Source organism: Agrobacterium tumefaciens str. B6, assembly GCF_001541315.1.
GTDB classification, from domain to species: Bacteria; Pseudomonadota; Alphaproteobacteria; order Rhizobiales; family Rhizobiaceae; genus Agrobacterium; species Agrobacterium radiobacter.
In genome coordinates this window covers 1-57,671 of the sequence record NZ_LMVK01000050.1, presented here as the reverse complement: position 1 = coordinate 57,671, position 57,671 = coordinate 1, and the positions used below count along the sequence as shown (strand labels likewise).

47 protein-coding genes and 4 pseudogenes (1 of these 51 running past the window's edge) are annotated in these 57,671 nt (G+C 59.6%); 18 read left to right on the top strand and 33 right to left on the bottom strand.

All coding sequences use genetic code 11. The features are described from left to right. Both betC and ASB65_RS24130 read right to left on the bottom strand, forming a co-directional pair. A protein-coding gene (gene betC / locus ASB65_RS24135) for a choline-sulfatase (protein ID WP_060725574.1) crosses the window boundary here: on the bottom strand, positions 1–233 show its 5' end (the start). Its footprint begins 1,282 nt before the window's first position; the window shows 233 of its 1,515 coding nt (coding positions 1–233); its start codon is at positions 231–233; its stop codon lies off the left edge, out of view. A 14-nt stretch (positions 234–247) separates the two neighbouring features. Beyond that, positions 248–1,201, bottom strand: a complete 954-nt coding sequence (locus ASB65_RS24130) for a choline ABC transporter substrate-binding protein (RefSeq protein ID WP_060725573.1) — start codon at positions 1,199–1,201, stop codon at positions 248–250. A gap of 94 nt (positions 1,202–1,295) precedes the next feature. Here ASB65_RS24130 and ASB65_RS24125 point away from each other — a divergent pair, with 94 nt between their 5' ends. Then, complete coding sequence (locus tag ASB65_RS24125; RefSeq protein ID WP_060725572.1) at positions 1,296–2,192, top strand: choline sulfate utilization transcriptional regulator; 897 nt, start codon at positions 1,296–1,298, stop codon at positions 2,190–2,192. 12 nt (positions 2,193–2,204) lie between these two features. Here the strand turns inward: ASB65_RS24125 and ASB65_RS24120 are convergent, their stop codons facing one another. The 4 genes from ASB65_RS24120 to ASB65_RS24105 are packed head-to-tail and all read right to left on the bottom strand — an operon-like array spanning position 2,205 to position 6,092. Further along, positions 2,205–3,008: an ABC transporter ATP-binding protein gene (locus tag ASB65_RS24120; RefSeq protein ID WP_060725571.1), complete on the bottom strand. Its 804-nt coding sequence runs from the start codon at positions 3,006–3,008 to the stop codon at positions 2,205–2,207. Further along, positions 3,005–4,039, bottom strand: a complete 1,035-nt coding sequence (locus ASB65_RS24115; RefSeq protein ID WP_060725570.1) for a FecCD family ABC transporter permease — start codon at positions 4,037–4,039, stop codon at positions 3,005–3,007. Before ASB65_RS24115 ends, ASB65_RS24120 begins: the two co-directional genes overlap by 4 nt. A gap of 2 nt (positions 4,040–4,041) precedes the next feature. Continuing rightward, the gene (locus ASB65_RS24110) at positions 4,042–5,085 is read right to left on the bottom strand and encodes a FecCD family ABC transporter permease (RefSeq protein WP_060725569.1); all 1,044 of its coding nucleotides are present in this window, start codon (positions 5,083–5,085) and stop codon (positions 4,042–4,044) included. After that, positions 5,082–6,092, bottom strand: a complete 1,011-nt coding sequence (locus tag ASB65_RS24105; RefSeq protein WP_060725568.1) for an iron-siderophore ABC transporter substrate-binding protein — start codon at positions 6,090–6,092, stop codon at positions 5,082–5,084. Before ASB65_RS24105 ends, ASB65_RS24110 begins: the two co-directional genes overlap by 4 nt. A 221-nt stretch (positions 6,093–6,313) precedes the next feature. Between ASB65_RS24105 and ASB65_RS24100 the strand changes: the two genes are divergently transcribed. Then, entirely contained in the window at positions 6,314–8,434 is a 2,121-nt protein-coding gene (locus tag ASB65_RS24100) for a TonB-dependent siderophore receptor (protein WP_060725567.1), read from the top strand. Positions 8,435–8,627: 193 nt separating this feature from the next. Here the strand turns inward: ASB65_RS24100 and ASB65_RS24095 are convergent, their stop codons facing one another. Beyond that, on the bottom strand, positions 8,628–9,521 hold the full coding sequence (locus ASB65_RS24095; RefSeq protein ID WP_198927608.1) for a helix-turn-helix domain-containing protein: 894 nt from the start codon (positions 9,519–9,521) through the stop codon (positions 8,628–8,630). 215 nt (positions 9,522–9,736) lie between these two features. On the opposite strand from ASB65_RS24095, the gene ASB65_RS28790 reads away from it, so the two are divergent. Next, positions 9,737–9,913: a hypothetical protein gene (locus ASB65_RS28790; RefSeq protein WP_080868644.1), complete on the top strand. Its 177-nt coding sequence runs from the start codon at positions 9,737–9,739 to the stop codon at positions 9,911–9,913. 267 nt (positions 9,914–10,180) lie between these two features. Here ASB65_RS28790 and katG read toward each other — a convergent pair whose 3' ends face one another. Further along, entirely contained in the window at positions 10,181–12,352 is a 2,172-nt protein-coding gene (katG, locus tag ASB65_RS24090; RefSeq protein WP_060725565.1) for a catalase/peroxidase HPI, read from the bottom strand. Positions 12,353–12,561: 209 nt separating this feature from the next. Between katG and ASB65_RS24085 the strand changes: the two genes are divergently transcribed. Continuing rightward, complete coding sequence (locus ASB65_RS24085; RefSeq protein WP_003505612.1) at positions 12,562–13,470, top strand: hydrogen peroxide-inducible genes activator; 909 nt, start codon at positions 12,562–12,564, stop codon at positions 13,468–13,470. Between the two features lie 62 nt (positions 13,471–13,532). Here the strand turns inward: ASB65_RS24085 and ASB65_RS24080 are convergent, their stop codons facing one another. The 3 genes from ASB65_RS24080 to ASB65_RS24070 form a co-directional block, all read right to left on the bottom strand. After that, the gene (locus ASB65_RS24080; RefSeq protein ID WP_060725564.1) at positions 13,533–14,414 is read right to left on the bottom strand and encodes a DUF3313 domain-containing protein; all 882 of its coding nucleotides are present in this window, start codon (positions 14,412–14,414) and stop codon (positions 13,533–13,535) included. Positions 14,415–14,522: 108 nt separating this feature from the next. Continuing rightward, entirely contained in the window at positions 14,523–15,857 is a 1,335-nt protein-coding gene (locus ASB65_RS24075) for a sensor histidine kinase (RefSeq protein ID WP_060725563.1), read from the bottom strand. Beyond that, positions 15,854–16,528, bottom strand: a complete 675-nt coding sequence (locus ASB65_RS24070) for a response regulator transcription factor (RefSeq protein ID WP_020009793.1) — start codon at positions 16,526–16,528, stop codon at positions 15,854–15,856. Before ASB65_RS24070 ends, ASB65_RS24075 begins: the two co-directional genes overlap by 4 nt. On the opposite strand from ASB65_RS24070, the gene ASB65_RS28415 reads away from it, so the two are divergent. Genes ASB65_RS28415 through ASB65_RS24060 form a run of 3 tightly spaced genes read left to right on the top strand, consistent with a single transcriptional unit; the run spans position 16,527 to position 21,121 of the window. After that, positions 16,527–16,775 carry a hypothetical protein gene (locus tag ASB65_RS28415; protein ID WP_139786531.1) on the top strand — a complete coding sequence of 83 codons (249 nt, stop codon included), beginning with the start codon at positions 16,527–16,529 and terminating at the stop codon, positions 16,773–16,775. The genes ASB65_RS24070 and ASB65_RS28415 overlap by 2 nt on opposite strands. A gap of 31 nt (positions 16,776–16,806) precedes the next feature. Then, positions 16,807–17,967, top strand: coding sequence for an efflux RND transporter periplasmic adaptor subunit (locus tag ASB65_RS24065; RefSeq protein ID WP_060725562.1), 1,161 nt, complete (start codon positions 16,807–16,809; stop codon positions 17,965–17,967). 1 nt (position 17,968) lies between these two features. Continuing rightward, complete coding sequence (locus ASB65_RS24060) at positions 17,969–21,121, top strand: efflux RND transporter permease subunit (RefSeq protein ID WP_060725561.1); 3,153 nt, start codon at positions 17,969–17,971, stop codon at positions 21,119–21,121. Between the two features lie 287 nt (positions 21,122–21,408). On the opposite strand, the gene ASB65_RS24055 is transcribed toward ASB65_RS24060, so the two are convergent. Then, positions 21,409–21,951, bottom strand: coding sequence for an NUDIX hydrolase (locus tag ASB65_RS24055; RefSeq protein ID WP_060725560.1), 543 nt, complete (start codon positions 21,949–21,951; stop codon positions 21,409–21,411). A 113-nt stretch (positions 21,952–22,064) separates the two neighbouring features. Here ASB65_RS24055 and ASB65_RS24050 point away from each other — a divergent pair, with 113 nt between their 5' ends. From ASB65_RS24050 to ASB65_RS24040, 3 genes are all read left to right on the top strand, one after another. After that, positions 22,065–22,709, top strand: a complete 645-nt coding sequence (locus tag ASB65_RS24050) for a DUF47 domain-containing protein (protein WP_060725559.1) — start codon at positions 22,065–22,067, stop codon at positions 22,707–22,709. Next, positions 22,709–23,710 (top strand): inorganic phosphate transporter, encoded by a 1,002-nt coding sequence (locus ASB65_RS24045; RefSeq protein ID WP_060725558.1) that lies wholly within the window; start codon positions 22,709–22,711, stop codon positions 23,708–23,710. The genes ASB65_RS24050 and ASB65_RS24045 overlap by 1 nt, the downstream gene beginning before the upstream one ends. 90 nt (positions 23,711–23,800) lie before the next feature. After that, positions 23,801–24,592 (top strand): Ku protein, encoded by a 792-nt coding sequence (locus ASB65_RS24040; protein ID WP_060725712.1) that lies wholly within the window; start codon positions 23,801–23,803, stop codon positions 24,590–24,592. Between the two features lie 12 nt (positions 24,593–24,604). On the opposite strand, the gene ligD is transcribed toward ASB65_RS24040, so the two are convergent. The 9 genes from ligD to ASB65_RS23995 all read right to left on the bottom strand — a co-directional run bounded on the left by ligD (position 24,605) and on the right by ASB65_RS23995 (position 36,642). Beyond that, complete coding sequence (gene ligD / locus ASB65_RS24035; RefSeq protein ID WP_060725557.1) at positions 24,605–27,097, bottom strand: DNA ligase D; 2,493 nt, start codon at positions 27,095–27,097, stop codon at positions 24,605–24,607. A 3-nt stretch (positions 27,098–27,100) separates the two neighbouring features. Then, complete coding sequence (locus ASB65_RS24030; RefSeq protein ID WP_060725556.1) at positions 27,101–27,928, bottom strand: Ku protein; 828 nt, start codon at positions 27,926–27,928, stop codon at positions 27,101–27,103. Beyond that, the gene (locus ASB65_RS24025; RefSeq protein ID WP_003505599.1) at positions 27,925–28,212 is read right to left on the bottom strand and encodes a hypothetical protein; all 288 of its coding nucleotides are present in this window, start codon (positions 28,210–28,212) and stop codon (positions 27,925–27,927) included. Before ASB65_RS24025 ends, ASB65_RS24030 begins: the two co-directional genes overlap by 4 nt. Positions 28,213–28,254: 42 nt before the next feature. After that, positions 28,255–29,148: an SDR family oxidoreductase gene (locus ASB65_RS24020; RefSeq protein WP_060725555.1), complete on the bottom strand. Its 894-nt coding sequence runs from the start codon at positions 29,146–29,148 to the stop codon at positions 28,255–28,257. Positions 29,149–29,352: 204 nt separating this feature from the next. Beyond that, positions 29,353–31,692, bottom strand: a complete 2,340-nt coding sequence (locus ASB65_RS24015) for an EAL domain-containing protein (protein WP_060725554.1) — start codon at positions 31,690–31,692, stop codon at positions 29,353–29,355. 189 nt (positions 31,693–31,881) lie between these two features. Beyond that, a complete protein-coding gene (locus tag ASB65_RS24010) occupies positions 31,882–32,985 on the bottom strand; it encodes a hypothetical protein (protein WP_060725711.1) in 1,104 nt (367 codons plus the stop codon). Between the two features lie 231 nt (positions 32,986–33,216). Further along, on the bottom strand, positions 33,217–34,803 hold the full coding sequence (locus ASB65_RS24005) for an ABC transporter substrate-binding protein (protein WP_060725553.1): 1,587 nt from the start codon (positions 34,801–34,803) through the stop codon (positions 33,217–33,219). Between the two features lie 77 nt (positions 34,804–34,880). Beyond that, on the bottom strand, positions 34,881–35,861 hold the full coding sequence (locus tag ASB65_RS24000; RefSeq protein ID WP_060725552.1) for a mannonate dehydratase: 981 nt from the start codon (positions 35,859–35,861) through the stop codon (positions 34,881–34,883). A gap of 67 nt (positions 35,862–35,928) precedes the next feature. Then, complete coding sequence (locus ASB65_RS23995; RefSeq protein ID WP_080868642.1) at positions 35,929–36,642, bottom strand: FadR/GntR family transcriptional regulator; 714 nt, start codon at positions 36,640–36,642, stop codon at positions 35,929–35,931. A gap of 206 nt (positions 36,643–36,848) precedes the next feature. Between ASB65_RS23995 and ASB65_RS23990 the strand changes: the two genes are divergently transcribed. The 4 genes from ASB65_RS23990 (at position 36,849) to ASB65_RS23975 (ending at position 40,339) form a co-directional block, all read left to right on the top strand. Further along, positions 36,849–37,877: an ABC transporter permease gene (locus tag ASB65_RS23990; protein WP_060725551.1), complete on the top strand. Its 1,029-nt coding sequence runs from the start codon at positions 36,849–36,851 to the stop codon at positions 37,875–37,877. A 65-nt stretch (positions 37,878–37,942) separates the two neighbouring features. After that, positions 37,943–38,773 (top strand): ABC transporter permease, encoded by an 831-nt coding sequence (locus ASB65_RS23985; RefSeq protein ID WP_416346322.1) that lies wholly within the window; start codon positions 37,943–37,945, stop codon positions 38,771–38,773. Continuing rightward, positions 38,760–39,605 carry an ABC transporter ATP-binding protein gene (locus tag ASB65_RS23980; RefSeq protein WP_060725549.1) on the top strand — a complete coding sequence of 282 codons (846 nt, stop codon included), beginning with the start codon at positions 38,760–38,762 and terminating at the stop codon, positions 39,603–39,605. The genes ASB65_RS23985 and ASB65_RS23980 overlap by 14 nt, the downstream gene beginning before the upstream one ends. Further along, entirely contained in the window at positions 39,602–40,339 is a 738-nt protein-coding gene (locus tag ASB65_RS23975; RefSeq protein ID WP_060725548.1) for an ABC transporter ATP-binding protein, read from the top strand. Before ASB65_RS23980 ends, ASB65_RS23975 begins: the two co-directional genes overlap by 4 nt. 260 nt (positions 40,340–40,599) lie before the next feature. Here the strand turns inward: ASB65_RS23975 and ASB65_RS23970 are convergent, their stop codons facing one another. From ASB65_RS23970 to ASB65_RS23935, 8 genes are all read right to left on the bottom strand, one after another. Next, positions 40,600–41,406 (bottom strand): hypothetical protein, encoded by an 807-nt coding sequence (locus ASB65_RS23970; RefSeq protein ID WP_060725547.1) that lies wholly within the window; start codon positions 41,404–41,406, stop codon positions 40,600–40,602. Positions 41,407–41,565: 159 nt separating this feature from the next. Beyond that, positions 41,566–42,624 (bottom strand): ABC transporter ATP-binding protein, encoded by a 1,059-nt coding sequence (locus ASB65_RS23965; protein WP_060725546.1) that lies wholly within the window; start codon positions 42,622–42,624, stop codon positions 41,566–41,568. Positions 42,625–42,641: 17 nt separating this feature from the next. Next, on the bottom strand, positions 42,642–43,484 hold the full coding sequence (locus tag ASB65_RS23960) for a carbohydrate ABC transporter permease (RefSeq protein WP_003505587.1): 843 nt from the start codon (positions 43,482–43,484) through the stop codon (positions 42,642–42,644). After that, a complete protein-coding gene (locus ASB65_RS23955; protein ID WP_060725545.1) occupies positions 43,474–44,406 on the bottom strand; it encodes a carbohydrate ABC transporter permease in 933 nt (310 codons plus the stop codon). Before ASB65_RS23955 ends, ASB65_RS23960 begins: the two co-directional genes overlap by 11 nt. A 10-nt stretch (positions 44,407–44,416) precedes the next feature. Further along, complete coding sequence (locus ASB65_RS23950) at positions 44,417–45,688, bottom strand: ABC transporter substrate-binding protein (RefSeq protein WP_060725544.1); 1,272 nt, start codon at positions 45,686–45,688, stop codon at positions 44,417–44,419. A gap of 49 nt (positions 45,689–45,737) precedes the next feature. Then, positions 45,738–47,339 (bottom strand): FAD-dependent oxidoreductase, encoded by a 1,602-nt coding sequence (locus tag ASB65_RS23945; protein WP_060725543.1) that lies wholly within the window; start codon positions 47,337–47,339, stop codon positions 45,738–45,740. 5 nt (positions 47,340–47,344) lie between these two features. Further along, a complete protein-coding gene (locus ASB65_RS23940) occupies positions 47,345–48,415 on the bottom strand; it encodes a LacI family DNA-binding transcriptional regulator (protein ID WP_060725542.1) in 1,071 nt (356 codons plus the stop codon). A 200-nt stretch (positions 48,416–48,615) separates the two neighbouring features. Next, the gene (locus ASB65_RS23935; RefSeq protein WP_060725541.1) at positions 48,616–49,353 is read right to left on the bottom strand and encodes a PHB depolymerase family esterase; all 738 of its coding nucleotides are present in this window, start codon (positions 49,351–49,353) and stop codon (positions 48,616–48,618) included. Positions 49,354–49,777: 424 nt separating this feature from the next. Between ASB65_RS23935 and ASB65_RS23930 the strand changes: the two genes are divergently transcribed. The 3 genes and pseudogenes from ASB65_RS23930 to ASB65_RS23920 form a co-directional block, all read left to right on the top strand. Then, the gene (locus ASB65_RS23930) at positions 49,778–51,844 is read left to right on the top strand and encodes an ATP-dependent helicase (protein ID WP_060725540.1); all 2,067 of its coding nucleotides are present in this window, start codon (positions 49,778–49,780) and stop codon (positions 51,842–51,844) included. A gap of 101 nt (positions 51,845–51,945) precedes the next feature. After that, positions 51,946–52,335 (top strand): annotated as a pseudogene (locus tag ASB65_RS27790) (transposase); the annotation flags it as partial. 74 nt (positions 52,336–52,409) lie between these two features. Further along, positions 52,410–52,930: pseudogene (locus ASB65_RS23920) on the top strand (transposase); the annotation flags it as partial. 43 nt (positions 52,931–52,973) lie between these two features. On the opposite strand, the pseudogene ASB65_RS23915 reads toward ASB65_RS23920, so the two are convergent. Further along, positions 52,974–53,246, bottom strand: a pseudogene (locus ASB65_RS23915) (transposase); the annotation flags it as partial. Positions 53,247–53,356: 110 nt separating this feature from the next. Between ASB65_RS23915 and ASB65_RS27785 the strand changes: the two are divergent. Further along, positions 53,357–53,517: pseudogene (locus ASB65_RS27785) on the top strand (integrase core domain-containing protein); the annotation flags it as partial. A gap of 37 nt (positions 53,518–53,554) precedes the next feature. Here the strand turns inward: ASB65_RS27785 and ASB65_RS23910 are convergent. From ASB65_RS23910 to ASB65_RS27780, 3 genes are all read right to left on the bottom strand, one after another. After that, positions 53,555–54,946 carry a class I SAM-dependent methyltransferase gene (locus ASB65_RS23910; protein ID WP_060725709.1) on the bottom strand — a complete coding sequence of 464 codons (1,392 nt, stop codon included), beginning with the start codon at positions 54,944–54,946 and terminating at the stop codon, positions 53,555–53,557. A 356-nt stretch (positions 54,947–55,302) separates the two neighbouring features. Further along, positions 55,303–57,363 (bottom strand): sulfatase-like hydrolase/transferase, encoded by a 2,061-nt coding sequence (locus ASB65_RS23900; protein WP_158006600.1) that lies wholly within the window; start codon positions 57,361–57,363, stop codon positions 55,303–55,305. A gap of 203 nt (positions 57,364–57,566) precedes the next feature. Continuing rightward, positions 57,567–57,671 (bottom strand): transposase domain-containing protein (locus tag ASB65_RS27780; protein ID WP_142627778.1); only part of this gene is annotated, 105 nt, incomplete at its 5' end.

Here is a 57,671-nt window from a genome sequence, read left to right as displayed (position 1 = left end):
GCGAATTCGGCAGCGTTATCATAGACCCGCGTCCGGCTGGGCAACTGCCCGGACATGAAAGAAGCGCGGGCCGGCGCGCAGAGCGGGCTTGCCGTATAGGTGTTGGCGAAGCGGACAGACCGCTCCGCCAGTGCTTTCAGATGTGGTGCGTGCAGAAAATCGGCCGGACCATCGGGAAAAAACGTCCCGTTGAACTGGTCGGCCATCAGGATCAGGATATTGGGACGCGGCATTTCGACTTTCCGGCTTAGAGACCAAGCTTGCCTTTGACGGCGTCCGCACCCGGCTTGCCATCCAGCGTGGTGACGCCTTGCAGCCAGCCATCCAGCACCTTCGGATTGGCCTTCAGCCAGGCCGTCGCCGCCGCTTTGGAATCCTCACCGCCGAGAATGGAGCCCATCAGGCTGTTTTCCATGCCGATATCAAACTTCAGGTTCTTGAACAGCGTCGCCGCATTCGGGCATTGCTGCGCCCAGCCGGTGCGGGCCAGCGTATAGACTTCCGCGCCGCCGAAATTCGGGCCGAAATAGGCGTCACCTCCGGAGAGATAGGCGATATCGATCTTCTCATTCATCGGATGCGGCGCCCAGGCGAGGAAGACCACGGCCTTCTTGTCCCTGCCCGCCCGTTCCACCTGCGCCAGCATGGCCTGTTCGCCGGATTCAACGAGCTGCCAGCCTTTCAGGCCGAAATCATTGGCGTCGATGATCTTCTGGATATTCTGGTTGGCCGGTGCCCCCGGCTCGATGCCATAAATCTTGCTTTCGAACTCATCGGCATGTTTGGCGAGATCGGCAAAATCCTTCACGCCCTTTTCCGCCATATAGGAAGGCACCGCCAGCGTGAACTTGGCGCCCTCCAGGTTCTTCGTCATCACCTCGGCCGCTTTCGCCGCGTTCAGATCGTCGACGAAGGATTTCTGGGCCGGCATCCAGTTGCCGAGAAAGACATCGATTTCGCCATTTTTCATGGCCTGGTACCCGATCGGCACCGACAGCGTCTTGACGTCGGCTTCATAACCCAGCGCATCGAGCACGACGGAAGCGACGCCGTTGGTGGCGGTAATGTCGGTCCAGCCGGGATCGCTGAGGCGAATGGTTTTGCAGGTGGCGTCATCAGCCGCCTGCAGCGGGGTGGAGAATGCCGCAACGGACAGAATAAGGCCGGCGGCGATGCGATGCAGATGAGAAACGGTTTTCATTGCGGCTCCCCTTTTATTAGTCCAGTTTATTGAACACCACATTGTTTTTGCCTGTGAAGCGGGTATTTTTCGATGACTGATATAAGGAAATTTAATGTCTGACCGGCCGCTCGATCTCGGATGGATGCGCATTTTCACCGATGTCGCCCGCCGCGGCAGCCTCACGGCTGCTGCGGCATCGCTGCGACTGACCCAGCCGGCCGTCAGCTATCAGATGCGGAAGCTGGAGGATGAGCTGGGCGTGGTTCTTATCCGGCGCAAACATCGCGGCATCGAACTGACAGCCGAAGGACAAAAACTGTTCGACATCGTCTCGCGTAATGTCGACGCCATCGATCTTCTCGCGCAGCAGCTTCGCCGGACGGAGGATCGGCAGACTATCCGCCTGCATACGGATTATGCCTTTTCGTCCCTGTGGCTCATCCCGCGCATGCATGGTTTTCGAGCGCTCAATCCCGACATAAACATCCAGATCGTGGCAACGCAGGACCCTCTGGGTCAGGGCAAACACGATAGCGACGTGATGATCATTTTTGGGACACGGCAGGAAGCGGGCGACGGGGCGGTACTGCTGCTTTCGGAGAAGGTCACGCCGGTCTGTTCCCCGGCGCTTCTGGCTGACGCAGCCGCACCCGCGAGTGTCGCGGATCTCACACGGCTGAAGCTTATCCACTTGGAAAACACCTCCCAGGCGCACTGGTTCGACTGGCCGTCCTATTTCAAGCATTTCGGCGTGCTGAGAGGGCCGGAAAACGATGGCGGCGACATCAGCTTCAACAATTACACCATGGTGGTTCAGGCAACCATCGGCGAACAGGGTTTTGCACTCGGCTGGGCCGGGCTCATCGATCCGCTGCTCGAGGCGGGCGTGCTGGTGACCGCAGGCCCAAGCCTCGACGCTCCGGGCCGCGGATACTGGCTGATGCGGCCGAAAAACAGCGATAATGCGGTGAGAAAACTCACCGGCTGGCTGATCGACGAGCGGCGGTGAAGACCACACCTATCACGCAGGTACAGTCCTGTGCCGGCCAATCGGCAGCATCATCGGCTTGCCCGAAGTCGGATCCTCGATGACCCGGCTTTCGATGCCGAAGACGTGACGGACATTCTCTTCCGTCAACACCTCCTCCGGCGTGCCGCAGACATGCAGCTTTCCGCCCCGCATGGCAACCAGATGATCGGCATAACGCGCCGCGAGATTGAGATCGTGCAGCACCATGACGATGGTGGTTTCACGCGCCTGATTGAGGTCGGTCAGAAGATCCAGCACTTCGACCTGATGGCTGATATCGAGGAAGGTGGTCGGTTCATCCAGCAGCAATATGTCGGTTTGCTGGGCGAGCGCCATGGCGATCCAGACACGTTGCCGCTGCCCGCCGGAAAGCTCGTCCACCGGACGCTCGGCAAGTTCGACCGTATCGGTGGCGGCGAGAGCTGCGGCGACGGCCTCGTCATCCTGCCGCGACCAGCGGGCGAACAGGCCGTGATGCGGGTGCCGGCCACGGCTGACGAGATCGGCAACCACGATGCCCTCCGGCGCGATTGGCGATTGCGGCAGAAGGCCCATGCGCCGTGCGAGGTCGCGCGAAGGGAGACGATGAATCGACTTTCCATCGAGCAGGACCTGACCGGCGCGCGGCGTGATGAGCCGCGACATGCTGCGCAGCAGGGTGGACTTGCCGCAGGCATTGGCGCCGACAATGACGGTGATTTTCCCGCGCGGGACAGTGAGGTCCAGCCCGTCGATGATGAGGTTTTCGCCATATCCGGCAGAGAGGCCGCTTACGGAAAGGGAGTGGCCGGTCATAACGAGCCTCCGCTGCGGTTGACCCGCACGATAAGGTAAATCAGATAGGGTGCGCCAAGCGCGCCCGTGACGACGCCGACCGGATAACGGCCCGGCAACAGGAACTGGCCGCAATAATCCCCCACCAGCACCAGTGCCGCTCCGACCAGAGCCGCGGGAACGAGCAGCGAGCCGTTGCTGCCGACGATACGAGCCGCAATCGGCCCGGACAGGAAAGCGACAAAGGCGATCGGCCCGGAGACCGCCGTTGCAAAGGCGATCATGCCCACGGCGGCGATGATGACGATGATGCGGGTTCGTCCCACCCGCACACCGAGCGCTGCGGCCGCATCGTCACCCAGTCTCAGAGCTTCCAGGTCACGCGCGCGGCTGAGGAGCAGGCCGCCGAACAGGATGAGCGCGACGAAAAGCGGCAGCAACTGGGCGATCTTCGCGCCGTTGACGCTGCCGGTCAACCAGCGCATTGCCTCCTGCAGCGTCCATGCCGGCGCGACGGAGAGAATATAGGCAATGAAGCTTTCCAGCATCGCCGACACGCCGATGCCGACAAGGATCAGCCGCGTGCCAGCCACGCCATTTCGGAAGGACAGGAGGTAGACCAGAAGCGCGACGCCCAGACCGGCGGCGACGGCGAAGACCGAGACCAGCGGCCCGCTCATCTGCAAAACGACGATGGCAAAAACGGCCGCGGCACTCGCGCCGGAGCTGATGCCGATGATGTCGGGGCTGGCGAGCGGGTTGCGCAGCATGATCTGGAAGGCGATGCCGCCGAGCCCGAAGCTCAGGCCTGCGAGAACCGAAAGCAGCGCGCGCGGCAGGCGCAGCTGGCCGACGGTGAAGGTGACGCCGGCAATATCCTCCCCCAGCAGAACGCGGATGACATCACCGGGCGGCGTGAAGGATTGCCCGAGCATCAGCGTTATTGCGAAAGCGGCGATCAGGATCACCGACAGGGCAGCGATGACAAGGCGACGCCGGCGCTGGCGGGCGTGGCGGTTGAAGACGAGAGTTTCGATGACGGGAGCGTGCATGGTCACAATTCGCGCGCCCTCTGGCGTCTGACGATCCAGATGAAGAAAGGCGCGCCGACGAGGGCGGTGACGATGCCGACATCAAGTTCGGATGGCCGCGCCACGATGCGCCCGACAATATCGGCGGCAAGCAGCAGACACGCCCCGCCAAGCGCCGAGAACGGCAGAAGCCAGCGATTGTCCACGCCAACGAGCAGGCGGCAGAGATGCGGCACCACCAGCCCGACGAAACCGATTGGCCCGCAAATGGCGGTGGCGGCACCGCAGAGCAGAATGGCGCCGAAGGAGACCACCGCTCTGGCTGCCATGACATTCTCGCCAAGCCCGGCGGCGAGTTCGTCTCCGAGCGCCAGAGAATTCAGCTTGCGCGCCGAAAGCAGGCTGATGATGAAGCCGGCGGCGAGAAAGGGCAGCACGGTCTCGATGCGCTCGAAGGTCGCCCCGCCGACGCCGCCGATCTGCCAGGAGCGGATGCCGCCGGCAATATCGCTGCGCGGCAGCACGACGGCGATGACGAGCGACGAAAAGGCGACGGAGGTGGCGGCGCCCGCAAGTGCGAGTTTCAGCGGGGTCGCGCCGCCTCGCCCCAAAGAGCCGACAACATACACGAAAACCGCAGATGCCCCCGCCCCCGCAATTGCGGTGATGATGAAGGCCTGCGCCGTGGCGATGCCGAACCAGACAATGCCGATGACGACGGCTAGCGACGCCCCCATGTTGACACCGAGAATACCGGGATCGGCAAGCGGATTACGGGTAACACCCTGCATGATGGCGCCGGCCAGCCCGAGTGCGGCCCCGGAAAGCAGCGCGAGCAGCGTGCGCGGAAGACGCACCGCAACCACCGCTTCGGCAACCGTCTCGACGCGGCCGCTCAGCCCGCCAAGAATATCCGCAAAAGAGACGTCACGCGTGCCGATGGCGACGGAGAGCGCACAGAGCAATGCGAGAAGCGCCAGCACTGCGCCGAGCCATGCGGTTCGCGCGCGGCTGGAGCGACCGGCGAGCAGCACCGTTGTCACTTTGCCGGGTCCCGACATTGTCACTGCGATTTCCTGGAGGATTTGTCGGCGGCCTTTGCCAGGAGATCGGCATAGTCCTTCAATACCCAGGAAATCGACAGCGGCGTGGGGTTTGAAGCGGTGCCGAGCGGATCGCGGCCCAGCATGACGATGGCATCGTTGGCAACTGCCGGCATGCGGGCGAGAAGCGGATCGGCGCGCATGGCATTCAGCAGCGGCTGGCTGCCATAGGTCACGACGATATCGACATCGTCAAAGGCATCCACACGCTCGGCGCTGACGCCGGCGGCGAATTGCCCCGGCTTCGTCGCCTCCACGACGCTTTTCGGCGAGGCGAGCCCCAGATCGGCGAAGAACTTCACTCGGGTGTCATTGGCCGTATAGAAATTGACGACGCTGAGATTGGTGGCATCGAGATGGGTGACGAACATGGCCGACTTGCCCTTCAGCTGCGGGTGGCCGGCGACAGCCTGCGCGATTTCGCCCTCGATGCGTTTGATGAGCGCCTCACCCTCGACCGCCGTGCCGAGCCCGGCGCTGTTGAGCCGGATCATCTCGCGCCAGTCCGTCGCCCACGGGGAGACGGGATAGGCGACAACAGGCGCAATCTGGCTCAGCGTATCGTAGTCGGACTGGCTGAGACCGGAATAGGCGGCAAGGATGACATCCGGCTGCGTCGCCGCCACGGCCTCGAAATCGATGCCGTCGCCCTCGTCGAACAGCACAGGCTTTGCCGCATTGAGTTCGGTAAGCCGCTTCGCCACCCATGGCAGCAGGCCGTCGCCGTCATCATCGCCGAAATTGGCCGCCGCAAAACCGACAGGCACGATGCCGAGCGCCAGCGGCACCTCATGGTTCGCCCAGGCGACAGTGGCGACCCGCTGCGGTTTCTTCGCAATCCTGGTCGTGCCAAACGCATGTTTGATGGCGACGGGATAGCTGGTCGTCTCCTCCGCCGCGGCCATATCAGGCGCGATCATCGACAGGAAAAGCATGAATGCCGGAACGAGGCAGCGGAACGGGCGAAGCATGGCGAAGCTCTCAAAGGTTCAAAAGTGGACTTGAACTCTCAGCTTCAAATGCCCCCGTCAAGCCCAGGCAAGAAATGCAGCAGCAACAGCGGTGAAATTTCCGGGGTTTTGTACAAAACCGCAAAAAGTTACAATACCGGACAAACTTTCTCAAGTTATTGGGCGCTTCGAGAGTGGGCCGTGAAAACGGCGATCGGGGCATCAAGGTCTGGAACATACCAATGAATATCGAAACCGAAGGCAGACACCGCAAAACCGCGCGACGTCGTTACCAGGATGCGGCCCTGCTTGCCTGCACGGCGCTTGTCGCCACCCTGCCCGGCTCCCTGCTGGCGCAGGAAGCTGCCAATACGGGCGGCAGCACGGTTCTGGAACGCATCACCATCGACAGCGGCGACAATGACCAGAAATCGATCGTTGCCCCCCGCCCCACGAGCGGCAGCAAGATGGCGACCGATATTCTCGACACGCCTGCCTCCGTTTCCGTCATCACCGCCAAGGAAATGCAGCAGCGCGGTGTGCAGACCGTGGAAGAAGCGTTGCAATATACCGCTGGCGTGACCACGGATTTTTACGGTTCCGACGACCGTTTCGACTATTTCAAGATTCGCGGTTTCGATGCCTATACCTATCGCGATGGCCTCACCCTCGGCCGTCCCTTTGGTGCGCTGCGCGAAGAAACCTATGCCTATGAGCGGGTGGAAGTGCTGAAGGGCGGCAATTCCACCACCTTCGGCGTCTCGGATCCCGGTGGCTCGGTGAATTATTCCACCAAGGTGCCGAAACGCACCCGTTTCGGCGAAGCCTATGTGACCGGCGGCTCCTATAGCCGCGCCGAGACCGGTTTCGATTTCGGCGACAATATCACCAGCGACGACACGCTGTCCTATCGTCTGACCGGCAAGCTCCGAAATGCCGATGCGGAATATGATTATTCCCGCGATGACGAGAAGTTCTTCATGGGCGGCCTGACCTGGCGTCCGACCGACGTCACCAGCCTCACCGTCGTTTACGACCATCTCAACAAGGATGGCGTTCCCGGCGGCGGCGGCCATCCCGTCGGCTCGGATTTCGACCGCAGCCGCTTCTTCGGCGAACCGGACTACAATTATCGCGGGACAAACCGCAATTCGCTGAGCGTGATGTTCGACCACGATTTCGGCTCGGGTCTGACCCTGTGTTCCAACGCCCGTTACAGCAAGGCGAATACGGACTTCGGTTATGCCTATATCTCGTCGACGCCGACCAACGGTTCGACCATCGCCAACCGTTCCTATTTCGGCAACGACACCGAGACCGAAAACTTCCTGATCGATACGCGCCTGCAATATGACACGCGGTTTGAAAATGTCGAAAGCCGCAGCCTCGTCGGCGTTTTTTATAACAACTATGAATCCGGCAGCAAAAGCTACTTCGGCGCCGCGCCGAGCATCAACTGGATGAACCCGGTCTATACCGGCGCGCCCTCCTCGGTGCCGCTCTATGCCAGCTCGCTGACGGACCAGAAAACCAGGGCGATCTACCTGCAGCAGGACCTGACCTTCTTCGACAGGCTCACCGTCAGCGCCGGGCTGCGCAACGACTGGATCGACACCGACCAGACCAACCGGCTGAATGGCACGACGGCAAGCGGCGACATCAGCGAACTGACCAAGCGCATCGGCGTGTCCTACAAGGTCACCAACGAAATCGCGCCCTATATCAGCTACGCCGAATCGGTGGTGCCGGCATCCGGTCTGACGGTCGAGCCCGAACGCGGCGAGCAGATCGAACTCGGCGTGAAATACCGGCCGGATGCTTTCCCGGCCCTGTTCACCGCCTCGATTTACGACCTGAAGAAGAACAACATCACCGTCACCAGCCCGATCACCAGCTTGCCGACCACCATCGGCGAGGTGCGCGTGCGCGGCCTCGATCTTGAAGCGAAGGCAGAGGTAACAGACAATCTCAGCCTGACGGCGGCCTATTCCTATCTCGATGCGGAGATCACCGAAAACGGCACCGGCGGCAATATTGGCAACCGGCCGGAATTCGTGCCCGAGCATCAGGCTTCACTGTGGGTCAATTATACGCTCGAAGGCAACGACCATTTCGGCGACATGACCTTCGGTCTCGGCGGCCGCTATACCGGCGCCTATTATTTCGACAATGCCAACAAGGTCGAAACCGGAAGCAGCGTGACCGTGGATGCGGCATTCAGCTACAAGATTCAGGAAACCGCCTCACTGGATGTCAATGTCTCCAACCTCTTCAACGAAAAACACGTTTCGTATGGCGGGGTCGGCGCTGACTTCTACAATCCCGGCCGGGCGTTTTCCGTGACTTTGCGAAAGACGTGGTAGAGAAAAAACAACTGATTTCAAACCGCTACAAGACAATCCTAATGTTTAACATCATCCTCGGGCTTATTCCGGGGATCCAACCACGTATCGTAAGGTCACAAGGTCGCAAATCCTCGGGACAAGCCCGAGGATGACGTCGAGCAAGATTTACGGACGCGCCGACGATTGAGTGTAGACAGCAAAGGCCACCAATTCAAAGTAGCCTATGCAAACGCCGCCAGGCGGCCGGCGTGTTGCCCACGGACTGGCGGAAAGCCTTGGTCAGATGGGCCTGATCGGAAAAGCCGAGCTGGGCGGCGATATCGGCCACAGTCAGATCGCCTTCCAGCAGAAGTTTCCGGGCGGCATTGATGCGCCGTTCCAATTGCCATTGCAGCGGCGTCTTGCCGGTGGTCTGGCGAAACACGGTGGCGAACCAGCTTTCCGAAAGCCCGACAATATCCGCCATTTCGGCAACCGCCATACGGTCGTCGCCACGCTTTTCGACCTGGGCAAGAAGCTTGTTCAACTGCGCCTGCGTCAACCTGCCATTCACCTGCTCCGGTGAAGGGCCGGGAATATCCAGCAGGCCGGCAACGATGCTGCCGACGAGACTTTCCGCAAAGACCGCATGTTTCGAGGGCTCCGCCAGCTCATCGACAAGCAGGCCGGCAAGAGTTTCCACCGAGCCGATATCCTGTATCTCGACCGGGCGGCGCAGCGCCGTCATCGCCGCCGAGCTGCCGACCGAAGGTGACAGGAAGCGCAACAGCCGGTCCTTGTGAATATGCAGGTTGAGATGCGAGAACCGGTGCGTGGCGTTGCTGCTCGTCCACATCGGCACGCCAGCCGGCACATAAACCGCCCGCGTCATCGGCCGCGAATGGTTGCTGAACTCGCCGTTGCGGTTGGACATGCTGATGCGTGAAGACACATCGTTGAAAAAAATCATGATGCGCGGATCGGCGGCAAGATAATAACCCTTCGCCCCCATCTGGCTTTCCGCCTCCCAGAAAGCACTGACGAGCCCGTCCAGCTGGCGCCACTTCACCGGCGCAGTGACGCTGATCCCTTCCGTGTGCCAGGTCATGGAATGCCAGAAACTCAATGCGGGTACCGTCCGGTGTCGGGTCTGGGTTGAGGGCTTGGAAAGACAGGCGCGCCGCGCCAGTTATCGCGCTTCGCCCCAATAACATGACTTATCAATTCATGTTAATAGCAAAGATCGTTATGAAGAGAAACATTCACTGACGCGACCGCCCTGGAACCTCTGCCCAAGACACCCGTTGAACTCCTGACAGGAACGCAACAATGGAGACTATCATGGACAGCAAGAAGGAACCGGGCAACTTCGCGGACAAGAAGCGCGAAGAGAAGGGCCGCGGCGTCATCGTTGCCGGGCCGGATGCGCATGAAAATGAAAAAAGCGGCAAAGCCCCGTCAGGCAACGCCGAAAAATCTTCACCGGCGAAGCCGGTTTCGTCTTCGGACCGGAGATAAACAAGCACCTCTCCAATCTCTTGAGACATGATCGGGCTAATATATACATCCCACAGCCCGTACCCGTCATGCCGGACTTGATCCGGCATCCAGCCACGGCGCGTCTGCGCCGTGAAAGATGTTTCTCGTGATCAAGGAGTTGATCGCGCTGGACCCCGGATCAAGTCAGGGGTGACGAATACGAAGGATGCGCGAACCCATCCGCAGTAAAAACACCTCCCCGATAGCTCAGGGAGGTGCATCATTATCGAACAGTCGGACTTCCTTTTACAGAAGGTCGAAACGGTCAGCGTTCATCACCTTCGTCCAGGCGGCGACGAAATCACGCACGAATTTCTCCCTGCTGTCGTCCTGCGCGTAAACTTCCGCATAGGCGCGCAGGATGGAGTTCGAGCCGATGACGAGGTCTACGCGCGTGGCCGTGTACTTGGCTGCCCCGGTCTTGCGGTCACGAATCTCATAGAGATTGTTGCCGGTCGGAACCCAGGAATAGGCCATGTCCGTCAGCGTCGTGAAGAAGTCCGTCGTCAGCGCGCCGGGTTTGTCGGTGAACACGCCATGCGCCGTACCGGCGTAATTGGTGCCGATGACGCGCAGGCCGCCGATGAGCACGGTCAGTTCCGGCGCGGTCAGGCCGAGAAGCTGTGCGCGATCCAGCAGCAGTTCTTCGGGGCTGACGACATAGTCCTGCTTGACCCAGTTGCGGAAACCATCCGCCAGCGGCTCAAGCGGAGCAAAGCTGTCAGCATCCGTCTGCTCGGCGGAAGCGTCACCACGACCGGCCGCAAAAGGTACGGCAATGTCGAAGCCGGCCGCCTTGGCCGCCTGTTCCACACCGTAATTGCCGGCGAGAACGATCACATCCGCGATGCTCGCGCCGCTTTCACGGGCAATCTGCTCCAGAACCGAAAGCACACGGGAAAGACGGGCGGGCTCATTGCCTTCCCAGTCCTTCTGCGGCGCAAGGCGGATGCGTGCGCCATTGGCACCACCACGTTTATCCGAACCACGGAAGGTGCGGGCGCTGTCCCAGGCGGTCGAGACCAGATCCGCAACCGTCAGACCGGAGGCGGCGATCTTTGCCTTTACGGCAGCGACATCGTAGCTCGTGGAGCCTACCGGGATCGGATCCTGCCAGATCAGGTCTTCGGCCGGAACATCAGGGCCGATGTAACGCGCCTTCGGTCCCATGTCGCGATGCGTCAGCTTGAACCATGCGCGGGCGAAGACGTCCGAGAAATGATCCTGGTCGTCCTTGAACTTCAGCGAAATCTCGCGGTAGATCGGGTCGACCTTCAGAGCCATGTCGGCATCGGTCATCATCGGAATGGTGCGGATCGAGGCATCCTCGACATCCACGGGCTTGTCTTCTTCGGCGATGGTGATCGGCGCCCATTGTGATGCACCGGCAGGGCTGTGGGTCAAGGTCCACTCATGCTTGAACAGCATGTCGAAGAAGCCGTTGTCCCACTTGGTCGGCTCGCTCGTCCAGGCACCTTCGATACCGGAAACAACCGTGTCGCGACCAATGCCGCGGCCCTTGGTGTTGATCCAGCCAAGGCCCTGAAATTCCGGGCCTGCGGCTTCCGGATCGGGGCTGAGGTTGGCGGCGCTGCCATTGCCGTGCGACTTGCCGATGGTATGGCCGCCAGCGGTGAGAGCCACGGTTTCCTCGTCATCCATGCCCATGCGGGCGAAGGTTTCGCGCATTTGCGCCGCCGTTGCCAGCGGATCGGACTTGCCGTTCACACCTTCCGGGTTGACGTAGATGAGGCCCATCTGCACGGCGGCAAGCGGGTTTTCCAGCGTCTCAGGCTTGGTCACGTCGCCGTAACGGCCATCGCTCGGGGCCAGCCATTCCTTTTCGTCACCCCAATAGGTGTCCTTTTCCGGAGCCCAGATGTCTTCACGGCCAAAGGCGAAACCGAAGGTCTTCAGACCGGCGACGTCGTAGGCAATGGTGCCGGCGAGCGCGATCAGGTCTGCCCAGGAAACCTTGTTGCCGTATTTCTTCTTGATCGGCCAAAGCAGGCGGCGGCCCTTGTCGGTGTTGACGTTATCAGGCCAGGAATTGAGCGGGGCAAAACGCTGGTTGCCGGTGTTGGCGCCACCACGACCGTCCGTTACGCGGTAGGAACCCGCCGCATGCCAGGTAACACGGGCCATCATGCCGACGTAGCTGCCCCAGTCTGCCGGCCACCATTCCTGGCTGTCGGTCATCAGGGCGCGCAGATCGGCCTTCAGGGCCTCGACATCGAGCGTCTTCAGGGCTTCGCGATAGTTGAAGGAGGTGCCGAGCGGATTGGTCTTGGTATCGTGCTGATGCAGGATGTCGAGGTTCAGCGCATTCGGCCACCATTCGGTCACCGATTTACCGGAGGCCGTGTTGCCTCCATGCATGACGGGACACTTGCCAGCCGGTTTTGAAGTTGCGTCCATTTCGCCCTCCGATGGGTTTAGCAATTAAACAAATTATCAGTTCGACATGTGCAGCATTCCGAGCCAGAGGCAGCGGCAGGTCATCAAGGACTCTGCTGCGACGCCGGTGATCGTTCACAGCTACAGCTTCTTTCTGTCATGAAGATGACTAACAGCCGGGTTCCATAATTTCCAATTGTATATTCTAAAGGCTGCGATATGCTGAGCTTATGATTGCGCTCTCCATGAAACATCTCCGTTATTTCGATGCGCTGGCCAAGATCGGCCATTTCGGGCGTGCGGCGGAAGCCTGTGCCATCTCCCAGCCTGCACTATCTTTGCAGATACGGGAACTGGAGGAATTAATCGGTGCGCCGCTCGTCGAACGCGGCAGCCGCCAGATCAGGCTGACGGCGCTTGGTGAGGAATTTGCCGAACGCACCCGGGCCATCCTGCGTTCGGTGGACGAGTTGCAGGATCTGGCGCGTGCGGGGCATGGCCCTCTCAGCGGTCGCCTGCGCATCGGTGTCATTCCCACCGTTGCGCCCTATCTCTTGCCGCAGGTGATCAAGACTCTCACCCGGCATTATCCCGGACTGGAGGCGCGCCCGCGCGAAGCGGTAACGCAGAAACTCATCGAAGACCTGCTGGAAGCCCGGCTAGACATGGCAATCGTCGCCCTCCCGGTCTCGGAACCCGCGCTGGAGGAGGTTCCGCTGTTTTCGGAGGAATTCATTCTGGTGCGGCCGATGGAGGATGCGGGTATGCCGGTGCCGAGCGCCGACAAGCTCGGCGAAATGCGGCTTCTGCTTTTGGAGGAAGGCCATTGTTTCCGCAACCAGGCGCTTTCCTTCTGCAGCACGACCAATGCGCCGCCGCGCGTGCTGATGGAGGGCTCTTCGCTCTCCACCCTCGTACAGATGGTCGGCGCCGGCATCGGCGTCACACTCATTCCGCAGATGGCCGTCGATATGGAAACGCGGCAATCCACCGTTTCGGTATTCCGGCTTGCGGAACCGCGCCCGTCGCGCACCATCGGCATGGTATGGCGCAAGAGCAACCCGCTCTCGGCGCAGTTCGCCCATATCGCGGAGATCGTCCGCGAATGCGGCCTTCAGAAGCTCGGTCTCGCGGCATAGGCACTTGGTTCGGACGATCGCGCGCGCCGTAACGCACGCGATCTACACATAAAGCGGCTGGCCTATCGCGCCGCGACTTTCGCGTGCCCGTCGTCGGTCCATTGCGGCGGCGCGCCGAACTTGTCGGCCACCATGCCCTTCAAGCCGCGCGACCGGCCATAGGCATCGCACTCGACATATTTCGGTTTTCCGCCCAAAGCCGACCGGATTCGATGGCCAGAGGGAATAGAGAGGTTCAGACCGTCGGAAACCTTGCCCGACACCAGAATACGCGCGAAATAATTGGAGAAATCGTCGGCGAGCCCGTAGGCATCGCCGATCTCCGACACTCGGGCCTTACCGGTAATGGAGTTCGCGCCCTTGGACCAGACGGCCGCCGCGCGCTGGACGCCGCTGCTATCCACCGCCTCGGCCTCGACGGCCAGCCCGCCGAGCCCGAATGGGAGACGCGGCACGCTGACCGGCAGGACGAAGCCGCTGCCGAGTGTCACGGCCGTTGATACCCCGGCCATGGTCTTGTCGGTTGGCACCAGATCGGTGATGACCGTGCGCACCGTCATATCCGCCGGCTGGCCAAGGGCGGCGATCCGGTATTTATCGCTGAGCGCCACGCAGATGGCGCGATCCAGCGCATTCGAAACAAGGGCACGATCCCTTTCCGATGTAACCCGTGACGAGGCGGCGAAGGAGAAGGTGGTCGGGACGATGGCGACGGTCTTGACCCCGGCCAGCCCGGTGGCGTCCACGAAGGTTCGCGATTTGGTGAACTTTCCCTTGGCCGGGCTGAGCTGCGCATAGGAGGTGAGCGTGCCACCTTCTTTCAGCGGCACGGAGGTGCAGCTGGACATGAGGATGGCGAAGGGCAAGGTGGCGAAGGCGACACCGCGGCTGCGGGAGGCCTTGTCGCCGGAACCCCGGGCAAACAGATTCCACTGTTGTTTCACTGCACGTACTCCGGTTGGGATGATTGATCCTGTGCCCCACACGGTACGACAGCTAAAATTGCGGCAACATTACAATCACCCGCCTCTGGACAGCGCGCAACGCGACGATCAGAAACGTAACCGGAAGGTACTTCCGAAGGCGCTGCTATCCAGAAAGATTCGCCCGTTATGGTTGGCGACGATCTGCTTGACGAGGCTGAGGCCAAGCCCTGCCCCGGTGCTGCGCGGTGTGATGCGGTAAAAGGGCTCGAAAATCCGTTCCCGCTGGTCTTCGGCTATCCCCTGCCCCTCATCGGAAATCGCGATCTCGCCATTGGCGAGAACCGAGATATGGATCATCCCCCTGTTCCCGCCATAATCGATGGCATTGCGCACGATGTTGCTGATCGCACGCGGCAGGGTGAAGGGGTCGCCCATCACCTCATATCGAGCGATCTGCGTGTCGAAGGAGATGTCATAACCCGCCGAAAGCGCAAGCGGCGCGAGATCGGCGACGACGGTGCGGGTCATCTCTACGAGCTCCACCGTCTCGCGCCGGTCGTTTACCTGATCGATTCTTTCGAAGGCGAGAAGCTGTTCCGTAGTCTCGCCAAGCCGCGCGACATCCTCCATCAGGCGTTGCTGTTCCGGCCCCGGCAAGCCCTCTATCCGGGTCTGCATGATCGCAATCGGCGTTCTCAGCTCATGCGCCGCATCGATGAGAAAACGCTGGCGCGCCCGAAACTGCTCTTCCAGCCGTTCGAGAATGCTGTTGAAGGCAAGGATCAGCGGAACCACCTCGCGTGGCACATCCTCGACCGGAAGCTTTGAACCCGGCCGCCGCGGATCGATCTCGGGGGCCTTTCTGACGACGGAACTGAGGCCGGAAAGCGCCTGGCGCACGATGCGGGGAACCGAGAAGAACACGGCGGGCAGGATGACAGCCAGCAGGGGAACGTAAATCTTGTAGGTTCCGGCAAGAAGTGTCAGGAACTGCCCGCCTACATGCGTCGTTCCGCCGAACATGACCCTCACCGAACCCCATTTCGTTTCCATGCTTTCGACCAGGGCGACCTCGACGATGCCTTTTCCTCCGCGAATATCGGCATCCGTCATCAGATGCAGATACCGCGACAATTCCTCATAAACGGCGGGCACGGCGCCGTAGGTCGCCACCCGCCCGTCCAGCGTGGAAGCCACGAACCAGAGCGTTGAGTTCTCCGCCTTCAGGGCCTGCAATGCCGGGCCATCGGTAATGACCAATCCCTTTTGCGGATCGAGCGAAAGCGATTCATCAAGTGTGGCCGAGAGGTCGTCCCAGAGCGCAATATTGGGGGAAAGCATCATCACGCCGTAAAAGCAGAGCCCGATGATGACCACGGCAATCATGGCAGAGACGACGACGCTGAGCTGCCAGCTCAGTTTCCACCACAAGGACGGGTTGGACGTGCCCTGCGCTTTCATGCTTCTTCCTTCAACAGATAACCGATGCCACGAATATTATGCACGCCGACGCCTGCGGACGCATCGAGCAGGCGTTTTCGCAGCCGCGATATATGCGCGTCGAGCGCATTGGACTGGATCTCCTCCTCGTAATTGTAAACGGCTGCCTCGAGCGTGGAGCGCAGCACGGATTTGCCCTTGCGTTTCGCCAGCGCGATGAGAACCGCAAGCTCGCGCCTTGGCAGATCGAAGGGAACCGAATTGATCGTGACGCTGAGATGGAGCGGATCGATGACGATGCGGCCTGCGGTGATCTGGGCCGGCGCAAGATTTGCCGGCCTCCTCAGAACCGCGCGCACCCGCGCCAGCAGCTCGCCGACGAGAAACGGCTTGCCGAGATAATCGTCGGCGCCGCCGTCCAGCCCCGCGATCCGCTCTTCCGGCTCGTTCATTGCCGTCAACAGAATGATCGGCGTGTCGATGCCAGCGCGGCGCAGCTGCGGAATGAAGGAGAGCCCTTCCCCATCAGGCAGGCGACGGTCGAGCAGGATGGCGTCATAGACGTGCTGACGCGTCAGCTCCATCGCATCGCCGAGCCACATCGTATGGTCGATGACGATCCCCTGCTTGCCAAGCGTCGCCGTCAGCGCATCCGCCATTTCCTTTTCGTCTTCGATCAACAGAAGTCTCATGCGTCACCGTCCCTTCGCCTTCCGTTTTCTGCCAGAAAGGTTGCGGCAGTATTGCGGCGAAGAAGACGCCGAAGCATTTACAACCAGGATCCATAACGGTTTCACCTCTGGAAAATGCATAAAAACAGAGCTTTGGAGCATTAGACGGTTCCGTTTAGGCGGGCGCGCCCCGGCGGGTAATGCTGCTGCAATTATGGATGCCTATCCAGAAACCATCCGCCTCGACAGAGGCAATGCGACCGCCTGAGCGGCGGTCCCGGGATGGAAAGGATTTCAGTATGTGGGTGAAGAGAACCATCAAGGCGGGGATCGCGCTTGCAGGTTGCGTTCTCGTTGTCACCGCTCTCGATCCGGCGCGCGGCAGCGTCGATGCGAATGAGCGTGTCAAAGGCATCGTGAACGGGCTCGTCGAAACCGCTTCGATGAGCCCCGCAGGCACGCCGTTCGAACTGACGGCCGCGGAAACGGCAAAGATCGGTACGCGCGCGATGGTGGAGCGGCTTGGCGTCAGTGGCGAGCTTCAGCCGATCACCCGCGTGGTGATCCGCGCCCGTGAAGCCGGCAAGATCGTCGAAATGAATGTCCGCGACGGAGATGCGGTGCAGGCGGGCAAGCTGCTCGTGCGTTTCGAAACCGATGAGTCGCAATCGACGCTTTTACTGCGGCAGAGCGACCGGGATGCGGCCGAGGCCGAGCTGATGCTGGCAATGCAGGCCCTGACGAGAACCGAACAGCTTGCCCTGAAAAACATCGCTTCGACGGAACAGCTCGACAAGGCGAAAAGCGATGTCGCGGTGAAGACGGCAAGGCTCCAGAGCCTTTCGGCGCAGGCGGATATCGCCCGCCTCGCCCTTCGCAACGCCGAAATCCGCGCGCCGTTCAGCGGCACCGTCACCCGGCGGCTGGCCGAGGCGGGATCGCGTGTCGGCGCAGATGGTGAGCTTCTCACACTGGTCGATACCAGCGTGCTGGAAGCGAAGGTTCTTGTCGCCACCCGCGACATACCGCGCGTGGCGCTCGGCCAGACGGCGGAACTGGAAATTGACGGCCTTGGCGGCCAGATCGTCAAAGGCACGGTGGACCGCATCAGCCCGGTTGCCGAAGACGGCACCCGTTTTGTCGCCGTCTATCTGCGGCTTGCCAATCGTGACGGCCGGCTGTGGGGCGGAATGTTCGCCAGCGGATCGATCCTCCTGCGTGAAAAGAACGATGCGCTTGTCGTTCCCGCAATCGCGCTGCGCAAGGACGAGACGGGTTACCATGTGCTGAAGGTGGAGGATGGCCGTCTTCGCCGCCAGACGGTCGCCGTCGGAGCGCGCTGGAACGATGGCAGTCTGGTCGAGATTGCCGCCGGCCTGAAGGATGGCGAGATCATCCTCACCGCACCGCTTCCCGAACTGGGGCCTGACATGGCCGTCACCATCGACAAGGCAGGCTGAAATGTTTTTGACCCGCATATCCGTTACCCACCCTGTTTTTGCCACCATGATGATGGTGGCGCTTCTGGTCATGGGCGCCTTCTCGCTGCAGCGGCTTGGGCTGGACCAATATCCCAATGTCGACGTTCCCGTGGTGGTCGTCGTCACCTCTTATCCGGGCGCGACGCCGGAGACGGTGGAGACCGAGGTGACACGCCCGGTCGAGGATGCGCTGAACGCCATTGGCGGCCTCGACGAGGTCACATCCACCTCCTATGAGGGGCGTTCCGTCGTTGTCGCGAAATTCAAGCTCGAGGTGCAGAGTTCGGCCGCCGCGCAGGAGGTCCGCGACAAGATCGCCGCCATCGAGGCGAATTTTCCGGAAGACGCCAAAAAACCTGTCATATCGAGGTTCGACCCTGCCGCCGAGCCGGTCCTGTCGGTTGCGATCAGCTCGACATCGCTCGATGTGCCCGCCCTCACCACCCTTGCCGACCAGAAGGTGGTGCGGCAGTTGACGACCGTTGCCGGCGTCGGCCAGGCAACGCTGGTTGGCGCTCGCAAACGGCAGATCGGTGTGACGATCGACGAGACGCGCATGCGTGCCCTTGGAATAGGCATTAACGAGGTGGTGAATGCGCTGCGCACCGGCAACAGCAACAGCCCGGCCGGAAGCGTCGTCGATCCCGTCTCCGAACGGACGATCCAGGTGCAGGGCCGTATCGAGGAGCCGCAGGCGCTGCTGGACATGGTCGTGGCAAGGCGTGGCGGCACGGCCATCGAGCTTCGCGATGTCGCCACGCTTTCGGAAGGGGCAGCCGATGCCGAAAGCCGCGCCCTCTATAGTGGCCAGACGGCGCTGGCGATCGACATCGTCAAGGTTCAGGACGCCAATACCGTTCAGGTGGCGACGGATGTGAGAAAGCGCCTCGATGCGCTCAACGCCGAGCTTGCCCCGCAGAACGTGCAGCTGCGTATCGTCACGGATTCATCGATACCCATCCGCGAATCCGTCAGTCAGGTACAGACGACACTGATCGAAGGTGCGGCGCTCGCCGTCGCCATCGTCTTCCTGTTCCTCAATTCCTGGCGCAGTACGGTGATTACCGGGCTGACGCTGCCGATCGCCATCATCGGCACGCTCGCGGTGATCGATTTCCTCGGTTTCACGCTCAATACGCTCAGCCTGCTGGCGCTGACGCTTTCCATCGGCATTCTAGTGGATGACGCCATCGTGGTGCGCGAAAACATCACCCGCCATCTCCATATGGGCAAATCCCACCTGCGCGCAGCCCTCGACGGCACCAATGAAATCGGGCTTGCGGTCATCGCGACAACGGCGACAATCGTGGCGGTCTTCCTGCCAGTTGCCTTCATGGATGGCATCGTCGGCCGGGTTTTCTACGAATTCGGCGTCACCGTCTCCGCCGCCGTGCTGATCTCGCTTTTCGTCGCCTTCCCACTCGACCCGATGTTATCAAGCGTCTGGTACGATCCGGACGCCCAACCCGATGCAAAACGCGGTCCGATAGGCCGACTGATCGCGCGTTTCGACCGCAGCTTCGAATGGATGGCCGGTCAGTATCGCCGCGCCATCGGCTGGACCCTGCGGCACCGGCTCGTCACCCTGCTTGTCACATCGGGCATCTTTACCGGCAGCCTGTTCATGGTGCCGCTGGTCGGCACGGAATTCGTTCCGAATGCCGATGAAGGCCGCTTCCAGGTCAACATCACCGCGCCGGTCGGCTCCTCTCTGGACTATACGACCATCAAGGTACGGCAGGTCGAGAAGGCGCTGAGGGAATTTCCCGAGGTCGAGATGCTTTATTCTACCGTCAACACCGGCGCCGCCGCCGGCAAGCATCGCGCCGCCATATTGGTGGGGCTGGTGCCGCTCGATATGCGAAGCCGAACCCCGCTCTCCCTTGCCAAGCCGGTTCGCAAACGCCTGTCAGCCATACCTGGCATTGAGGCCACGATCCTGCAGAACGGACTTGGCGGCGGCGAAAGCCCGGTGCAGCTGAGCATCCTCGGCGACGACCGGGCTGTTCTTGAAAAAATCGCCGCCAGCCTGGTCGAAGACATGAAAAAAATTCCGGGCCTCGTGGATGTGACCTCCAGTGCGAAGGATGTAACCTCTGTCCTGTCGGTACGCCTGAAGCCTGCGGCGGCGAGCGATCTCGGTATTGCCCGCTCCGATCTTGCCGCAGCACTCTCCCCCCTTATCGGCGGGGAGGATGTGTCGAAATGGACGGATACGGACGGCAATACGTACGATATCGTCATCCGCCTGCCGGCCGAGCGGCGGTCCGACCTGGCAAGCCTCGGTGAATTGATGATCGCAAATGGCCGCACGGCGGCGAACGGTGCGCCGCTGATGGTGCGTCTCGATCAGGTTGCCGATATCGGCATCATGCCGGCCCCCGCCGAAATCCGCCGCATCGACAATCGCCGCGAGATACTGGTTTCGGCCAATATTGCCGGCCGCACGCTTGGCGACGTGACGGAGACCCTGCAGGGCCTGACCGCCGGTCTTGACCTGCCGAGCGGCTATCGCATCCGCTTCGGCGGCGACGCCGAAACCATGCAGGAAACCGTCGGCCATATGGTCACGGCGCTCAGCATGGCCGTCATCTTCATCTACATCGTGCTCGCCTCGCAGTTCGGCAGCTTCTTGCAACCGCTCGCCATCATGGCGTCGCTGCCGCTGTCGCTCGTCGGCGTCCTCATCGGGTTGATGATCGCCGGCAGCACGATCAACATGTTCTCGCTGATCGGCTTCATCATGCTGATGGGCCTCGTGACCAAAAACGGCATCCTGCTGGTGGATTTCGCCAATCGCGAGCGACGGCGGGGGCTCTCGCTGAACGAGGCGCTCGAGAATGCCGGTGTCATCCGCTTCCGTCCGATCATCATGACGACGCTTGCGATGATCTTCGGCATGATCCCGCTCGGCCTGGCCGTCAGCGGCGGTGGCGCGCAGCGCGCGCCGATGGCCCATGCGGTGGTTGGCGGCCTCATCAGTTCCACGCTGCTGACCCTGATCGTGGTACCGACCATCCTGTCCTATCTGGACAGCATCATCAGGCGTTTCGCCCGCCTGTTACCGAAAGCGCCGGATGAAACGGGGCATTCGGGCAATGAGGCGCAACCTTCCCAAAAGCAGCCGGTCTGACAAGGTCGGCTAGACACCAATCCGGCTGACAACGGGAAGGCGACACCGCCTTCCCGTCATTCCGGATGGTGCCCCTGTCGTCATCTCAGCAAAAGAATCGCAGCCGGGCCCGCCAGAAGCAAAGCGATGGCGATAATCGGATGGAGATACCGCAATAAGAAGCGGAGAACGGGACGACGTAAATTCATGCAACGGCTCCTGATGACAATCATCAGGCAAGGGTGGGCATGTCCTGTTGCGGTGGCATTACAGTACCGGCTGCAGGAAGGAATGCCGGGCAGATGCGGTTACGGTCTCTCGCCGCTCTGGCGTTTCTTTTTCCCCTTTGGCCGGAAATCGACCAACAGTGATTTCAGTTCGATATCGCGAACGCGTCTTGCCGCCTCGTCAGGGCGCACCCATTCCAGCAGGCGTTCACCGTGCTCCTTGAAGGTCGCGTCCGTTTCCGTCACCTCTATCTGGAAGACGTCGACCATGCAGGGAACGACATCGCCATTGTCGAGCATCTTGAGATAGGTATAGCGGCCCACCGCATCCTTCTTCACCCGGCCACGCACGCCCGCCTCCTCCCACGCTTCGATCGCCGCCGCCTGATGCGGCTTCTTGCGCTTCATCGGCCAGCCGCGTGGAATGATCCAGCGCTGACTGGTGCGGGACGTGACGAGGAGGATTTCGATATCCACGCCATTGTCGGCATAACGGAAACAGAGCGCGGCATATTGCTGCCGGAAAGCACCGGTGAAGAGCTTTTCGGGAACCGCAGCCAGCTGCTGGAGCAATGTGAGTGGACGGGCCGGACGGGTTTTCCGGCGATTCTTGGAAGATTTCATATCCGTTGATAGTGCTGATTTTCCGGGTTGCATCAATGCCCCGCGTGCATTTATGACAGTTTTATGACAATCACCCCCCACAACTGATAAAGCGCCATTGAGGGCCAATTCGCATGATGAGTATTTTTCGCAAGCTGATGCCGCGCGAGGACCGTTTCTTCGACATGTTCAGCAAACATTCCGAAACCGTCATCAAAGCGGCTGAAGCCCTTGACCAACTTTTGAGCGGCATCAACGTTGAGAAGAACTGCGACCTCATCGTCGCCCTCGAGCATCAGGCGGATGACATCACCCGCGAGGTGCTGCTTGCGGTCAGGCGGAGCTTCATCACTCCCTTTGACCGTGGCGACATCAAGGACCTCATCCAGTCCATGGATGACGCCATCGACATGATGCACAAGACCGTCAAGACCATCCGCCTGTTCGAACAGAGCGAATTCGACCCGCTGATGAAGGAAATGGGCCACGAGATCGTACGCGCGGCGGGCCTGATTGCGGAAGCCATTCCGCTTCTCAACAAGGTCGGCACGAATGCGCATCGCCTCTCGGCCATCGCCGAAGAGGTAACCCGCGTCGAAGGCCGCTCCGACGAGCTTCACGACCTGGGCCTGAAGGACCTCTTCCGCCGGCATGGCGCGAGCGGCGATGCCATGGCCTATATAATCGGCAGCGAAATCTACGGCGAACTCGAAAAGGTCGTCGACCGCTTCGAGGATGTCGCCAACGAGATCAGCGGCATCGTGATCGAGAACGTCTGATGGATGTCGCGCTTGCTCTGCCGCTGCTCGTCGGCCTTATCGCCATCGCGCTGTTCTTCGATTTCCTGAACGGTCTGCATGACGCCGCCAATTCCATCGCCACCATCGTCTCCACCCGGGTGCTGCGGCCGCAATATGCGGTCGCCTGGGCGGCCTTCTTCAATTTCATCGCCTTCCTGTTCTTCGGCCTGCATGTGGCGGAAACGCTCGGCACCGGCATCATCGATCCGGCCATCGTGTCGCCGCAGGTCATCTTCGCGGCGCTGATCGGCGCGATCGTCTGGAACATTGTCACCTGGATTTTCGGCATTCCCTCCAGCTCCTCGCATGCGCTGATCGGCGGCCTCGTCGGTGCGGGTTTCGCCAAGGTTGGCTTTAATTCCATCGTCTGGTCGGGCCTGCTGAAGACGGTGGGGGCGATCTTCATGTCGCCAGCCATCGGCTTTTTCCTGGCGCTCGTTCTCGTGCTTGCCGTGTCCTGGCTGTTCGTGCGGCAGACGCCCTTTGCGGTCGACCGCACCTTCCGCGTCATGCAGTTCATCTCCGCCTCGCTTTATTCGCTGGGGCACGGCGGCAATGACGCGCAGAAGACCATGGGCATCATCGCCGTGCTGCTTTTCAGCCAGGGGCATCTCGGCGAAAGCTTCTACGTGCCCTTCTGGGTGGTGATTTCCTGCCAGTCGGCCATGGCGCTCGGCACGCTGTTCGGCGGCTGGCGTATTGTCCATACGATGGGGTCGAAAATCACCCGGCTGAACCCGATGCAGGGGTTCTGCGCCGAAACCGGCGGGGCGCTGACGCTGTTCGGCGCAACATGGCTCGGCATTCCGGTCTCCCCCACCCACACGATCACCGGCGCCATCATAGGTGTCGGCGCTGCCCGCCGTGTCTCGGCGGTGCGCTGGGGGCTTGCCGGCAATATCGTCATCGCCTGGATCGTGACCATGCCGGCAGCCGCACTGATCTCCGCTGCCGTTTACGGGCTGACCTCGCTGTTCTGATAACTCCATCCCTGCCCCGATTTGCGGTCCCTCCCGGAACAAAAGCCACCCTGTGGCTGTTGATCCGGGAGACCAATGCGGATCGCGGACATGGCACGGCAGGTTTTCTGGAAGGGTTATCTGAAGCTGTCACTGGTGACGGCCTCCGTCTCGCTGACGCCTGCAACGACCGAAGGCAACAAATACCGTTTCCACATTCTCAATCGCAAAACCGGCAATCGCGTCGAAAGCCGCTATGTCGACAGCGTCACCCACAGGCCGGTCGCCGCCAGGAACCAGGTGAAGGGTTTTCCACGCGGCGAGGATGACTATGTGCTGCTGGAGGATGACGAGATCGATGCGGTGGCGCTGGAAAGCACCCGCACCATCGATATCAAGACCTTCGTGCCGAAAGGGTCGATCGACTGGATCTGGTACGACCGTCCGCATTTTCTGCGCCCGGAAGACAAGATCGGCACCGAAGCCTTCAGCGTCATTCGCGAAGCCATGAAGGCGAACGATGTTTTCGGCATTGCGCGTCTGGTGATCTACCGTCGTGAAAGGGCAGTCCTGCTGGAACCTTCAGGCAAGGGCATCATCCTGTGGACGCTGCATTATGGCGAGGAGGTGCGCGAAAGCATCGACGCGCTGGAGCCGAAGATGAAAATTGACCGGCCGTTGCTGGACGCCATGGAAAAACGCATCGGCAAACAGGTCACGGGTTGGAAGCCAACTCTGGTGCAGGACCCCATTCAGAAAAAGATCAAGTCCCTGTTGAAGACCAAGGGCGAGGAGGTCTCCTCCTCGCCAAAGAAAACCGGCACCAAGGCCCGCACCGGCGGCAATGTCATCAACATCATGGATGCGCTGAAGAAAAGCCTCGCTTCCGAAAAGAGAAGCTGAGGATCGGCGTCTTCACCGGGCCTTTTTCGGCAGCGGTTCGGCGGCGGCAAAAAAGCCGTCCCACGGATCTTTTTTCAGCGCGGAAAGACGAGCCCCGATATTGTTGACGGTGAAATGAGCCGGGCCGATCTCGGCTGTCAGTTCCGACCATTCGAGCGGCGCTGAAATGGCGGCTCCCGGCCGGGCACGTGTCGAATAGGCCGCAACCGCGGTATTGCCCCTGCCGTTGCGCAGATAGTCGATGAAAATGCGGCCCTGCCGTTTCGCCTTGGTGGCGACGGAGAGATATTTCTCCGGTTCGGCCTTCGACATATCAGCCGCCATGGCCTTGGCGAAGGCCTTTACCGGGGCCCAGCCCGCCTGCGGCTTCAGCGGTGCGACGACATGCAGGCCCTTGCCGCCCGAAGTCTTGACGAAAGCGGCAAGCCCGGCCTCTTCGAAACGCCGTTTCAGTTCCAGCGCCGCCTCGATCACCTCTTCCCATGCCACATCCTCGCCGGGGTCAATATCCATGGTTATCATATCAGGCTTTTCCCAATTGGCGGTGGTCACGCCCCATGGGTGGATTTCAAGCGCGGCAGATTGCACGAGCGCCATCAAGCCATCAAAATCGGTGATGCGGATCAGCGGCTCACCGCCCTTGTCCTTGGGGTCCCTGATCTCCTCGACCGCCTTGTTGATGCCGCGCCAGGCATGTTTCTGGAAGAAACGCTGCCCTTCTATACCCTCCGGGCAACGCAGCAGTGCCAGCGGCCGGTTGACGACAAAGGGCGCGATGTGCCGCCAGACCTGCGCATAATAATCGGCAAGCCCCTCCTTCGTCACGCCATCGTCCGGCCAGTACAGCCGGTCCGGATGGGTGAACTTGATCGTCGATTGCGGCGCCTTGGTGTCGGACACGGCCTTCTCCTCGCGTTCGATTTCTCCTGCGGGCTTGTCTTCGCGCAGCCCCCGGAAAGAGGAATGACGCAGATTGCCATCTCCAGACCATGCGCGAAACTCCACTTCCGCCACCAGTTCCGGTTTGACGAAATGAAGATCGCGTCGGGCAAGCGCGGTGAGTTTCTCACCGAACGGGCTTTCCTTGCGCTCAAGCGGCTTCAGCCGGCCAAGCAGCATCTCCGCCATTTCGCCCGTATAACCTGTCCCGACACGTCCGACATGGCGCAGTTTGCCATTTTCATAGACACCGAGCGCCAGCGATCCAATGGCGTGGTCCGATGTCGAGGAGACAGTATAACCACCGATAACGAATTCCTGTCGCATCGAGCATTTGGATTTTACCCATTCTCCCTTACGCCCGGAAACATATTTGCTGCTCTTGACCTTGGAAATGACACCCTCAAGACTGAGCCGGCAGGCATGGTCGAGGACAAGCGCGCCACTTTCTTCAAAATGCTGGCTGTAACGGAGATAGGGATCGCCCGCCGGCAACAGCTTTTCGAGCAGCGCCTTTCGTTCGCTCAATGCCGCACCACGCAGATCGCTGCCATCGAGATAAAGAAGATCGAAGGCGTAAAACACGAAACGGTCGCTGCGTCCTTCGCTCAGATCCTGCTGCAAGGCGGAGAAATCGGAAGCCCCGCTATCGCGTTCCACGACGATTTCGCCGTCGATCAACACCGTTTCCACCGGCAACGCCTTGATAGCTCCTGTCACGGCCCCGCCGAATTTCTCCGTCCAGTCCAGCCCGCTGCGGGTCAGGAGCTGGAGCTTGCCCTGATCGACGCGCGCCTGCAGACGATAGCCGTCAAATTTGATTTCATGCAGCCAGCGATCTCCGTCGGGCGGTTTCGGCTTGAGCGTCGCGAGCGCCGGCGGCACGAAAGACGGCATAGCCTGTTTGCGCGCGCCTTTGGGCAGCGCATGCGCCTGTTTTTTGCCCGACGTCGAAGCGGCGGCCTTTTTCGATACCGGCTTGGAATTCCAGGTATCCTTCGGTTTGGCCGCGACTTCCTCGACGCTGCGCCCGGTTTTCACCGATCCCGGCCATTCCTCCAGAATATCCGCACCGCCTTTATGTCTGGCTTCCTCGTCGTCGCCCTTGATCAGCAGCCAGTTTTCCCGGCTTTCGCCCGGCTTTCCATGCATGCGCACCAGATGCCAGCGTCCTTTCAGCTTTTCGCCTTCCAGTTCAAATTCCAGATGACCTTTGCGATAACCTTTCCGGGCGTCACCGATCGGCTGCCAGATGCCGCGATCCCAGACAATCACGGTGCCGCCGCCATATTGTCCCTTGGGGATAACGCCTTCAAAATCACCATAGCTGAGGGGATGGTCCTCCACATGCACCGCAAGGCGTTTGTCCTCGGGATCGAGACTGGGACCGCGTGTCACCGCCCAGCTTTTCAGCACGCCATCCATTTCCAGCCGAAAATCATAATGCAGGCGGCGGGCATCGTGTTTCTGGATCACGAAGCTTGATCCCTGCTGTACGGCCTTCGTACCCTTGGGCTCCGGCGTCTTGTCGAAACTGCGCTTGGCGTTATAGGTCTGTAATCCCATGGATCAGCTCGCTTTCCGCGGCGCCTTGCGGCCTGCTGCCGTCGCCTTTTTCCCGGCTCCCGCCCCCGCGCTGCGGCGCAGGGCCTCCTTGAGATCGATGATATTGTCTTCCTTGCGCGGCGGTTGCTTGGCGATTTCCCGGCCTTCGATCTTGGCTTTCACAAGTTCGGCCAGCGCGTCATTATAACGGTCGCTATAGTCGGCGGGATCGAACGTGCCGGCGCGCTTTTCGATGATGTGACCGGCGAGCTCGAGCATTTCTTCATCGAACTCGATGTCGGGGATCGACTTGAAGACCGATGTCTGCGAACGGACCTCGTAGCTGAAATTCAGTGTCGTCGCGACGAGAGCCTTACCGCGCGGACGGATCAGCAGGACACGGTTGCGGCGGAAAAGCACCGCTTCGCCGAGAGCTGCGACATTCTCGTCGTCCATCGCTCTGGCAAGAAGCGTCAGCGCCTCTTCACCACCCTCCCCGCCCGGCGCAAGATAATAGGACTTGTCGAAATAAAGCTTGTCGATCTCGTCACAGGGCAGGAAGTGACTGACGCGGATGACCTTGTCGCTCTCTGGCATCAGCTTCGCGATCTCGTCGCCCTCGATGACGATATGATCACCATTGTCGAGCGCGTATCCCTTAACCTGATCGTCGCGAAGAACCGCCTCGCCGGTATCACTATCAACATATTGCCGCTCGACGCGGTGACCGGTCTTGCGGTTGACGATATTGAACGCGATTTTTTCCGCCGAGGTCAGTGCGGAATAAAGGCCGATTTCGCAGTTGAAATCGGCAAAGGTCAGATGGCCTCTCCAGCTGGCTCTGCGGTTCATGTCCGTCGTCCCTCGTCATCGCTGCGGGAGGGCATTTCCCGGCGTCGGTCGCCGGCCAGAATGCGCTCGATGGCGGGTACATCCGCCTCCGCCAGAACCGGCACCGGGTCGGACGCCATGGCTTCCAGCACCTCCGGCGACAGCCCGCCATTGCGAATCACCCACTCCATCGCCTCGCGGGTCTGCCGCTCCGCTTTCAGCTGCGCATAAAGCGCCAGTATCAGCCGGTCGCGGACATCGAAGCTCTTCAAGCTACTGTCTGAACGTTCTGCCTGCCGTTTCATCTCGAAATCCTCAAAGGCCATCCGGCATCGGCGGGCATCACCTCAGGCAATGCCCCTGCCGCCGGTGACGCCATAAACCTCACCATTGATGAAGCTCGCATCCTGCGACGCCAGCAGCACGTAAACGGGCGCCAGTTCCACCGGCTGTCCCGGACGGCCGAAATCGCTGTCCTTGCCGAAATTCTTCACCTTCTCGTCCGGCTGGCCGCCGCTCGGCTGAAGAACCGTCCAGAACGGCCCCGGCGCAACGGCGTTTGCCCGCACGCCCTTTTCGATGAGCTGTTTGGCAAGCGCTTTCGTATAGGCGACGATACCGGCTTTGGTGGTGGCGTAGTCCAGCAGGATGGCGGAGGGCTCATAGGCCTGTATCGAGGCGGTGGTGATCACTGACGCCCCCGGCTTGAGATGAGGAACAGCCGCCTGCGCAATCCAGTGCAGGGCATAAAGATTGGTCTTCATGGTGCGGTCGAAATCGTCGGTCGACAGTTCTTCTATGTCTTGGCGATATTGCTGTCTCGCGGCGTTGATGACCAGAATATCCAGCCCGTCGAGATCGCCGGCCGCTTTCTCAACCAGTTCGCGGCACCATGCCTCATCGGTGATATCGCCGGGCAGCGCACCCGCCACGCGGCCCTCCGCCTCAATCAGCGCCACGACCTCCTCGGCGTCGGATTCCTCTTCCGGCAGATAGGAGATCGCCACATCCGCGCCTTCCCTGGCAAAGGCGATGGCGCCCGCGCGGCCGATACCTGAATCGCCGCCGGTACTCAGCGCCTTGCGCCCGGCACGCTTGCCGGTGCCCTTGGAGCTTTTTTCTCCATGATCAGGGAAAGGCGTCATATTCGTCACCAGACCCGGCATCTCCTGGGTCGGGGTCGAAAAGGGCGGGCGCGGATACTGGCTGCGCGGGTCCTGTGGCTCGAGGCGGTCTGTCATCGTGGTCTCTCCCGTCAATAGAAGTTCATCCGAGGCGCGTTCATGACAGGGGATCAAACCACTCCCGTCAGGCTGGTCGTCGGCACCGCCGGGGCAACCGCAGCATGGACGCGCCACACGCAAGCCTAACGATCTGCCGTCGCTCTCGTTCCATCCGATGTGGGAAAGGCGGGGCGACGGCGTCCTGCACCGTCGCCTCATTTATCAAACGGAATGTTTCTTCCGCGTGGTGGTTCTTACGACCTGCGCGGGCGCGACATCCGGTTTGCCGAAGAGATAACCCTGCGCCTGCGCGCAGCCCTCGTCGACGACCATGCGATATTGCGCATCCGTTTCAATCCCCTCCGCCGTGACCGGCAGATCGAGGCTGCGGCCAAGGCCGATCACCGCGCGCACGATGGCGCGGGCATTGTCATCGTCGCTCATGGCGGCGATGAAACTGCGGTCGATCTTTATCTTGTCGAAGGGGAAGCTCTGCAGGTTGCTGAGCGAGGAATAACCCGTGCCGAAATCATCCATGACGATGGCGACACCGAGCGCCTTCAACTGGTTGAGGATGATCAGCGTCGTCTTGCGATCTTTCAGAAGAGCCGCTTCCGTGATTTCGAGCTCCAGCCGGTTCGGCGAAAGCCCGGTCTGCATCAGGACGGTGCAGACGACATGACCGAGATTGGCCAGCGAAAACTGCAACGGTGAGACATTCACCGCGACCTTCAGATGCGGCGCCCAGCCGGCCGCCTGACGGCAGGCCTCACGCAGTACCCATTCGCCGAGCGAGATGATGATCCCACTTTCCTCGGCAATCGGAATGAAGACATCCGGCGGCACCACGCCCCGTGTCGGGTGCTGCCAGCGCACCAGCGCCTCGTAGCCGACGACCTGGCCGCATTCGACTGACAGCACCGGCTGATAGTTCAACAGCAGCTCGTTGCGATTGATGGCAAGCCGCAGATCCGTCTCGAGCTGGCGGCGTTCGCGCGCCTCCTGATCCATCACCGGGTCGTAGAAAGCCAATATGCCGCGTCCGCCCATCTTCGCGCGGTAAAGCGCCAGATCCGCGGCATGCATGATGCTTTCATGATCCCGGCCGTCCCGTGGGAAGACGGCGATGCCGATGCTGACGCCAACGGAGGTCGGATCGTTGGCGACATTCATCTTCAGTGCGAACATGCCAAGGATCGTCTCTGCCAGCAGGCGCGCCCCTTCCGCCCTGGTGTGCCGCGCGGTCAGGATGACGAACTCATCGCCACCGAGACGGGCCACCACATCGCCTGCCCTTGCACATTCATCGAGAATGGCGGCGACCTTTTTCAGGACGCGATCCCCTTCGGCATGGCCGAATATGTCGTTGACCGCCTTGAACCGGTCGAGATCGAGCGCCAGCAGCGCAAATTCGTCATCCTCGTCGCAATGCTCGATCTGCTGGTAAAGACGGGTCTGGAACATGGTGCGGTTGGAAAGGCCGGTCAGAACATCATGGCGGGCGAGATATTCGATTTCCCGCTGCGCTTCCCGCTTTTCCGTCAGGTCGCGAATGGCCATCACCTCACAGGGGCGGCCGCGATATTCGATCGTGCGTACGCTGAGTTCGAATATCTGCGCCTGCCCGGCGCGCTCGCGCACCGCCTCCACCGGCGTATGGCGCGGCAGATAAGCGGGCTGTCCGTCGATAGCCTTGAAGAGATCGTCGGGGTTCTGTCCGACCAGCGATGCTTCATCCCTGCCCAGAAGGCCGGCAAAACGGGTGTTCAGCTCCACGATCCGCCCATCGCGGACGACGGCGAGGCCATCAAGCGTCGCATCCACGAGACCCTTGAGATCGACAAGATAACGATCCACCAGGGCGGCAGCGGCGGTGGAAGACAGGATCAGGAACGTGACGCCGGAGATGGCGCAGATCATGATCAGCCGGGCGACATTGTCGGGATCAGGCCCGGATACGGACGGATCCGGCGAAAGCACCGTGGCCGACATGGTCGTGAAATGCAGCGCGCAGATGGCGAAAATCGCCGATGCGGCCGGCGCGGCGATGCGCTTCCAGGAACCGATGCGACGGAAAAGAAAAAAGGCCAGAAGGAAAGACACCCAGGCGACCGCAAAACCGCCCAGCACCGGCCACCACCGGTAGCTGATCGTGGCGGCGACATCCATTCCCGCCATTCCGACGAAATGCATGACGGCAACCGACAGGGTAATGAGCGTGCCGACGATGACAGGGCTGTAAGCGGCCTGCGAGCGGGCGGTGAGCGCCAGCCAGAAACCGATAACGGCGAAAACCGCCGACAAAGCCGTGAAGGCGAAATCATAACCGATCGGAACCGCGCCCTTATAGGCGAGCATGGCGACGAAATGCGTGGCCCAGACGCTCAGTCCTCCGGCAAAGGCGGCAACCAGCACCCAATAGGGCTTACGGCCGGCCGGACTTTCCTCCGCACGCAACAGAAGGTGAAAAAAAGCAAACATGCCAAGCAGGCAGATAACAGCTGCAAGAAGAACGACCGCGCGGTCGTGCTGTATGGCAACGCATTCCAAAACCGTGAACATGCTGCACTCTCCCAGCCTCTGAAGAACCGCTCACGGTGGCACTATGGGAGTGCTTTATTTATAAATCTCTAATGCAACTATTGATAATTGTATCAATATTTTCTCGCGCAAAGGAAAAGAGTCCGGGCCGGCGTGCCAAGCTGTAACACTTTTGGCAAACCGACCTGAAAAAGTGATCGACCGAAGCTTTTACTTCCAGCTTCGATAATCTGCCGCGGTGCATCCGAAAGGCGCCGGGCCATCGGCGAAACGCTCCTGCAGACGGGCGCAACCCCACTCGTTCAGTGCTGCCGGCAGCATGTTGTTGATGTCCATTCCGGGCGAGTTGAATTGCGACGGAGCGCTTGTGAGATACCACAGCCAGTAACCGAACACCGCAACGATGATGACGGCAACGATGGCAACGAAAGTGCCCAGTCTGCGCAGCAGGCCCGGCCCTTTCTTCATCGCCGAGGCCTGGGCCGCGGCAGCCCCCTGCGTCTCGCTCGCGACCATCGGGGCAAGCGATGCGAGAGCTTCCGCCCGCTCCTGCTCCGTAAGGTCGATCCGCTCCAGCTGGTCGTCGAGCAGAACCGGCAACGCGCTGTTGCCATGCAGGACCGCGAGCGCCACATCATGTTTACCGGTATGGCCGACGACAACGGGAATGCGACCCCGCTCCAGATGCGTAAAGGATTGCCGCTTGGTTTTATCGTCCCTTACCGTATCGGCATAGGTCACGAAGAGACAGCTACGTTTTTCGGCAACGGCCGTCAGCGCGACCGGGATGACGGTCAAAGGCGCGGGCTTGCGCAGTTGCAGACGAACCCGCAGGACACGGACAAGCGTGAGCAGCATCGCAAGACTGCCGAAACCGAGCAGGGCGACGAACACGCCGAGCGTGATGACGCGGTTCCAGAGCATGTCGAGGCCCAGCGAAATCGTTGCGAGTTCCGGGTTCTTCGCGGAGATGACCAGCCCGGTTTCGTAATCGCCGGAATGGAAATCGACGAACATCACCTCGACATCCTTCTTGTAGCTCACGCCCGCCTGTTCGTAGGAAAGATCCGCCTCGCAGGTCGTGAAGATCGCCTTGCGCGTCTTGCAGCTGCCGTTGATATCGCCGTTTTCAATCTCCAGCGGGTCTTTGCTGATCTGATAGTCGCGCAATATGCCCGGGCCTTCGGCCACGAGCATGACGACCGTGATCACCAGAAGCACGGGAATGGAGAAATAATAGGCCGCCGGCACCGAAATGACGCCACGTTTGAGGCTCAGCGGCCGCGACGGAAGTTTTATCTGTGCAAGGTTCATGGTCGTCAACGCATTCTTCGGGAGGTGGGTGAGCGGAGTTCGCGACTCTCGCCCGACGGAAGGAATAGTCATCGGACGGTCTAATCCGATGAAGTCCTTGAGAAAACCCCCTGAAATTGCGGGGATGATACCGACAATCCACTGCCGCGGCCGGGCTCCGCGGTTGGCCACCGATAAAAAACGGGCGGTAAAACCGCCCGTCACAGGTTTTTCGGAGGCTGTGGTTTGCCCTTAGTCCTTCGTAACCTTTTCCAGCCGGGTCGTCTGGCTGGGATGGCCCACATAATCCTTCACGCGCGCATTCAACACGATCGGCTCGAATCTCTCGAACATCGGCAGCACCGCCGGCTTCTGGGCGACGAACATTTCCTGCATCTGGGTGTAGATTTCCCCGCGCTTCCTGGCATCAGGCTCCAGCGAAGCCTTTGCCGTCAGGGCAGTCAGTTCAGGAATGTCCCAGGCCGAGCGCCACACGAAATTGCCGGCATTGTTGGCGGCAAGCGAGTTGTCGGGATTGCTGGAAAACTGCTCCATCGAGCCCAGCACATTCGGCATGTAGGCGCCGGTCTGCGGAATGAGCAGGTCGAAATCCCGCGCGCGATGGGCGGCAATCACGTCCGAACCGTTACCCTGCTGGATATTGACCTTGATGCCGATCTCGCTGAGCGAGGCCTGGATCGCGGTGGCGAGGTCGATGCGCGGCGTCTGCGCGATCGTCTTCAGATTGAGCGTGAAGCCGTTCTCATAACCGGCCTCCTTGAGGAGAGCCTTCGCCTTCGGAACATCGAGCTTCCAGTCCGGGCTCGGAATGGCATATTCGAAGTTTTCCGGCACCGGCACCGTGCGCGCCCGGCCATAAGGACCCATGATAGTCTTTTCCATGCCCTTATAGTCGATGCCATAGGCAATCGCTTCGCGGACCTTGGGGTTGGACAAGGGCTCCTTGCCGGCATTCATGGACAGGACGTAGAAGCCGCCCGTCGGCACACGCTGAATCTGGAAACCTTCCTTGTTGTTGAAGATTGCAAGATCGGCAGCCGTCAGCGCGCTGGCGATGTCGATATCACCGCGCTCCAGCATCAGGCGTTCCACCTGGCTTTCCGGCACATGGCGAACGATGACGCGGCGCATTTTCGGGCTGCCGGCCACATAATCCTTGTTGGCCTCGAGAATGATGATCTCATTCGGCGACCAGCGATTGAGTGTAAAGGGACCGGAACCGGCGGAATTGGTTCTCAGCCAGCCATTGCCCCAATCGTCATTGGTTTCATGCGACTTGAGTTCCTTGCTGTCGACAACGCTGGCGATGACCATGGCCAGACGATAAAGAAGCAGTTCAGACGTCGTCTCACCGGAAAGATCGATGCGTACTGTTTTTTCATCCGGTGCGCTCACCAGCTTGTCGATATTGTCCGCGTTGTAACCCACGCGCTTGAGGTTGGCTGCGGCCGCCTGGTTCATCTTCAACAGGCGGCTGAGCGAATAGACGACGTCCGCCGAAGTTACCGGGTTGCCCGAGGCGAAATTGGCCTCGCGCAGATGAAAGGTGATGCCCTTGTCATCTGTCTCCCAGCGTTCGGCAAGCTGTGGCGAAACCTTTCCAGAACCATCCACCGAAATCAGGCGGTCATAGAGGTTGGCCATGATTTCGTTGGCTTTTGCTTCGGTGGCCTGATGCGGATCAAGTGACAGCACCTGGGCCAGCGACGTTCCGATGACAAGCTGGTCATTGGGTGTTTTGGCCAGGGCTGGCGCGGCCTGCACCAGCATGGCCCCAAGGGCGGTGGTGAATGCGAGACGGATCAATGATTTTCTCATACCTGCTCCTCCTACAGATCGGTAATTCATGTTTGGGAAAAAGCCGCGACGCAGCGGGGCGTCGCGGGCCGGAATGGTCAAAGATGTTTGTTATCAAGCGCTTCGATCAAGGCGGCGATGTAGCCGTAGCAGAAGGCGAAAGCGACACCGACGGCATCGCGCCCGGCAATCGTCGGCACGTGGTCGGGCATGATCATGTAGCGATAGCCGAGTTCGTGATAGAGTTTCAGCGAACGCACCATGTCCATGTCGCCCTCATCGGGGAACGTCTCCATGAAGGAGAGTTTGCCGCCGCTGATATTGCGGAAATGGACGTTGAAAATCTTGTCGCGGCTGCCGAACCACCTGATGATGTCGTCGATCTCCTCACGCGGATTGTCGAGCATCTCACCGATCGACCCCTGGCAGAAATTCAGGCCATGATAGGGGCTCTCGCGCATCTGCACGAATTTCTTCAGCCCTTCGACCGTGCCGAGTACGCGGGTGACGCCCCTGTAACCCGGAGGCGTATAGGGGTCATGCGGATGGCAGGCCAGGCGCACGCGGTTGCTTTCGGCCACCGGCACCACACGCTCGAGGAAATAGTCGATGCGTTCCCAGTTCTCGTCTTCGGAAAGAACGCCCGCCAGGCCCGGCGCGGCATCATGATCCGCCTTGTCCCAGCGCCAGGCTTCATTGAGCGATCCGCCGCGGCCACGCTCCATTTCCGTGCGCGGAATGCCGATGAGGTTGAGATTGTATTTCGCGGCAGGGATTCCGGCCCTGGCGATATCTTCTATCATCTTGCAGACCGCATCGATCTGCCGGTCACGATCCGGCCCGGCCAGCAGGATATCGGGATACGACGCCTGTTCGATGGGCCGGGACGGCAGCGGCAATTGCACCATGTCCAGGACAAGGCCAAAGCTTTCGACCTTGTCACGGTGGCGTTCAAAGTCCTCAAAAGTCCAGCTCGCGGGTTTTCCGGGCGGATCAGCGTTGATATTCTTGACGCCGAGCTGCGCCCAAACCCTGAAATCCTCGTCATCGCGCGCAGCAACCTGGGTGCCGACATACATCGATTCTCTCCTCTCTCCATGCAAGTCATCATATGACATCGCATGAAATAAGATGAGTGTCGAGATACTATTGCGCTTCCGATAGCAACCTGTATCGGCGCTGGCTCGCAAGCATATGTTCACGCATGGCTTTTCGCGCCGCGTCGGGATCCTGCTCGACGATGGCGCGCAGAATTGCCTCGTGCTCGGCCTGCACTTTGCGAAGATAATTCGCGTCACCGGTTTCCGGCAGCGTCGGGAACTGCCCGCGCGGTATGGAGCGCGAACCGAACTGACGCAGCGCCTCCAGATAAAAGCGGTTGTTGGTGGCGATCGCGATGGCCGTGTGGAACTCGTAATCGGCATCGACGGTGGTTTCACCCGCATCGATGGCGCGGGCCATTTTCCGGTGCGCCGCAGAGATTGCGGCTTCCTGCTGGGCCGTGCGGCGATAGGCGGCGATTGCCGCCGCCTCCCCTTCCGTCGCAAGCCGGAACTCGAGCATTTCCAGCGTTTCCGCGATGGTGCCGACCTCGGATTGCGTCAGTTTCACGCCGGCCCATTCACTGGCCTTGCTGACGAAAACCCCTTTACCCTGGATCGGAACGACATAGCCGGCAGAGCGCAGATCCGCAATCGCCTCGCGAACCACGGTGCGGCTCACGCCATAGCTGCGCTCCAGCTCCGGTTCCGTGGGAAGCTGATCACCGTTTTTCAGTTTTCCACTGCGAATTTCTGCGCTGAGATTGTCGATGATCTGTTGTGCCCGCCTCTCCCGCGGCCTCACCCTGTCGCCCATCATGCCACTCTTCCCCCTTGCAGAATACGAATCCCTTCGCTACTCATATGATGACATGACAGCACGTCATATGTTTTCATGTTAACTCAGGGAGGAGGCGGGATGAAGTACCATCAAGAGTTTTTGCAATGGAGAATTGCGCGTCCGCGGCGAGCAGCGTGCAAAGGCTCCGCCGCTGACGGCGTTCTCACAGGGAAGTACGGCCAGCAATGACGGAGATCTCACTGCGCGGGCTTGGACATCGTTTTCTGCAACTGATCGTCAGCCTCTTCATTCTGCTCTGCATCACCTTCATCATCGGCCGGGTCATGCCGACCGATCCGGTCGGGGCGATCGTCGGCGAACTTGCGGACCCGAAGGCCTATGAGGCCATGCGAGCACGGCTGGGGCTCGATCTGCCGCTTTACCAGCAGTTCTTCATCTATCTGCGCGGCCTGCTGCATGGTGATTTCGGCATTGCGATCCTGACCGGCAACCCGGTGACCCGGGATCTGGCGCAAGCCTTCCCCGCCACCTTCGAACTTGCCACGCTGGCGATCATCATCTCGACGGTCGTCGGCGTCCCACTCGGCCTAGCCGCCGCCCTCTTCCGCGACACCTTCATCGACAAGTTCGCGCGCGTTTTTGCGCTTGTCGGGCATTCGATACCGGTCTTCTGGTTCGGCATCGTCGGGCTGGTGATTTTCTACGCGAACCTCAACCTTGTCGCGGGGCCCGGCCGGGTCGACGTCTTTTACGAAGGCCTCGTGGAGCCGAAGACGGGATTGATGCTCATCGACACCCTCCTTGCGGGTGAGACGGAAATCTTCTGGAACGCGCTTGGACACATCATTCTGCCCGCCATCATCCTCGCCTATATGGCCATGGCCTATATTACCCGCATGACGAGGGCCTTCACCCTCGAACAGCTCAGCCAGGATTATGTCATCGCGGCACGGGCCAAGGGCGTCAGCCCCGCACGCACCATAACCCGTCATGTGCTGCCCAACATCGCCGTGCAGCTCATCACCGTTCTGGCGATTTCCTATGGAAACCTGCTGGAAGGCGCCGTGGTCACGGAGATCGTATTCTCTTGGCCCGGTATCGGCCAATACATGACGAATGCGCTGCTCATCGGCGACATGAATGCGATTCTGGCCGCCACGATCGTTATCGGCTTCATATTCATGCTGCTCAACTTCCTCGCCGATCTGGCCTATACCACGCTTGATCCCCGTACACGGGAGGCCACACGATGACCGATATCGCGCATAACAATACTGTTGATCGACCCGGCGCCCTGTCGCGCCTGTCGACCACCACCATGCGGACGCTTCGAAAGCTCGCAGACGAACCGCTTGGAATGTTCGGCTTCGCCATTCTGGCCATTCTGGTTGTGGTCGCCATTTTCGCCCCGCTCATCGCGCCTTACGATCCTGCCCGTCAGGCGCTCGAAAACGCGCTCCAGCCTCCCAGCTGGGCGCATCTGGCCGGAACCGACGAATTCGGCCGCGACATTTTCAGCAGGCTTGTCTACGGCACCCGCATCACCATCCAGACGGTTTTGTCGGTCTCGATCATCGTTGGTCCCATCGGCCTTGCCATTGGCGTGATGGCCGGTTTCTTCGGCGGCCGAACCGACGCGATCCTGATGCGCGCGACCGATATCGTCCTGTCCTTCCCGTCGCTCGTGCTGGCATTGGCCTTTGCAGCCGCCATGGGCGCCGGTCTCGGCACGGCGATCATCGCAATCTCTCTGACGGCATGGCCGCCGATTGCGCGTCTTGCCCGTGCGGAAGCGCTTGTGGTGCGCAATCCCGATTACGTCGCCGCCGCCCGTCTCTATGGCGCATCGCCGCTGCGCATCCTGTTTTTATACATTGCGCCGATGTGCATCCCCTCGGTCATCGTGCGCCTGACGCTGAACATGGCGGGCATCATCCTGACCGCCGCTTCACTCGGCTTTCTCGGTCTCGGGGCTCAGCCGCCGCTGCCGGAATGGGGCGCGATGATCTCCAGCGGCCGCAAGTTCATGCTCGATTACTGGTGGGTCGCCGTCATGCCCGGCATCGCCATCCTGCTGACGAGCCTTGCCTTCAACATCGCCGGCGATACGCTGCGCGACCTCCTGGATCCGCGTCATGCCCGTTCCTGATAGCTCCCCCATTCTTTCGGTCCGCGACCTCAATGTCCGTTTCGGCCGCAACACCATTCCGGCCGTGTCCAACGTCAATTTCGACGTCGGGCGCGAAAGAGTCGGTATCGTCGGTGAGTCCGGCTCCGGAAAATCCACCACCGGCCGCGCCGCCATGCGGCTCCTGCCGAAAAGCGCTACCGTGACGGCGGAGCGGATGGACTTTCTCTCCGAACCGCTGCTCACAAAATCCGAACGCCAGATGGGCGCGATCCGCGGCAGCGAGATGGCGCTGATCATGCAGGATCCGCGTTATTCGCTGAACCCGGTGCTGCCCATCGGAAAGCAGGTGGCGGAGGCCGCCGAACTGCATCTGGCGCTGACTGGCAAGGCGGCGAGAGGTGCTGCCCGCGACATGTTGCTGCGCGTGCGCATCAACGATCCCGACCGCGTGATGGCGCTTTATCCGCACCAGATATCGGGCGGCATGGGCCAGCGCGTGATGATCGCCATGATGCTGCTCGCCAAGCCGAAGCTGGTCATTGCCGATGAGCCGACCTCGGCCCTCGATGTCAGCGTGCGCAAGGATGTGCTTTTGCTTCTGGAGGAGATGGTGCGCGAGAATAATTCCGGCCTGATCCTCATCAGCCATGACATCCGCATGGTCGCGGCCTTCTGCGAACGCGTGCTGGTCATGTATGGCGGGCGCGTCGTGGAAACGCTGACCAAGCTGGAGGATGCGCAGCATCCCTATACGCGCGGCCTGATCGCGGCGATGCCCGATCCCCGCAATCCGGTTCGGCGTCTCAAGGTGCTGGATCGTCAGGCAATCGATGCGGAGGTGATGCGATGATCACGGTAGACAAGCTCGACGTCGTCTACGGCGAAAAGGAAAAACGCAATCACGTCGTGCGCGGCGTCAGCCTCACGGTCAACAAAGGCGAAACCCTTGGCATCGTCGGCGAAAGCGGTTGCGGCAAGTCGACCCTGCTGCGGTCGCTGGCGGGGCTGGGAGCCGGCTGGACCGGCTCGATCAGCTTTAACGGCAAACCGGTCGGCAAGACCCGCAGCCGCGACGAACTGAAACTGGCCCAGATGGTATTTCAGGACCCCTACGGTTCGCTGCACCCACGCCACCGCATCGGCCGGGCGCTCGCCGAACCGATCCGCGCGATGGGGCTTGGCGATGGCTGGTCGAAGGTTCCTGCCGCCCTGCAGCAGGTGGGCCTGCCCGCACATTTCGCCGAACGCTTCCCGCATGAGCTCTCCGGCGGCCAGCGCCAGCGCGTGGCAATTGCCCGCGCGCTGATCCTCGAGCCGCCGATCCTGCTGCTCGATGAGCCGACATCCGCGCTCGACGTCTCCATCCAGGCCGAAATCCTGAACCTGCTTGCCGACCAGCGCGAAGAACGCGACCTGACCTTTGTTCTCGTCAGTCACGACCTCGCGGTCATCGCCCATATGTGCGATCGCGTGCTGGTCATGCAGAACGGCGTTTTTGTCGATGAGTTGACCAAGGCCGATCTTGAAGCGGGCGTTACCCATTCGGCCTATTCAGGCGAGCTGTTCGAAAGCAGCTTTCTTTGAAATCCCTGTCGAGCGGAGGCAAAATGACCTCAACGAGAGCAAATCATCCACAGCCAAACATCCTGAACAGGCCCGTCTCCAATTCAAGCTTGCCCTGAGAACGACATAGTTGCACGAGGCTTAACGATGCGAACCCTCAAGTTGCGAGAACCCCGTATACCACCGAATGCGTATTACACTGCAGTGTAAGCTGGCGCCCAAGTCAAATGCATTCATCAGGGCATAAGCTTCAGCGCCTGCGGTGATCGACCGAAACCTCTTTACTCGCGCCAATGCTCCTCAACCCATTCTACAGGGCGCATGAAATGACGCAGAAACTGAAAGGGGCGCTTTCGACGCAAGCCCTGATCGAAAAATGCTTTCAGATGCTGTCGGAGTGTAATGCCTTGGCGACCCGACCATCCGCCGCGGATGGCATCCTCAGGCAGGATTTCTCCGGGAAAAATAATAATCCTCGCGTCTGCCGGGAGTATAGCGGGAAAAAAGAGGTTTAGTGGGAAGGGTAGCAAACACTGAAAACGGAAATGACGGATCCATTTTCCTGGAAAAAACTTGATTCCGCCCGGTGCTTCACGCGTGACAAATCGTTGTTCATATCCATATTTCTCGGCTACGCCCATGGGATCGGCGGCAAACTTGGTCTGGATGGGAACGAGCTTACCAATCGGAAAACGATAAACGGATGTCTGCCCCAGACGCTCGAACGGCTTTGCCGCATTTCGGGCCAGGATCACGTCGTCGGGATTACCGAATGTAAAGAACCCGTCCAGTGAACCCGTTACAACCAGATCCAGATCCAAAAAGAGCACTACCCCCGACAGCGATCCCAGCTTTGGCCCCCAAAGGCGTGACTTGGGCCATATCCCGCGCCTTGTTTCTGGAATCTCGTAGTCGATAACAGGAAGATCTTCACACAGGACCTCGGAGCGGATGCCTTCGCGGTTGTCTGTAAAACAGGTGAATGTAAACGGCGGCGTTATGTTTCTCGCCACCATGGCGTAAAGCCGGTTGATATAAGGCGCACCATATTTCGTACCCCAATTTATACAAATAATCTGCTTTATCACGTAACTCGATCCAGAAACGGCTTGGCCAAAAAACTACAATAAAGGGCATCGGAAGGTTGATCTTAAACCCACTCCATTGGTCAAGCTACGCCGAAATTTTCGCTAGGTCGACATTACCGATTTTTTTCGGAATGCTCCATATTATCCGGAGCAAGCAGGTCAATCCAGGCTCAACCGGTTGCGGTTTTCATCCGAAAACAGATGGATGCCGTCAAGCGCCGGCGAGACCCTTATCTCGTCGCCGACTGCCTGCCCTATGCGTTCCCGAAAGACGCCGAGCACCCTTGAACCGCCGAGTTTCATGGTGACCTGCGTTTCCGATCCCAGCGGTTCGACGAGCATTATCTCCGCCGGTACACCGGACGCATCGAGTGAGAAGTGCTCCGGGCGGATGCCATAGACGGCCCCTCTTCCCGCCAGACCGGCTGCAGCAGCCGGCAGGGGCAAGACCACACCCCCGGTTTCAAAACCGCCTGCCGATATCGTCCCGGACAGAAAATTCATCGATGGTGATCCGATGAAGCCGGCGACGAACTGATTTGCCGGGCGGTCGTAAAGTTCGAGCGGCGTGCCGACCTGCTCGACCCTGCCGCCGTTCAGGACCACGACCCTGTCCGCCATCGTCATCGCCTCCACCTGGTCATGCGTCACATAGATCGTGGTGGTCTTGAGCTTCTGGTGCAGCGCCTTGATCTCGCCGCGCATGACGACGCGCAGTTTCGCATCGAGATTGGAAAGGGGTTCGTCGAACAGGAACACCTGCGGGTTGCGAACAATGGCGCGGCCCATCGCAACACGCTGGCGCTGGCCGCCGGAAAGCTGGCGAGGATAACGGTCGAGCAGTTGTGTGAGGCCGAGAATATCCGCTGCCCAGTTCACTTTTTCAGCGATTTCCTGCTTGCTCGAACCACGATGCTCCAGTGAAAAGCCCATATTGCTGGCGACCGTCATATGCGGATAAAGCGCATAGGACTGGAACACCATGGCGATATCGCGGTCCTTCGGGTCGAGATCGTTGACGATCCGCTCGCCGATCCTGAGTTCGCCGCCGGTAATCGTTTCAAGACCGGCTATCATCCGCAGCAATGTGGACTTGCCGCAGCCGGAGGGACCGACAAGCACGACAAACTCGCCATCCCTGATGTCGAGATCGACGCCGTGAATGGTTTTCACCGCGCCATAGCTTTTGCGGATGTCGGACAGGGTAACGTTAGCCATCGATCGATTCCGGTTCTTCAGCCCTTGAGGCCGGTATGGGCGAGGCCTTCGACGAACTGCTTCTGGGCAATCACGAAGACGATGAGCACGGGCAGCGCGGTGAGCGTCGCTGCGGCAAGCTGGATGTTCCACATCGGCCCGCCATAGGCGTCGGTATATTGGGTCAGCGCCTGCGGCAGCGTGAACATTTCGGCGCTGGAAAGAAAGACGATCGGCTCGAGGAACAGGTTCCAGGAATGCAGGAAGGTGAAGATCGCGACCGACGCCAGCGCCGGTTTTGCCAGCGGCAGTGCGATCTTGCGGAAAATCTTGAAACGCCCGAGACCATCGACACGCGCCGCCTCCTCAAGCTCGCCCGGCAGCGTCACGAAAAACTGCCGCATGACGAAGGTAGCGAACACACTTGGCGCGCCGAAAATGGGGACAAGGATCAGCGGCCAGTGAGTGTTGACCATGCCGGCTTTGAGGAACATCTGGAACAGCGGCACGATCGTCACTTCCGAGGGGATCAGGAGGCCAAGCAGCACGATCATGAAGATCAGATTGGCACCCGGAAACCGGATACGTGCGAAGGCATATCCTGCCATGGAGGAGACAATCATCGTGCCAATCGTCACGACAGCAGCAATATAGGCGGAGTTCCAATATTGCCGCACGAAGGGCTGCAACTCGAATACCTTCGAGTAGGTCGTCCAATCCTGGTTTTGGGGAAAGAACTGCGGCGGGAAGGCGAAGATGTCGCTGATCGGCTTGATCGATGATGTCACCATCCACCAGGTCGGGAAAACGAACGGGATCAACAGCACACACAACAGCCCGTAAAGCGTCACCTGCATGCGGGGGGGAAGGTCAGCTTTCATAAAAGACGATCCTCTTGCGCATCTGCCACTGGGCGAAGGTCAATACTGCGACGATCAGGAACAGCAGGATGGAAAGCGTCGAGCCATAACCGAAGAAATGGAACTGGAAGGCCTGCTGATAGAGGTAATAAACCAGCACCGTGGTCGAGAGACCCGGCCCGCCCTGGGTGAGAACCGCAATCTGCGCAAAAACCTGCAGCGAGCCGACGATGGTGATGATCGAGGTCAACAGGATAGTCGGGCTGATCAGCGGCAGGGTAATGCGACGGAACTGCTTGAAGGCGGGCGCACCGTCGATGCGGGCCGCCTCGTAGAGTTCCTTCGGCACGCCCTGGAGCGCCGCCAAAAACAGGATCATGTTGAGCCCGACATTCTTGAAGACCTGCACGACGATGACAGAAATCATCGCTGTCGTCTCCTCGCGCAGCCAGTTGGGCCCCTCGATGCCGATCATCAGCAACATGCCGTTGATGCCGCCGTTCTTCTGCAACAGGAAGCCCCAGACAATCGTCCAGGCGACCAGCGAAACGACCACCGGCGAGAAGAACAGGGTTCTGAAGATCGCAATACCGGCAAGTTTCTGGTTGAGCAGCACGGCGAGCAGCAGCGCCAGCGACAGGTTGAACACGACAAGCCCGGCCGAGAAGATCGCGGTCGCGCCCAGCACCTCACGAAGATTGCCGTCTTCCATCAACATCCGGTAGTTCTGCGTACCGGTATAAGTGAAGGTATTGGCGAGCACATTCCACTCATGCAGCGAATACCAGAACACCAACCCGAGCGGGATCAGCACGAAGATGACGATCCCGATCAGTTGCGGGGCGATGAACAGAAAGCCAGCGAGGCTGTCGCGCCGCGCGATGGTCCAGAACGCCGATACCGGGCGACCTGGACGACGGGTAACTTCCTGCGCGACAGCCATGGCTTTCTCCTCAGCGCTTCAGAAGCGGCCCGATCTGGCCGCAGATTTTTTGAAGCGCGCCCGCGACATCGGCCTCCGGCCGCCAGACGGCGTCGAGGTTCGAGCGCACGATCTGCTGGATCTGGGCAAAACCGGTATGGCCGGGCATGACCTTGCCGGTGGCGATGCCTGATATGACGACCTTTTCGATCTGCTCCTGGCTGAGCAGCGGATTGGTCTTTTTCAACACCTCCGCATTCAGCAGCGACTTGCGCGCCGAGGGAAAGAACTGGCTGAGCTTGGCGGAATTTTCCGGATTGGTCATGTAGGCGACGAACTCGGCTGCAGTCTCGGCATTCTTGCCGGACTGCATGACGCCGATGCCCGCCTGGCCGATCAAGGCATATTCGCCAGCCGGCCCCTTGGGCAGAGGCACGAGGTCCCAGCCGAAAGGCTTGTCCTTCGGCAGAAGCGAGGCACGGCTGATCTGGGTTATGGTCATGGCCGCATTACCGGCAAAGAAATCGACCGTCTCGCCCGGACCGGGCATGGCCTTTTTGCTGAAGATGGCGTCGTGGATGAACGAGACGGCATCCGCCATCGGCTTTTCCGCCATGGTGCAGGTTGCACCGTCAGCACTCCAGGGGGAAGCACCCCAGCCGTTCCACACCGAGGTGAGATATTGCCAGCTCTGGTAATTGAAATCACGGACGACAAGCCCGCCCTTGCCGGCTTTTGCGACGGCAGAGGCCGTGGCGATGGCGTTCTCCCATGTCCATTCGCCGGCAGCGATCATGTCCGCCGGCGTCTTGGCGCCTGCGGCCTTGATGAGATCATTATTGACGAAGACGGCAAAGGGTGAGGTCGAGAACGGATAGGCGAAGAGCTTGCCATCCTGCGACCAGCGTTCCGTGGCGCCGGCGCTGACTTCCTCGAGATTATAGCCCGGCGCGGCCTTCAGCGTATCGGTGAGCGGGTAGAGCGCACCGGATTTGACGAAATCATAGGCCGAGGTCTCGAAAATCCAGGCCATGTCAGGCGCATTGCCGCCCGCAATCTGGGTCGTGAGCGCAGTCGTATAGGTGTCGAAAGGCAGGGACTCATAGGTCACGCTGACGTTTGGATGATCCTTCTTGAAGCCCGCCGCGATGTCGTTGAACAGCTTCAGATGCGCCTCGTTGGCGCTCCAGATTGTCATGCGCAGCTTGATCGCATCCTGCGCCGCGGCTGCCCCTGCGAGCGCAAACGAGCCGATGAAAGCCAGCGCGCAGGCAGTGGATTGCATTTTCCAATGATTGTTCATTCCCAGTCCTCCTCCAAAGATGGGTTCGATCGAACGGCAGTCCGCCGTCCTAATAGGCCGCTATGTCCGGCCAGCGTATTTCGATGCCTTCGCGGATCAGCGCCGTCTGGAAGGCATGAAGATGGTCATCGTCTTCCTGCACCTGATGCGGTGTGAGACCTTTTTCCAGGCAGTGGGCCGCAAGCATTCCAGCCACTTCGCCGATATTCCATTCGACCGGATGCAGCCGGTAGCAACCGTTGGTGATATGCGTCGTGCCGATATTCTTGCCGGCTGGAATGAGGTTCTTCACGCGCTGCGGGATCAGCGCGCCGAGCGGAATCTCGAAGGGGCAGGAAGGCACGTCGATGTAATTGTCGCCGCCGGTCGATGGATGCAGATCGATGCGATACATGCCGATGCCGATGCTGTCGCGATACCGGAAAGCCCCCCTGTCACCGCGAACCGTGTAGGAAAGGTCCTGCTCGACGATGCGCGTGACCGGCTTGATGCGGCGGCTTTCACGAATATAGGGCGCCATGGCGAGCCCATGTTCGGTGCCGGTGATATCGCCCCGCAGCCGCAGCCCGCGGAAACCCTGCCCGCCATCAAGACGCGGCGCTTCCGTCTGCAGCCAGTAGAAGACCGAATAGGAAAGGTCCGCCGCCGCCTTCAGATGCCGCGTCTTTTCTTCTTCCGACACGTCGATAATCGTGCCGTCCATATAGTCGATCATCGGCCAGTTCACGAGGCAGATGTCGGACTTGTAGAAACCGGGCGTAAAGTTCTTCCGCGCCGCGATACGGCGGAAAATCCAGAGGTTTTCATCGCCGCCGCCCTTGCGCTGGTCGGCATCGACCAGCAGCGGATCGTCATCGGGATTTGGCGTGAAGGATCGGGTGGTATGATCAAGCGTGCGCGGATGCGGCGCGGTGAAGCCGAGGAGCGGCCCGCCCCAGAAGTGCGGCTGGTAAGAGCGCCAGTAATCGTAATTGTCTGGCTTGTCGATCGTCTGGTCACCGTCGACATGGTCGATGGCAAAGCAGATCGATACGGCCTGCACATTGTCCGGCTGGACTTCAGCCGGCGCGCTGGGTTCACCCGTGTCCGACTGCGCCTCGAAACCCTTGGCATATTCCGTGCCCGTCATCGGCAAGAGATCGCCGAGTTCGGTGGCATCGAGGATGTAATCGGCGGAAATGACGATTTCAGCGCCGCTGTCGCGATGGCGGACGGTTACTGAGCGAACCCTGTCGCCCTCGACATCGGCCGCGACCGGACGCCAGGGCTTGAGCACCGTCAGGCGGCCGGCGCCGATATAGGGCATCAGCATGCTTTCCATGACCGCGAGGCTGACACGCGGCTCGGCGCAGATGCGGCTCACCCATCCGCCACCCGGATTGAGATCGCCCCAGGCCCGTGCGCCTTCCGTCAGCGGATAATGGTCACGATAATATTGCCGCACACCGTTGCGCAACGCCCGGTAAGAGCGGGTGATGCCGAATTGCTCGACCCATGTATGCTCGTCCGACGGAACGGCCTGACTGGTCAATTGCCCGCCGATCCAGTCATATTCCTCGGTCATGATAACGCGCTTTCCGGCCCGTGCGGCAGCCAGTGCCGCCGCCACGCCGCCAAGGCCGCCACCGACCACGAGAATATCTGCTTGCATGTCTTTCACGTCGTCACATCCGTTTTGTTGACTGGGGACTTGTTTGCGGAGGCTGCCGGGGCCGGGCCCAATGTTTCCCCTCTGACGGGTTCACATTTGAGAAGGATCTGGCTACCCGGACTGCCGGTCTCGATGCGGTTGACCAGCATGGCAGTCGCCTGCCGGCCCATTTCCTCGCGGGGAATTTCATAGGAGGTGAAGCGCACCGGGCTGCGGGCGGCTCTGATATGGCTGCCAAGCACGATCATCGAAAAAGCCTCGGGCACGGCAAGCCCGCGCGCCCGCGCCAGCGCTTCGACACGCACGGCATCGGCCAGCTCTATGAAGAAGGCTGCCGTCGCCCCGCTTTCAAGGATGGCATCAAGGATCTTGTCGGCCGGCCGGTTGACGGCCTTGATATGAAGGGCAAGCGTGGCTGCATCACCGAGCGCCGCACTGAAACCACGCCAGCGGTCAGCGATCGATTCCGCCGGGCCATCGGGGCCGATATAAGCGAGCTTCGAGTGCCCCAGCGCTCTGGCGTCCTCGACGAGCTGCCGTGTTCCCGCGGCATAGTCGCCGCCCACATAAGGAACCGGCCCGCCAGCGTCTTCACGTCGGCCAATGGCCACGAAAGGATAGTCTTCCGAGACCAGCCGGGCGAGTTCCTTACGGTCGAATTCGCGACCGAGAACCAGACAGCCATCGGCGATCCTGAGCCTGTTGCCTTCCGAAAACATCTTGCGGTTATTGCCGACGCCGGCGCTGGTCAGCAGCAGAAGATCATAGGCCTGCTGCTGCGCCTCTTCCTCGATACCCAGCAGGAACGGCGTGAAGAAGTCGGCCTGCGCGCTCGGGAAAGCCGGCTCGTAGGTGAAAACACCGAGGATGCGGTTCAGCCCCTTGGCCATTCGCCGCGCGATCGGGTCGGCGACATAACCTGTCTGGCGAATGACCGCCTGTACCCGTTCGCGGGTTTCAGCCGGGATGCGCGCAATCGCGGCCGGTGCGCCATTCAGAACAAGCGATACCGTTGCCTGACTGACCCCAGCGAGCTTGGCGATGTCGTTTTGCGTGAGGCGTTTATGATTGGTCACGCGATGCCCTCCCCGACATCCGATCGCTGCTAATACGTATTAGCTGCTAATGCGCATTAGCACGATTTGTGGGCACTGAGTCAAGCGATAAAGATGCACTTGCTGAGGGAGGCCACGGGGTTGTGACAAAAAGCACGCCCCGCGGCGGCAGTACTGGTGGAAGCGGCTATAACAGCCGTAAAATAGCAATCAGACCGGATTCACGGACCCGCAGGTGCTTTCTCACCGGTGAGCTTCTGTTCAAGCAGCCATGTCCACATCGCCTCGTCCTTCAGCACTTTCCCTTCGACCGCTTCATGGTCCGTATCTTCGAACACGGTGAGCCGTACATTTCGTTTCAGTTCCTGAAGGCGTTGCACGAGGACCACCGTGTCGGACAGCGGAATCACAGCGTCATTTGCGCCATGAAAGGCCCAGAAAGCTACCCTTTCATTCGTTCGATTGAGGTAATGCCGGATACCGCCGCCGGCGATCGGAACAACCGCGGCAAAAGTTTCAGGAAACTGCGCGGCCATCGACCATGCACCGAACCCTCCCCGGCTATAACCAATCAGATAGATGCGCTCGCGATCCACCCGATGATCGGCCACCACCGCCTGAAGAACACTCGCCACGCGCTCGATCGGATAGAGCAATTCCTCACTCGGATTTTGCGGCGAGAACACCAGAAAAGGAAAATCGCGGCCTTCTTCAATCAGTTTCGGCAGGCCGCTGCGGCGCAGCTTTTCGATGTCGCCGCCGCCCTGATCGCCGCCATGCAGCCAGACGACAAGAGGATAGGTCTTATCCGAACTGGCGTAGTCCTTGGGCGTGTAGAGCAGATAGTTGATATCAGAGGCGATGGTGACATCGGATTTCATCGCCTTCTGTTCGGCCTGGGCAAAAGTCGAGGCAGCGATTGCGGCGACAGCGATCAGGCAAAGTTTCAGATGCTTCATGGTCTGGTCCTCCCAAAACGCGCCTCCTCCCGAGGCGCGATTATTGAACTCGCGGATCACCGGGTTGGTTCAAAGGTTTCGCTGCAGAATGAGAAAATGCACTGAAACGAATTGAGAATATTCATATATTTCATAATAATACCGTTATTTCCTCATGCGTAATCTGATTTGCGATTGCGGGATGGGGCACGCCCGGCAACCAGCAGCCACCGACGAACTGCAAGCGACCTTTCGGAACGATAAATCTCACCACCGACCGTGTTTAAACGACGGGAAAAACGCGTTCGGCATTTGTTCTGGATTGGTGTTTGAGTCTTTGCTAATCATTGCGACAACAGGGCAGACAATGGCCGGCGATTCCGACGACTGCCATCTCTGAAGATGTCCTCACCATGGGGACAGGCAGGTATCAAGGATTGTTCGCATGGCGGTTGCCTATCTGGAAAAGCTCAACGAACAGCAGCGCAAGGCAGTGGAGCATGGCGTTGGGCTGACAGACGGCCACACGGCCGGGCCTCTGCTGATCATCGCCGGGGCCGGTTCGGGCAAGACCAATACGCTGGCCCACCGTGTCGCACATCTGATCGTGAATGGCGCCGATCCCCGCCGTATTCTGCTGATGACGTTTTCGCGGCGTGCCGCCACGGAAATGTCGCGCCGCGTGGAGCGTATCTGCAAACACGTCCTCGGCGGCAATTCGGGGGCTCTCACCGACGCGCTCGCGTGGTCAGGCACATTTCACGGCATCGGCGCGCGCCTGTTGCGCATTTATGCCGAACAGATCGGGCTCAACATCGATTTCACCATCCACGACCGTGAAGACAGCGCCGACCTGATGAACCTCGCCCGGCACGAGCTGGGTTTTTCCAAGACCGAAAGCCGCTTTCCGACAAAAGGCACGTGTCTTGCCATCTATTCGCGTGCGGTGAATTCCCAGACGCCGCTCAAGGACATATTGCGCCAGCATTATCCCTGGGTCGCCAACTGGGAGAGTGAACTCAAGCAACTGTTTGCAGCCTATGTGGAGGCAAAACAGGTTCAGAACGTGCTCGATTACGACGATCTCCTGCTCTACTGGGCCCAGATGGTCAGCGACCCCATTCTGGCTGATGATATCGGCAACCGCTTCGACCATGTCATGGTCGACGAATATCAGGATACCAACAGGTTGCAGGCCTCCGTGCTGATGGCGCTCAAACCCGGCGGTCGCGGTTTAACCGTGGTGGGCGACGACGCGCAGTCGATCTATTCGTTCCGGGCGGCGACAGTGCGAAACATCCTCGATTTCCCGGCGTCCTTCAGCCCGGCGGCCGACATCATCACGCTCGATCGCAACTATCGCTCGACACAGCCGATCCTTGCGGCCGCCAACGGCGTGATCGATCTGGCGCGCGAGCGGTTCACCAAAAACCTCTGGACCGAGCGGGAATCGCTGGAGCGCCCGAAGCTCGTGACGGTGAAGGACGAAACCGAACAGGCGAATTTCATCATCGACCAGATTCTTGCAAACCGCGAAACCGGCATGACGCTGAAACAGCAGGCCGTGCTTTTCCGCACCTCCAGCCATAGCGGGCCGCTCGAGGTGGAACTGACCCGCCGCAACATCCCCTTCGTCAAATTTGGCGGCCTGAAATTCCTGGACAGCGCCCATGTGAAGGACATGCTGGCCGTGCTGCGTTTCGCACAGAACCCGCGCGACCGCGTCGCCGGTTTCCGGCTGCTGCAGATGCTGCCAGGCATCGGACCGAAGAAGGCTGGCAATATTCTCGATGCGATTGCGACAGACCCAGAGCCGCTGCTTGCCCTCGCCGAAATTCCGCCGCCGCCGAAGACCGGCGATGACTGGACAGCCTTCACACAAATGCTTGTGGGCCTGCGGCAGGCGCCGAATGACTGGCCGGGCCAGATCGGGCAGGCTCGGCAGTGGTACGAGCCGCATCTCGAACGCCTGCATGAGGATGCGGACACCCGCAAGGCCGATCTGCTGCAACTTGAGCAGATCGCTGGAGGCTACCCTTCACGCGAACGCTTCCTGACTGAGCTGACACTCGACCCGCCCGGCGCCACCAGCGATCAGGCAGGCGTGCCGTTGCTCGACGAGGATTATCTGAGCCTCTCGACCATCCATTCCGCGAAAGGGCAGGAGTGGCGCTCCGTCTTCATCCTCAATGTGGTCGACGGCTGCATCCCCTCCGACCTCGGCGTCGGCACCACCCAAGAACTGGAAGAGGAACGTCGGCTGCTCTACGTCGCCATGACGCGCGCCAAGGACAGCCTGTCTCTGATCACGCCGCAACGTTTCTTCACCGGCGGGCAGAGTCAACAGGGTGACCGGCATGTTTACGCCGCCAGAACCCGCTTCATCCCGGCGACATTGCTGCAGTTTTTTGAGACGATGACCTGGCCACTGGTTTCAGCCGCCGCTTCGGAACGCAGCGCGCAGCAGATCCGGATTGATGTTGGTGCGCGGATGCGGGCGATGTGGAAGTAGTTAGTGACGAAAGCCCTAGGTTGCCCCGTTGAAGTAATCCATCTTGAAATAAGCTCTGGCCCATTGAGAGAAGCAGAGAATGAAGCGCAACCGCTTCATAGAAGGAGCACGAGGCTGGCACGCCGGTCTTGGAGCTTTGCCGCAAGCGCGGCGCCAGCGATGCCAGCATCTATAAACGGAAGACCAAATTCGGTTGGCATGGAGGTATCCGAAGCCAAGCGGCTGAGGACGCTTGAAGACGAGAACTCGAAGCTGAAGCGGATCCTGGCAGACGCGATGCTCTACAATGCGGATGAAGGCGCTTGCGCATGAACCCCGCCGATTTGGATATCGACGCCTCCATGTGCTGCTCAGGCGCGAAGGTCACCTTGTGAACTATAAGCGGGCTCTTCCGACTTTATCAGGAAGAGAAGCTGACTGTACGCAAGCGCGGTGACCGGAAACGAGCGATAGGCAAGCGCGCGCCGATGCTGATCCCGCTTGCCGCCAATGTGAACTGCCCCCCATTTCGACCGGACAGTCGGCATAAGCAGAAAGGCTCAAGCACAGGCTTGAGGACAGGCTTATGTCTAACGAGTATCGACACGTTGAATTGCTGATGGGTGATGTTCGCCGCAGGCGGTGGACAACCGAGCAAAAGCTGACAATCATTGAGCAGAGTTTCGAACCCGGCGAGACGGTATCTTCGACCGCTCGCCGTCATGGTGTCGCGCCCAATTTGCTTTATCGGTGGCGCAGGCTCTTGAGCGAGGGAGGTGCTGCAGCCGTGGATTCTGACGAGCCGGTTGTCGGGAATTCGGAAGTGAAGAAACTGGAGGATCGCGTCCGGGAGTTGGAGCGCATGCTTGGTCGCAAGACGATGGAGGTCGAAATCCTCCGCGAAGTCCTTTCCAAAGCGGACTCAAAAAAACGGATATCGCGGCCGATCTTGTTGCCGAAGGACGGTTCCCGATGAAGGCCGTCGCAGACACGCTGGGCGTCTCCCGTTCCAACCTCATCGAGCGGCTGAAAGGCAAAACAAAGCCGCGTGGGCCATACCACAAGGTCGAGGATGTAGAGCTTCTGCCCGCCATTCGCAGGCTGGTTGATCGGTAATCCCCCCGTTTTTAACAGGGCTCGTCAGTAGAATTCACGCGGCCATTTTCAGTTTCTGTGCGGGCGTTATGCCGCCGATGCCCATATTGGGCCGTTCGTTGTTATACGTCCAGAGCCATTGCGTGGCGAATTCCTGCGCCTCCTCGATGCTTTCAATGATGTACTGGTCGAGCCATTCATGTCGGACGGTGCGGTTGTAGCGCTCGACATAGGCGTTCTGTTGCGGCTTTCCGGGCTGGATGTGGCTCAAGGCAATTCCTTGCGTTTCTGCCCATTCCATCAGTTTGCCACTGACATACTCAGGCCCATAACACCTTCGGAAGTTTGCGTTGCAAGAGGCTTTGACCACCTGCTTCGCCTGATTGGGTTACGCAACTGGTCAAAGCCTCTTGCAACGCAAACTTCCGAAGGTGTTATGGCAGCGAGTTCACCGGCAACGCGATCTTGCAATGGACGGATCGGACCAAAGTTGCTTGGCATATATCGCGCCAAGCAAACCGATCCCGCACGCCGTCATCGAGAGCTTCATTGGGCGGCTGCGAGACGAGTTCTTGAATGAAACGCTCTTCTCGTCACTGATACCAACCGAGAAAACGCTGATATGATTATGCCATCTCAAGATCGGTAAAACTGAAACAGAGTCCGCCCCGAATGGGACACCACTTGTTTTCGGATTACCCGCGCCTGCTGTCTGAGCAAGTTATCAAAGTTATCCACGTCATAGTCTGGAAAGATGTCCTCTCTCAGCGCCAGCATCTTCTGAACTGTTGGATCTGATTTTGGAACAAATTCTACTACACCTGTGGGCGCAATGGATAGCAGCCATTCGATAAAGGATGCCAATGGGACGTTATGCGCGATCGCAAGATGGTGTTCAAATGCCAGAGCCAAAACTCCATCTGCACGGAAGCGCTGATTAAAGCTGCTCCGTTCTTGATTCATCCAGCCCTGATTGGGTGACGGGTTGCGGGCGTCGAGAAATAGTGGCGTGAAACTCAGTTTTTTCTTCAGCGCCGTATGATAGGCCCGGTCAATTGCTTGAACATCGAAATCAAACCCAACCACGCTTCGGGCGCCCGCTGCTAACGCGCGTTCAGAATATTCTCCGGTGTTGCAGCCTAGATCGATAACCGAAAGTGGCTGCCAATCCGCGACATATGTCGAGACAAATTGATGCTTCGCTTCGCGTTCAGCGTCGTTATAGGTATTGGTGAGGGAGTAATCCGCCCATACGGTCTTCCGCTTATCCCCGGGAACAAGCGATAAAATCCACTTTCGTAGTTGCCGAAGCATTCCGACAAAGGCCTGCTTTGGCAACTTTTTCCCGGCGATGGAAATCTTCGTCGCATCACCAGATGTCCCCGACTGAAAGCGATTTTGCAGTACAACGTTAGTTAGCGTGTTCCAAGAAAACTTCCTGCGCGTCGGAAGTATCGCTGCCATATCCGCCACTGACACACCCTCCATCGAGCCCCGGTACCACGCGTTATGGGGACGGCCCATATAAGCACGGAGAAGCAAGGGGTTGAGGAATTGCTCGCAGAACTGGCGATGCGCACTCCAAAATTCTCCATCCCGGTACGGGCGGATAGAGAGATGGTCAATAAAGACGGGAGTAACACCACGAAATTGCACATTGTATGCTGTCGCGTCTGTCAATGTGAAGTCTCGTTGTAGAAGATAGAGATGCAAATCGATATGAAATACCGCCGCTGCCTTCAGCAACTCGAACGACAATTCATAGGGATATGTAATCCACTGCAGACGCTCAATCTCCAACGTATATCTATCGGTCCCCCGACCTGGACACTCCTCGACAATAGGGACCAGCCATCCCTTTTCTGACAAGTCTTGAAATATCTGCGCATCGCGCGCGGCCTCGTAACCGCTGGCGCCGAATTCAGTTACTGTGCGGTATAAGCGCCCGTTGAGCTCGAAAACATGTCCTGCCGGATCCCGAAACGATCCAGGCACTTGCGAGTCCTCACCAATGAAAACATCGAGCATTTGATTATCCATGGTCTTCTGTCTGGTCGGGCTTTTTTCCGGTAAAAAACGATTTCACCCGTTGAAGATACATCGATCCTGTAGCGAGCGCGACAGCTGCGCCGCCGAGTATTGCCTGCAACACAATGCTACCGGTGCCTGGGTCCAAATAGGCGTGGGCGTTGCTGGTGAACGACATCAAGAAAAGACACATGACGCATGGAAACGTTACGATTTTCACGGAATAACCCTCTCGGTATTGATCATGCAGGAGTTTAACGTGCAGGGCTACGGGTGTCTGTCACCAAACTGTCACACAGTCGCAACGAAGGTTCATTGTCCAGAGATCGTCTACAGCCGCACGTGAATTGGGAGGCCTAGTCCGTCAGAGAAATGGAGCGGATACCAACACCAAGTTTCCGGACATCGATCGACAACCCCAACTCGGAGGGAGACTTGGGGCTTGATGGCCGAAACTCCAAACCGACAATTGACTCACCTGCTTCAATGGGAAGCGACAGATCGCGAACATTATCCTCAGGTGTGAAGCGCACCTCAGTGAGATACTTACCGTTCTTATAAATCGAAACGATCTGCTCTGGCAGCACTCCCGGCGAAACAAACCCGGTCATCGACACGGTGAGTGCTGGTGGTCTCACCGTATCTGCAATACGGACCGCGACATAGGAACTTTGGGAAACTGACCAGACACCCCAAGATTCGGGTTCTCCCCATCCAGTCGCGAAACAAGGACAGTCGATGCTTCCGATGTTGCCAATATCGTCTCCACGCCGAAGGGCGCGTGCATCTGACCACGAAGCCTTCAAAAACATACTGCCAGAAACCGCGTATCTCTTCAGTCCAGGTATTGCCTCCAGGGACCAGAAGTCGTGCTTCCATTTGTAATCATTATAAGCGCGCGTTCGCGGTTCTATCTCACCCTGAAGAGCCACACCATGACCGACTTCGCAATCGCCGGTAATATCGCAAATTGACCGAGCCAAATCGCCGATATGCGCGTCCCTAGTATCGGTCTTGATCGCACCCTTTGCATTGAAGGGCTTGATCGCAAGCGTGGGATTGGCCGCACCAACCAGCAAAGCGAATGGCGTGTCTGTCACCCGGGAACTCGGTATGCTGTAGTTACTGCCGTGGTCCGCCATTAGCGTAATAACCGTATTGTCATAAACACCTATCGCTTTCATCTGGTCAAGAAGACGGCCGAAATTCCGCAACGCACAGTGCGCCTGACTTTCTATAGCTTCGCGGGTGACCGGCTGCTCGCTGCCCAGATAAACGCATGCTTCGTCAATAACGTAGGGCGAATGAGTGTTGAAGAGATGGATGAACTTAACGGTTGGCTTGGCCGATGAGACTGAAACGCTTGAAGCCATTTCACGCAGCAACTCGTTTCCTTCAACGGCACGATGAACGAACACCTCGCTGAACAGATGCGTCTGCGCCAACCAAGCGCCATCATTGTATATCGCTCGCTTCAAAGCGAGCGGCGCGATGCGGAAAACTGAAAGATCGAAGACGCGAGCAGCCTCCATCCGAAGAGCGGTAGGATCCCCACCAAGCATGGCTTTGGCGGTCTCGCACCTCACATCTCGGGGGCAGACGCTTGTGATCGGATTGATGAGAAGGCTCTCGTATCCGCGATCCACAAGCATGGACAGAAATGACTCTTCTCCGACGGAGTGCTGGAAGAAATCGGCAAGCTTCGTCCCCTGATCAAACGTCAGGCCTGAGTGGATTGAAGGCATGGAGAGATAGGTTGTGGGCGCTGCGCCAACCGTATTCTGGTAGAAAGTGAACCCGTCAAATTTGTCCCGTAAATCCTTGTTGTTTTGAAGCACCGCTTCAAAGACATCCGACTGGAGTGTGTCGAGAAGAACGACGAGCACATTTTTCTCGCGATTGAGAGCGCCGAGACTTTGCAGGTCTTTACCGTGGATGTTGACATATGAGTGGGATATCGAGAAAGCTTGCCATCCCATTTGCAGGATGAAGACGGAGAATATGATCGTCATGACCTTGGGGCGCTTCCACGCCACGAAATAGACGAGCGCCGCAAGAATGATTGATATCGCGGCATCCGTCATCGCGTGGGATGGGAGGATGTCGGCGGTCCATCCGGAAGCATCCAAATCCCCGAAATTGACAGTCTGAAAAGTTCCGTGCGCCCATGCATAGGTGGCACAGACAGCGAGGATACTCGACCAAATTTTCGCGAACCTGCGCGGAAGCACAAAGAACGGTAACGCTACCACAGCCAGCAATATAATTGCAGGCAGTGCGAACGTCACAAGGATGTTTGCGAATGGATAACTGAACTCGCGATCATTGGAGCCATAAATCAAAGCTGGTAAGCCAACGAAAAGCACGACGATAAAAAGCGTTGCCGCCGATAGATTTAGATATCGGTATTCTTTCATTGTGATAGCCTCCAGCGCGTCTCCACGCGTTAGCCACACCATCGGCTTCATGCAACCCTTAAATACGGTTTAACGTCTAAACATATTCGTTGTGGACACGGTGTCGTCGACTTAGATGCTCAACATGACATCCGGCCAATCAACAAACCTGCAATTCTCTCCAGAGCATCCGCGAATGCCCGTAAGCGGCAAGCTGAGACCGTTCAGCGCGTGTAATTCCACGGCATGAGTGCATCGAGATCGCTGCTGGGCCAACCATTGGCTATGCGCTCGAGTGTCTGGGTGAGCCAGGCCTGCGGATCGACATT

What these genes read in the sequence shown, in the direction of transcription:
- ASB65_RS24130 (WP_060725573.1), bottom strand. Translation starts at nt 1,201, where the DNA reads ATGAAAACCGTTTCTCATCTGCATCGCATCGCCGCCGGCCTTATTCTG.
- ASB65_RS24125 (WP_060725572.1), top strand. Translation starts at nt 1,296, where the DNA reads ATGTCTGACCGGCCGCTCGATCTCGGATGGATGCGCATTTTCACCGAT.
- ASB65_RS24120 (WP_060725571.1), bottom strand. Translation starts at nt 3,008, where the DNA reads ATGACCGGCCACTCCCTTTCCGTAAGCGGCCTCTCTGCCGGATATGGC.
- ASB65_RS24115 (WP_060725570.1), bottom strand. Translation starts at nt 4,039, where the DNA reads ATGCACGCTCCCGTCATCGAAACTCTCGTCTTCAACCGCCACGCCCGC.
- ASB65_RS24105 (WP_060725568.1), bottom strand. Translation starts at nt 6,092, where the DNA reads ATGCTTCGCCCGTTCCGCTGCCTCGTTCCGGCATTCATGCTTTTCCTG.
- ASB65_RS24100 (WP_060725567.1), top strand. Translation starts at nt 6,314, where the DNA reads ATGAATATCGAAACCGAAGGCAGACACCGCAAAACCGCGCGACGTCGT.
- ASB65_RS28790 (WP_080868644.1), top strand. Translation starts at nt 9,737, where the DNA reads ATGGACAGCAAGAAGGAACCGGGCAACTTCGCGGACAAGAAGCGCGAA.
- katG (WP_060725565.1), bottom strand. Translation starts at nt 12,352, where the DNA reads ATGGACGCAACTTCAAAACCGGCTGGCAAGTGTCCCGTCATGCATGGA.
- ASB65_RS24085 (WP_003505612.1), top strand. Translation starts at nt 12,562, where the DNA reads ATGATTGCGCTCTCCATGAAACATCTCCGTTATTTCGATGCGCTGGCC.
- ASB65_RS24075 (WP_060725563.1), bottom strand. Translation starts at nt 15,857, where the DNA reads ATGAAAGCGCAGGGCACGTCCAACCCGTCCTTGTGGTGGAAACTGAGC.
- ASB65_RS28415 (WP_139786531.1), top strand. Translation starts at nt 16,527, where the DNA reads ATGCGTCACCGTCCCTTCGCCTTCCGTTTTCTGCCAGAAAGGTTGCGG.
- ASB65_RS24070 (WP_020009793.1), bottom strand. Translation starts at nt 16,528, where the DNA reads ATGAGACTTCTGTTGATCGAAGACGAAAAGGAAATGGCGGATGCGCTG.
- ASB65_RS24065 (WP_060725562.1), top strand. Translation starts at nt 16,807, where the DNA reads ATGTGGGTGAAGAGAACCATCAAGGCGGGGATCGCGCTTGCAGGTTGC.
- ASB65_RS24060 (WP_060725561.1), top strand. Translation starts at nt 17,969, where the DNA reads ATGTTTTTGACCCGCATATCCGTTACCCACCCTGTTTTTGCCACCATG.
- ASB65_RS24055 (WP_060725560.1), bottom strand. Translation starts at nt 21,951, where the DNA reads ATGAAATCTTCCAAGAATCGCCGGAAAACCCGTCCGGCCCGTCCACTC.
- ASB65_RS24050 (WP_060725559.1), top strand. Translation starts at nt 22,065, where the DNA reads ATGATGAGTATTTTTCGCAAGCTGATGCCGCGCGAGGACCGTTTCTTC.
- ASB65_RS24045 (WP_060725558.1), top strand. Translation starts at nt 22,709, where the DNA reads ATGGATGTCGCGCTTGCTCTGCCGCTGCTCGTCGGCCTTATCGCCATC.
- ASB65_RS24040 (WP_060725712.1), top strand. Translation starts at nt 23,801, where the DNA reads ATGGCACGGCAGGTTTTCTGGAAGGGTTATCTGAAGCTGTCACTGGTG.
- ligD (WP_060725557.1), bottom strand. Translation starts at nt 27,097, where the DNA reads ATGGGATTACAGACCTATAACGCCAAGCGCAGTTTCGACAAGACGCCG.
- ASB65_RS24030 (WP_060725556.1), bottom strand. Translation starts at nt 27,928, where the DNA reads ATGAACCGCAGAGCCAGCTGGAGAGGCCATCTGACCTTTGCCGATTTC.
- ASB65_RS24025 (WP_003505599.1), bottom strand. Translation starts at nt 28,212, where the DNA reads ATGAAACGGCAGGCAGAACGTTCAGACAGTAGCTTGAAGAGCTTCGAT.
- ASB65_RS24020 (WP_060725555.1), bottom strand. Translation starts at nt 29,148, where the DNA reads ATGACAGACCGCCTCGAGCCACAGGACCCGCGCAGCCAGTATCCGCGC.
- ASB65_RS24015 (WP_060725554.1), bottom strand. Translation starts at nt 31,692, where the DNA reads ATGTTCACGGTTTTGGAATGCGTTGCCATACAGCACGACCGCGCGGTC.
- ASB65_RS24010 (WP_060725711.1), bottom strand. Translation starts at nt 32,985, where the DNA reads ATGAACCTTGCACAGATAAAACTTCCGTCGCGGCCGCTGAGCCTCAAA.
- ASB65_RS24005 (WP_060725553.1), bottom strand. Translation starts at nt 34,803, where the DNA reads ATGAGAAAATCATTGATCCGTCTCGCATTCACCACCGCCCTTGGGGCC.
- ASB65_RS24000 (WP_060725552.1), bottom strand. Translation starts at nt 35,861, where the DNA reads ATGTATGTCGGCACCCAGGTTGCTGCGCGCGATGACGAGGATTTCAGG.
- ASB65_RS23995 (WP_080868642.1), bottom strand. Translation starts at nt 36,642, where the DNA reads ATGATGGGCGACAGGGTGAGGCCGCGGGAGAGGCGGGCACAACAGATC.
- ASB65_RS23990 (WP_060725551.1), top strand. Translation starts at nt 36,849, where the DNA reads ATGACGGAGATCTCACTGCGCGGGCTTGGACATCGTTTTCTGCAACTG.
- ASB65_RS23985 (WP_416346322.1), top strand. Translation starts at nt 37,943, where the DNA reads ATGCGGACGCTTCGAAAGCTCGCAGACGAACCGCTTGGAATGTTCGGC.
- ASB65_RS23980 (WP_060725549.1), top strand. Translation starts at nt 38,760, where the DNA reads ATGCCCGTTCCTGATAGCTCCCCCATTCTTTCGGTCCGCGACCTCAAT.
- ASB65_RS23975 (WP_060725548.1), top strand. Translation starts at nt 39,602, where the DNA reads ATGATCACGGTAGACAAGCTCGACGTCGTCTACGGCGAAAAGGAAAAA.
- ASB65_RS23965 (WP_060725546.1), bottom strand. Translation starts at nt 42,624, where the DNA reads ATGGCTAACGTTACCCTGTCCGACATCCGCAAAAGCTATGGCGCGGTG.
- ASB65_RS23960 (WP_003505587.1), bottom strand. Translation starts at nt 43,484, where the DNA reads ATGAAAGCTGACCTTCCCCCCCGCATGCAGGTGACGCTTTACGGGCTG.
- ASB65_RS23955 (WP_060725545.1), bottom strand. Translation starts at nt 44,406, where the DNA reads ATGGCTGTCGCGCAGGAAGTTACCCGTCGTCCAGGTCGCCCGGTATCG.
- ASB65_RS23950 (WP_060725544.1), bottom strand. Translation starts at nt 45,688, where the DNA reads ATGAACAATCATTGGAAAATGCAATCCACTGCCTGCGCGCTGGCTTTC.
- ASB65_RS23945 (WP_060725543.1), bottom strand. Translation starts at nt 47,339, where the DNA reads ATGCAAGCAGATATTCTCGTGGTCGGTGGCGGCCTTGGCGGCGTGGCG.
- ASB65_RS23935 (WP_060725541.1), bottom strand. Translation starts at nt 49,353, where the DNA reads ATGAAGCATCTGAAACTTTGCCTGATCGCTGTCGCCGCAATCGCTGCC.
- ASB65_RS23930 (WP_060725540.1), top strand. Translation starts at nt 49,778, where the DNA reads ATGGCGGTTGCCTATCTGGAAAAGCTCAACGAACAGCAGCGCAAGGCA.
- ASB65_RS23910 (WP_060725709.1), bottom strand. Translation starts at nt 54,946, where the DNA reads ATGCTCGATGTTTTCATTGGTGAGGACTCGCAAGTGCCTGGATCGTTT.
- ASB65_RS23900 (WP_158006600.1), bottom strand. Translation starts at nt 57,363, where the DNA reads ATGAAAGAATACCGATATCTAAATCTATCGGCGGCAACGCTTTTTATC.